Source organism: Clostridium sp. MCC344 (assembly GCF_018785365.1).
Taxonomy (GTDB): Bacteria; Bacillota; Clostridia; order Lachnospirales; family Lachnospiraceae; genus Pilosibacter.
The window spans coordinates 115,343-168,825 of record NZ_WQPQ01000024.1; the positions used below are offsets into that span (position 1 = coordinate 115,343).

Consider the following 53,483-nt stretch of genomic DNA (forward strand, 5'->3'; position numbering starts at 1 on the left):
GACCGCTCAGAAGAAGTCCGCAAACCGTTTCGCAAACTTTGAGCAGCGTCAGTATGACTATGATTCAATGCTTTTCCGGGAACGGAAGGAAAAAGCGCAGGAGTGAGAAGATGGAGGATGTAGAGAACACAAGAAGACCGGAAGAAATGGATCTTTCGGGGAAAAGTTATTTTCTGGACGTGAGTCTTGAAGAGGCGGAGACCAGCATTCGCGCCAGTCTGAAGGATGCGGCCCGCAGCGTGATCGCCGTGGGGCATTACCTCAAGGTGATCCGGGATAAAGAACTGTATCGCGAAGCCGGATATGAGAATGTGTGGGATTATGCAGCGGATCGGTTCGGTTTTAGCAAATCGACGGCAAGCCGATACATGACCCGGAATGACAAGTTTTCCGTAGGTGGCAACAGCCCGATCCTTGCGGAAGAGTTTCGGGAATACAGCAAGGCACAGCTGCAGGAGATGTTGTCCCTGGATGCAGAGCAGATGAGCGCGGTGACACCGGACATGACAGTGCGTGAGATCCGTGAACTCCGAAGGCCAAAGGAGATCCCATACTTTGAGATCCCGGGGCAGCTGAGTCTGTCAGATTTTCCGGAGCTGGGTGAAGCAGAAACGGGAGCTTCAGCAGCGGAGAATTCAGCACCGACAGAAACGATGACCTCAACCACGGCATTTACGGTCAGTGCTGAGGACCTGATCGGGGAACCGGAGGAGAAGCTATCGGCGTATGGTTTTCCAAAAAGAGTTTATCCGGCAGATAGCTTACTGACGACACCAGGATGTAGAGGAGATAATGGACAGGGATATGATTGCTTTAATTGCCATCTGGAATGTGAGATCCGGCAGGAATATTGCCGGTGCGTTGATGCTACATGCGGATTTCCATTTCCGTGCCAGATGGTCGATACCGGTAAGCGTGAGATCCTTGAAAAGAAGATCGGAGAGAGATGCCAGTTTATTGATTTAAATTTAGCGGATCATAAGGCAGGGGATGGAAGCCCGGTGCCGTGCTGCAAGGATTGCGAAACGCCGTGCGAATATGCGTGTGAAAATTCCGGAAAGCGTGTTGCGACGTCGCAACAGTCGGTTGCTGCCGATGCGCAGCAGGAAACTGCGGGGAACGCTGCCGAAAAGCAGCAGGATATTCCTGAAAAGCCAAAGACAGAGAAATGCATCCATGATGGAATATCGCGGTGTACGCTGTCGGAGGAAGACAAGGAAAAGGACGGAACCGGAAAAGATTGCGCTCATCATTGTTGTTGGAACTGTGTAAAACGTGATGGCTGCAATATAGAATGCTATGCATCATCGAAAAGAAAAACATTGGATGATGATGAAGTGGCAGCAGAAGATGAGGAAAATTCTGAACAGACGGCAGAGCCAATTGAGTTTGACAGAAAAACGCTGGAGGATATGATCCGAAATGCGCAAGAGGTACTTGATCAGATGTGCGATTACTGGGTGGAGAATCAGCCATACACCTATGCAAAGTATAACATGATGATCCAGGCTTATAAGCTGTTATTGAAGGAACAAGATGAATCTGATCAGAAGCTGGACCTGGTTGAACAGCAGCCGGAGCTTCCTTTTCTGAAGAACGATAAGCAGCGGGCTGAATTTATCGACGCATATGAGGAATGGCCACTGTGGATCGATAACCAGGAAACTGGGGAGAAGTACTATCGGTATGAACTTCCGGATGGTACAAGCTTTGTAATTAAGACCTATCATGCAATGCTGTATAACTACGATGCACTGGAATATGGGAATTACAAAGAGGGATATGGAGAAAATGAACAGTATCTTCTGAAACCTGGAAAGTTCTTCCGGGACTGCCGAACGAACCGCTCAACGTTGATTGATAAGTTGAAGGAATTACAGAAAGCGGGAAGCTGATATGGAGAAGAGTGGAAAACACAGGTACACCTTGATAGATATTCAAACTGGAGAGATCATATGCGCGGATCTTACAGCCGGTGAAGTATACCGCATTACAGGAATCCCGTCTCAACAGGTCAATAAATACTGGCAGAGAGGGACGATCCGTGACAGCATATGGAAAGTGGTCTTGTATGAAGAAGGTGATGAAGGCATTTGGACACCTGAACTTTGTATGCGTTGGGATTGTATCCGGAAGATGGTCCTGGGCGGCCTGAAGTATGGCAAAGGTACATACGAGGAAAAGATAGCGAGGTGGAGAAATCGTGCCAGCAAGGAAGCGTAGCACAGAACTTAGCCGGACGGAGGTCTGCGTCCAGACACAAAAGGGTAACCACAAGACCTGTGGAAATGGCAAGACCGGTGTGTGGCGGGAAGGAACTGTGATTGGTATCTTCAGCAATTTCGCCCATGTGAGACTACAGAGTGGCGTATGTGAAAGTGTGTCATGGTTGGAGATAGCAGGTGAGGACAAGGAGGATGGCGATGAAGAAGATTAAGTTATTTCCGACGCCGCATATGGAGGTTCGGATCTTTGTATCAGATGAGATGGAGAAGGATTTCATGGAGTGCCGACGGAAAACCGGAAAGGGAAAAATTCATAGAATCCCTAGCTGTGATAAGTGCAGCTGGGAGGAACTTAATGTTTGCAATACATGTATTTGTATGCATGAAAGTGTACGAAAGCAGCTGGGAGGCGTAAACAGTGAGATTGACAGAAAAGACAGATAGTGGCAACTGGTGCCTGAGAGATGTTCCGTGGTTCGAGCTGAAGCCCGGCACAGTGCTTACAGAAAAAGTCTGGGAAAAGCTCTACGGGGCGCTCTGGAAGTTGAAAGATTATGAAGATACAGGATTAAGTCCGGAAGAAGTGGAAAGCGTCAATGATTTTGAGAAGAGCCAGACATACAGGGCGATTGCGGAATTGCAGGAAGAGAGGGAGAAGCACAGGTGGATCCCGGTGACAGAGAGACTGCCGGAAACTGGTGATTATGTGCTGCTCTCGTTTTCCAACTTCTCAGTCCCAGCCATTGGAAGATATGACGAGGACGAAGAGGGCGGAGCATTTTTTATTGGTGATGAGACAGAATCACTTGTTAGCCAGGATATGTTTGTGAATGCCTGGATGTCGTTGCCAAAACCGTACAGAGAAGAGGTGGAAGAAAAGCCCGTTGCGGATACCGGCTGGAAAGACCACTATATGGGACGGTTTGAAAAAGTTGAATAAGGTCAGGAGGAGAACGATGGAGTGGGTATTGTTTGAAAAAGAAAAGGCTAAAAAAATAGATAAGCTGTTGGAACGCTATGGACGAATCCAGCGCAAGAGAGCCTGGCATAAGCGTAGCAGGACAGGAAAGCGGAAGTAAATTAAGATTTTGGAGAAATAGCATGAGAGATGAAGAAATAAAATATTGCCCTTTTAGGGTGGTAACAGAAACATTTCCGGCGATGTGTGTAGGGAATGGAGATATTACGAGAACAAGTTTTGAAGTGTGTTTGAAAGAGCAGTGTCCGGCTTTTTATGTGGCTCATGGCGGATATGGTCAAGAATATGAACGATGCAAGCGGTTGAAATAACTATTAAGATTTTGGAGGCTATGAAAAGCTAAAAGAATCATATAAAGCTGGGCAAATCTTAAATTATGAGAAGGAATGATGAGGATGAAAGATAGAAATGCAGAAGGTTATCCAACGGCGGCCAGAGCAATCAAGGCAGCTGATCGGCCACCGGAGAATGTGATCATGTTCCGGAAGATGATCAAGGCGATTGGTGTGATCCTCCATGTGAGGGTGCTCGGCAAGGTGACGCTGATCGATGAAAGGGGACGGCGATGGTGATGAGTAAAGAATGGAATGAGAAAGTAGCCAATGCACTGAAAAAGAAGATGAAGGCTACTGACTACGCGATCATGAGCGAGGACCGGAGTCGTCGGAGCTGGAGCGCGGCACATCCGGCGTACATGGGAACAAGCCTTTGCCCGGATCCGCGTTATCGAGGAGGTGATACCAAGCATGCATAATAGACAGGTCAATCTTAGAAATATTAAACTGCGTGATCATAACATATCGCGAGCAAAATACAACGAACTAAAGTATTTCTGCATCCAGTACGCTGAGAAAAAGCAGAAGCTTGAGAACGTTTATGGACTGAGAGCAATGGTGAATGACGGAATACCGAAGGGAAATCTATCTGGGGATGCGACGGCACAGGAAGCAATTCGCAATGTAATGCTTCAAGAGGATTTAAGGCTGATAGAGGAGACAGCTAAGAAAGCATCCCCAGAGATTTACAAGTGGATTTTAAAGAACGTGACTGAAGGAACACCATATGAGTGGATGACTGTTCCGGTAGGGCGGCGGCAATTTTATGAGTATCGACGGTATTTCTTTTATCTGCTGGCACAGAAAAGATAGTTTATAAAAATTTTATAATTAGACTTTTTTGTGAACCAAATAATAATTTGAGTCGCTTTCAAAATTGAAATTTTCAACTAGTTTAAATTTTGCGTTATGTAAACCATATCCAAATTATTATTTGGTACAGAAAGGAGAAGCTGCAAGGGATTGAGGGGGGATTTACAAGTCGAGATGGTTGTGGTAAGGTGCAGGAAAGAGACGGTGTTTTGGGATGTCAATACTATTGACACCTGAATTTAAAACAAGAAAAAGCCGCCTATTTGTTGGTAGGCGGCTTTAATCATCATGTTCTGAGATAATAGGAATATTATATTTAGCGATAGTTTTTTCTCGCCATAAAGCGTAAACTTCTTCATCGATGGTTTTGGATATATATAAATTACGCATTTTGGCCCAATCTTGCAAGAAAATATTCAGATTATCATCGGTAAAAGAAATTCCCCACATGGTACGTTTGTTTCCGTGTGAGTCGACAGCGGTAGCTTTGGTTGGATAGACATCTAATTCAGCGATATTCATGATATCAAAAAACATATCAATAATATCTGTGTAGGTGTTAAATACTTTGTTCATGCTTTTTCGCGGCGATAGTCCACATAGCCAACTTAATGAGACGTTAAATGTTGTTGCAATTTTTATCAACATTTCAAGAGACGGTGTTTTAGCACCAATTTCGTAAGACGATATACTGACTGGTGAAGCATTTATACGTTCTGCGAATTCTTTTTGAGTCAGTTGTAGGTCAGAACGAAGTTCTTTAAGATGAGCAGATAATTGTTCAGAAAATTTGGCATCCATCAGAGCACCTCCTTTATGTATATATATTATACCATATTGATAATATATATACAATGAGAAAATAAAACTATGCTAATAGTATTGACATAATACTAATAGTATGATAACATAAAACATGGGAGGAGGGATAACGATGAAGCAAATTATATTAAAAGTTAAAGATGAAACACATAAAGCAGCGAGAATCAAGGCTTTAATGTTAGATAAATCTTTAATGCAGTATGTGATAGATCTTATGGAAAAAGATTTAGGCAACAAAAAAGAGCAATCACGCTGAGTTTGGCGACCTACGTGATTGCTCCAAAACCTGAAACCTGTAAACCCAGGAATCACCTTGTATTGTAAGGGATTCCGTCAGAAATTGCAAGGAGGAATTTGCAATGCAGAATTTAATGGTCTTTGAAGGACACGATGTAGAAGTATTTGAACTGAATGGACAGGTATTATTTAACCCGAAGCATGTGGCTGAAATCTTGGGTATTAAGAATGTGAATGATAATATCTCAAGAATGAATGCAAAACAGGTTGTAAAGCTGACAAATTCTAAAGTCGGTAAAACCGATTTTAGAAAATTACATAACACAGGCGAGAATTTCCTCACCGAAAGCGGCGTGTATAAGCTAGTATTCAAGAGCCACAAGCCAAATGCAGAAGCTTTCACAGACTGGATCGCAGATGAGGTTCTCCCGACTCTTCGTAAGACTGGTTCTTATGAGATGCCAAAACAGGACAAGCCGAAGAAAGAGAAACTACCTTCCGTAAACATGATGGTAAAGAACATCAAGGAAGCTCTGCATGATGCCGGTGTAGATTCCAAGTACATAGCTGCCGAAGTGGTGCGGATCTATTCCGACTCCGGCTATCCGGTAAAGACAAAATTGATTTCTGATGTTCCAGAGCTTTGGGACTGCACCAGTATCGCAAAGAATCTGGGAATATATTCGGAGAATGGCAGACCGCATGATAAGGCTGTCAGCGCAATCATCCAGAAGTTAGATATCTTTGCAGATGAAATCGTGAGAACTGCATACAGCCGAAATGGGCATGACGGCGTCACGGTCCAGTATAAAGGCAGCGTCCTGGAAAAGGTCAGAGAATGGCTGATCGAGAATGATTACCCGACCGTAATTAAGCTGGAACTTTCCAATGGCAACAGCAATAAATGCAAGGTTGTTTACGGGGAGGTGGCATGATGAACATTCAGGAGGAATTAAGAATCTCTAATTATCAGCCAGTCTCATTCTTAAAAGGTTCAGAGATGGGAGACTTATATGAGGCAATGGTAGAATATTGGCGATTAAAAGGAGCCGATGCAAGCGGAGCATTTGCAGCATCATTGTTTTATAACTTAGGACGCACCCATGGAATTCGCGATGAGCGGGCAAGGAAAAAGAAAGAGATGTAAAAAGTGGGTAACTACGAGGGGGTACTTTCGTGATATTATGGTATCGTGCTTGAAGCCAAGGGCATACAGCCGGCGGCTTCCTACATCCTCCTCAAGTGAAGGTATACGTGGGCGGCCGTTAGGCAGAGCGGTCGCCAATTATCAGGGCGTAGCTCAGTAAGCAGAGCAGCTGGCTTATATCCAGCGTTGGCGGGGGTTCGAGTCCTTCCGTTCCGATTTGCCTGGTTTAAGGGTTCTCCACCCGGACGTTCCAGGTGCATGAAAGACATCCTTGTGAGAGGGTGTCTTTTTAGGTTGTAAATGAATATTATTTGATATAAAATAAAAGAAAAATGTTAAAATGGAGAAATAAAATGAAATCTGATATCATTTTTATAATTGCAGTTATTGTTCTTGCTGTGCTTATGTATATATTACTCTTTTGGCTGATTATAGATACATTTGAGACAAGACGGTATAAGAGTGAGTATAAATCAACAGTTGGGGCTATAAAAAGCATATTGCAAACTTATTTTAGAACACGGAATTACGATGAATGTATTTTAGAAATTGATATTCTTTTTAGAAATCACATTATGAAAAATGAAAGATTGAAAAAGGAATTCAATAATGTTGTAGTGCTATTAGAATGTCATATATTAGACATAAATTCAGGCAAGATAAAAATAGAATGTGGGAATATTGACGATTATAAAATTGCTACTAGTGAATTCTTGGCTGAGTATCAACTACGAAATCCCTTGGAGCAAATCAAGGGCACTGATTTTTTAATATTAAAACAATTGATAGACTGTTTGGAAAGCCAAAAAGTGGATGAGGGAAAAACAGTTGTTAATCGTATTGCAGTAGAATTAAAAACGCTAAAAGATAGCAATTTAGAGAATGAAAAAAATAGTAAGAAGCAAGACGCAATGACTAAAGTGGGATTAGTTTTATCAGTTGTGTTTGGATTAATGACTTTTATACAGTTTTTTACATAAAACGCATGCAGTTATATATGGAGCCACCGCCGCGTGGCTCTTTTCTTTTACCCAAAACCGACGAATCGGAGGTGATGAGCATGGCCAGAGCGCCGGATCCGAGAATTGAAAAGGCGAAGGCCATGTACCTGGAAGGTATGAAATTAGTTGAGATTGCAAGTCAACTAAATCTGCCGGAGGGAACGGTCCGCCGATGGAAGTCCACACATAAGTGGGAAAACGAACGCTCGGATAAAAATAGCGAACGTTCGGAAAAGCGAAAGCGCGGCGCGCAGCCGGGGAACAAGAACAGCTCTGGTGGTCCGCCTGGGAATAAGAAAGCAGTTACTACGGGAGAGTTTGAGACTCTCCTTTTTGATTGTCTGGAACCGGAGGAGCGGCGGCTGGCACAGGCAGTTCCGGAAGATAAAGAGACGCTGCTTATGCAGGAGATCCAGCTTCTTACGGTTCGGGAACGCCGGATGCTGAAGCGGATCGACCTTCTGAGACAGTCTCCGGATGATTCCGATGAGGTCTCCGGAGACGAGACAGGGATGACTGTTGTGAGTCATAAAATGGGAATCGAAAAGGACAAAGATACAGATCTTCGTGAATATCAGGGGAAGCTGGGGCAGATCCAGCACATTGAGGAAGCCTTAACCAGAGTGCAGGCAAGAAAACAGGCTGCGATCGATGCGCTGCACCGGTATGGTGTGGATGATGCACGCCTGGAGATCGAGATGATGAAGCTTGACCTGGCGGCACTGAAACTTGGCGGTCAGGAGCAGGAGCTTGAAGATGACGGATTCCTGGATGCACTGAATGTAGAGTCTGATACGCTTTGGGGTGATGTCGATGGAGATTAAGGATCGTATCGCCGATATGCGCGATAAGCTTCAGAAGATGAAGTCACAGAGAGGGATCCTGACGAAGGTTCAGATATTCAAGTTCCAGCCGTTTTCCAGAAGACAGAAGCAGGTTCTTACCTGGTGGATGCCGGGGAGCCCTGTGAAAGATTATGATGGCATTATTGCGGACGGTGCGATCCGCTCGGGAAAAACGGTCTGTATGTCGCTGTCCTTTGTGTTTTGGGCGATGGAGAACTTCAGCGGTCAGAACTTCGCAATGTGCGGCAAGACGATCGGTTCCTTTCGAAGAAACGTTCTATTCTGGCTGAAGCTAATGCTCAAGAGCCGAGGGTACAAGGTTGCGGATCATCGGGCCGATAATCTGGTTGAAATCACCCGAAAGAATGTCACGAACTACTTTTACATCTTCGGTGGTAAGGACGAACGCAGCCAGGACCTGATCCAGGGTATCACTCTGGCTGGGGTATTCTGCGATGAGGTTGCGCTGATGCCGGAGAGCTTCGTTAACCAGGCGACAGGACGTTGCTCGGTGACAGGATCCAAGTACTGGTTTAACTGCAACCCGGATGGACCATATCATTGGTTCAAGGTCAATTGGATCGACAAGGCGATCGGATACCTCGGAAAGAAGAAGGCAGCCAGGCTGCAGGAAGAAGCCGCCGCGAAAGGCACGGAGCTGAACCTCAAGAAACTCCTGTATGTGCATTTCACGATGGACGATAACCTGAGCCTGTCAGAAGCGATCAAAGCCCGATATCGCAGCATGTACAGCGGCGTGTTCTTTAAGCGTTACATCGAAGGACTCTGGGCGATGGCTGAGGGTATCATCTACGACATGTTCGACCGGGACAGGAATGTGGTGGACGCAGAAGCCATTGCGGCGGAATATCGGCAGAGAACCGGTCGGGAGTTCTGGATCGGCGACAAGTATGTCAGCTGTGACTATGGTACCCAGAACCCGACGGCGTTCCTGCTGTGGAGCAAGGGAGCTGATAACAAGTGGTACTGCCGCAGGGAGTATTATTATTCCGGACGCGATAAAGGGCAGCAGAAGACAGACAAAGAATTTGCTGAAGATCTGACGGCGTGGCTATCCGGAGAAAAGATCCGGACGGTGATCCTGGACCCGGCAGCAGCATCTTTCAAGGCAGAGTTAGAAAAAGATGGTTACAAAGTAAAGAAAGCGAAAAATGATGTTTTGGATGGGATCCGTTTTGTGGCAACCTTGCTGCTTTCGGGTTCTATTTTTATTGATGCATCCTGCGAGAACCTGCTGAAGGAATTTGCTTCTTACATCTGGGATGCAAAAGCCGGAGACCGCGGGGAGGATAAGCCGGTGAAGGAGCATGATCACGCGCTCGATGCTCTCCGCTATTTTTGCTACACGATCATTCGCGGAGTTGGTGGCATGAAGATTTTAAAGTGAGGTGAGGAAACATGGACATTGAAGTAATTAAGAAGCTGATCCGAAAATATCAGAGTGGGCATACGGATTTTGTGAGGCAAGCTGAAAAGGCGAAGGCTTACTATCGGAATGAGACGGATATTATGTTCCCACCGCTGAAGGAGAAGCAGGAGAAGAGCGAGAAGCCGCTACGGAATGCAGACAACCGGATTCCATTCAACTTCCACGGTTTGCTGGTTAACCAGAAGGCATCGTATATGTTTGCGGCACCTCCGATTTTTGATCTTGGAAACAAGAATGCGAACAAAAAGTTAACACAGTTTCTTGGGGATAAATATCCGAAAGTGTGCAAAGACCTGTGCATTGAGGCATCGAACTGTACGGTCGCATGGCTGCATGTCTGGAAGGATGGGAAAGGTGCATGGAAGTATGCGGTAGTTCCGGCAGAACAGATCATTCCGGTATGGACGAGTGATTTGGAAAAGGAGCTTTCTGGCGTGTTCCGGAGCTATCAGAGCATCGATGAGGAAACCGGTGACAGGTATACCGTTTACGAGTACTGGAACGATAAAGAATGCACGGCATACCGGCTAAAAGCGGGAGATGAACTGGATCAGCTGATTCCGTATCAGATGTTTCTGGTTGATCCGGAGCTGTGCGAATATTCGGATTGCTATCAGCACGGAGTTGGGGAGGTACCATTCTTCCCGTTCTTTAACAATAACATCGACACAGACGATCTGAAGAACATCAAGCCGTTGATCGATACTTACTGTAAGGTGTTCAGCGGTTTCGTAAATGATCTGGAAGACATTCAGGAAGTGATTTTTGTTCTGACCAATTATGGAGGCGAGGATCTGGGGCAGTTTCTTCGGGATCTCAAGGATTACAAAGCAATCCAGATAGAGAGCGACGGAGATGGGGATCATTCCGGCGTTTCAACATTAACAATTGAGCTGCCGGTAGAAGCCAGAGAAAAGCTTCTGGAGATTACAAGAAAATGTATTTTCGAACAGGGCATGGGTATTGATCCGGATCCGCAGAACTTCGGAAACAGTTCCGGAGTTGCGCTGCAGTTCCTGTATTCCCTTCTGGAGCAGAAAGCCGGCTTGCAGGAAACGGAGTTCCGTTTAGGCTTCGGACGGTTCATCCGCTGCATCTGCCGGCTTCAGGAGATCAAGATCAAAGACGGCACGATCGTGCAGACCTGGACGAGGACCAGTGTAAAGAATGATCAGGAGTTATCCCAGATCGCATCTCAGAGCAAAGGAATCATCTCTGATGAGACGATCGTCAGCCACCACCCGTGGGTAGATGATCCTGAGAAGGAAATGGATCTCTTGAAGGAACAGGAAGAAAGCTCAGCGGCAGATATCTCGGACATGTTCCCGAAAGAAGGCGCATCGGGTGATGAAGGCGGTGATACGTGATGTCCTACTGGGAGAAACGTCAGGAGGAAACATACAAGGCCGGAGAGATGCAGGTAAATCAGTATTTCATGCGACTGGAGAAAGCATTTAATCAGGCGAAACGGGAGCTTCAGAAGACCGTGGAGAGCTTTTACTGGCGATATGCGAAGGAGAATGGGCTGACGTATTCAGAAGCCCAGAAACGGCTCGATAAAGCGGAACTGGGAGAATTGAAGGACTTCGTTGAGAAGGCAATGAACAACATCGGGAAATATAACCAGGATGTCAACAACATGTCCATCAAGGCCAGGATGACCCGCTATCAGGCATTGGAAGCGCAGGTGGACGCGATCCTCCGGGAACTGTATGCTGTGGAGTATGAGGCAGAAGGGACATGGACGATGCAGGAGGTGTACGGCGATACCTATTACCGAACCTGGTATAACATCGATCAGTACCATGGCTTTCATGCCGAGTTCGCCCAGATTGAGCCGAGGACGTTTGAGCAGCTGATCAAATATCCATTCAATGGTGCCAACTTCTCATCCAGGCTCTGGAAGCAGAAAGACCACCTGCAGTCTCAGCTCATGGAATCGCTTACAACTATGATGGTCCAAGGAGCATCCCCGCAGAATCTGGCCGGAGAGTTCGCTAAGAAGATGCAGTCAAAGAAGGCGGATGCGTACCGGCTCCTGCACACGGAGAGCTCATTCCTGATGAGTGAAGCAACTCACGCCGGGTATAAAGAGGACGGCGTGGAGCAATATGAGATTCTGGCCACGCTGGACAGTAAGACCTGCGGCGTGTGCGGGAAGCTGGATGGGAAGATCTATTTTGTTTCGGAAGCGGTGGCAGGAAAGAACATGCCGCCGTTCCATCCGTGCTGCCGATGCACGGATGTTCCGTATTACCCGGATACCCCGACGGAGGGAATGAAGTGGGCCGCCAGGGATAAAGATGGCAACAACATCGAAGTGCCGGAGAGTATGACGTATGAGGAATGGAAGAAGAAATATTTAAATGCAGGTCTTCAGCCGGTTGTAACACCGCAGGAAGAGGCGGCGAATGGTCAGATAGAACTTTTGAAAAAGTATGGCAATCTGACCAACATCATGTTCACTGGCACTGCTGAAGATATGACCAGATGGAGCGAATTGCAGAAGATATCGGGCAAAACGGAAAAGGAACTCTTATCTGAAATGTCGAAGAGTGCCGATAACTGGGAATCTATTTTGAAAATGCAGTCGGAAACGACAATGAAACCGTTTGTTAATCAGTTGCTGGAAGCTGCAACAGATACAGAGCTTGGAGCCTTGCGCACATGGAGCGGTGGATCTTATGTAAATATCAATCGCTATCTAAGATACGGAATCAATGTTGATCCTATTTCCAAAAAGGCGGCAAAGGACATTGAGGCGGTGCTTGGCAAGGTCACGACACAAAAAGAGATCATTGTGAAGCGAGGAACCGGAACAAGAGAGATTTTTGAAAAAATGACTGGTGACTGGAAAAAGGATCCGAGTGTTTTAGTAGGACAGAAGTTTTCGGATAAAGGATTTACCGCCACTTCGCCAATGAAAGAAGGCGGTTTTAGCGGCGCTGGCAAAGGCAACGCTGAATTGTTTATAAGGGTTCCCAAAGGGACACATGGGGCGTATATCGCGCACGAAGCTTTTAACGAGGAAGAAAAAGAATTCCTCTTGCAAAGAGGGTATTCTTATAGGATAATTAAGGCAGAATACAGAGTAAATCCGCGTATTCCAGAAGATAAGGATTTAAAAGTATGGTGTGAGGTGATATCAAATGAGTGAGTATTCCTGGGATAATCCTAAGTTGCAGTTAATTTGTGGACAATGCCATTTGAAAGATAAAGATCCTAAATTATGTCATGGTGTTGAACCACCGATAGAAAAAACATTTATTCCAGAGTCCACAAGTGATTGTTTCTTTATTCGCGAATCATATTGGCAGCGAATACCGGAGGAACAGAAAGAGGGATTTAAGGAAGATATACGGGAAAGAAGCGAAAGATATTATTCGAGGATAAAAAAGAAGTCAGAGTAAACATTATTTGCAGTGTGAGGTGATATCAAATGAGTGAGTACTCCTGGGATAATCCTAAGTTGCAGTTAATTTGTGGACAATGCCATTTGAAAGATAAAGATCCTAAATTATGTCATGGTGTTGAACCACCGATAGAAAAAACATTTATTCCAGAGTCCACAAGTGATTGTTTCTTTATTCGCGAATCATATTGGCAGCGTGTTCCACAGGAGCAGAGGGATGAATGGACAGAGTTCATAAATAAGAGAAGTGATAGATTTTATGGAAAGGATTAATGTTGTATTTGAAAGGATAATAAAATGAGTTTGAAAGAGGAACTTCTGCAAATCAAAACATATGAAGAGTATGAACCTCAGAGAGAAAAATTCCGAAGTCTTGTTAGGGACAAAGAAGTGTTGGAACATTTGAATATGCTGTATGGAAAAGGATACGTTGGTGGAGACATTGAACATGGTCTTATAGAAGAGGTTTACAAAACTCCGCCAGGTCAGGGAAAACAACGCATTGGAGGATAATGAAATCAACCACCGGTCAATAGGCTGGTGGTATTTTTATACCCATTTTCAGGTGTTGCGACGTCGCAACAAACAGGGAGGTGATTACAATAGGATTTTTCAAGTGGATCAGATGGATCAGACAGCACCGTTGTAGCCATCACTACCGCAAGCATTGGAGCCGGGATTCTGGTCCGTATGGCGGATATGTGATGCGCTGCTCATTATGCGGGAAAGAGAAGGGACGGTATGATTGATATTTTTTGTACCGGAGCATCCTTCTACGGCGTAAAGCTCAGCTATGCAGCAATGGAAATCATTATGAGAGAGGATTTTGTAAAAGATCAGGACTTTATTGAGTTTGTCTTTGAAAATGGAACCAAAGGAGCGATCCGAAAGGGTACAGTCATTGGTTTTACAGAATCAACAGTAGAGGTTTAGACATGCTTAAAAGGCATGTTATTTTTATGCCCTGCCATAAGGCATAAAACTGGGCGCTACTCTGCCGGGAGTATAACCGGCCGATCCCAATACCCGGAGAGCGGGAATAAAAATCTATGGAGGTAAGCACGATGGAATGGTTAAAGACAATTTTAGAGAAGGCAGTGATCACCGACGGGAAGCTGGACGTTGATGCCACTATGAAGGAAATCAATGGGGAGTTCCCGAAGCATGCAGTACCGAAGCAGGACTACAATGATAAGGTGAAAGAACTGGGAACAGCCAATGATACGATCAAGGACCTTAAGAAAAATAATGCGGACAACGCAGATCTGCAGAAAAAGGTCAAGGACTATGAAGCTGAAGTGGCAGGACTTAAAACAGCAGCGGCGAATACCAAAAAGGAATACGCCTTAAAGGATAAGCTGAAGGAAGCAGGTGCTGTAGATGCGGATTACATCATTTACAAGCAGGGCGGTCTGGATAAATTCACATTTGACCAGGACGGTAAGGTCATCGGATTGGATGACGTTCTCAAACCGATGAGAGAAGCTTCTCCGCACCTGTTTAAGAATGCCGGCGGAACTGGTGGCTATAATCCGGCGGGAGGCGGAAATCCGCCAGGAAATAATCCGTTTGCAAAGGAAACCTATAACCTTACAGAACAGGGACGCCTGTTCAAACAGAATCCGGAGCAGGCCAGACAGCTGGCAGCTGCGGCCGGAGTAAAACTTTAAGAAAGAGAGGAATTTTAAATGGCAGGAACAACCTTACAGGACGTAATTGTCCCGGAACTTTTTAACCCGTACGTGCTTAACCGGACAATGGAGCTGTCTGCACTGGTGCAGAGCGGCATCATTGCAAATAACTCGGAGTTCGATGCGTTGGCATCCCAGTCAGCACCGACCGTTAACATGCCGTTTTTCGAGGATCTGACAGGAGAATCTGAGCAGGTGATCGAGGGAACAGATCTTGAAGATAACAAGATCACATCAAACAAGGATGTGGCAGCAATTCTCCGTCGTGCAAAGATGTGGTCCGCGACAGATTTATCCGCAGCACTGGCCGGAGCAGATCCGATGAAGGCAATTGGTACTCTTGTGGCACGCTTCTGGGAACGTGACATGCAGAAGGAGTTAATTGCCATCCTCAGTGGTGTATTTGGAACTGTGCCGGCCGGCGGATCCGGAACTCCGCCGGCAGAGACTAGGCTTGAAAGCAACATCCTGGACATTTCCGGATTAAGCGGTGCGAAAGCAAACTGGTCCGGAGCTGCGTTTATTGATGCGGAACAGAAGTTAGGTGATGCGAAGGCGCAGTTGACCGGTGTTTGCATGCACTCTGCAACAGAAGCATATCTGAAAAAACAGAATCTGATCGAGACCGTGCAGCCGTCCAATGACGTTGCATTCGGTCTGTATCAGGGAAAACGCGTTATCGTCGATGATGGCTGTCCGGTATCTGACGGTACCTACACGACGTATCTCTTCGGTAACGGGGCTGTAGCACTTGGAAATGGTCATCCTGTTGGATTCGTACCGACTGAGACCGATCGTGCAAAGCGCAAGGGTTCCGGTGTCGATTATCTGATCAACCGTAAGACCATGATCCTGCATCCGAGAGGGATCGCATGGCAGAATGCTGAGGTGGCAAAGACCGAGGGTCCGTCCAGAACTGAGGTGGCAAACCCGAAAAACTGGAAACCGGTCTATGAGCCGAAGCAGATCCGTATCGTGGCATTCAAGCACAAACTGGGATAGGAGGCGTTATGACATTTTCGGAGATGTTAGAGAAAGTGAAGAGTAACCTGAAAATCGAGGATGACACACGGGATCTCAACATCTCCGATGTCATCCTCAGTGTCTGCGATTACTGTAATATGGACCAGGACAAGCTTCCAGAACGCCTGGAGCCTTTTATCCGTAAAAAAGTGAAGGGCGTAATGGATTACGAAACCGTAAAGGGAACCAGTTATCAGCAGGACATTGCCAGCATTAAAGAGGGTGATGGAAGCATTACCTACGCCACGGATGGCAGTAACAGCCGGGAAGGCGTATACGGTTTGTCAGATGCTGATAAAACGGTACTGCGGCGTTACAGGAGGTTGAGAGGATATGTTTAACCCTTATGAAGTAATGTATGATTCGGTTATGGATGTGTACCGGTATCAGGACAAAAAGGATGACGCCGGTTTCGACGCGTCCGGCGAGAGTCTGGTGGCATCCAGCGTAAAGTGCCGATACAGCATTTCAAGCCAGGGAGCCGCAGGAAGTCCGGTGCCGTCCCTGCAGGCGGCCAACCAGCTCTTCTGCGGGTTGGAAACGGATATTCGGGAAGGTGATAAGGTGGTGGTCGCGCTGCGAAACGGGCATAAGGTGAAACTTCGGGTTGGAGAAGCACACCCTTATAGCTTCCAGTACCAGTGCCGGGTAGAGAGGGATGAGAAAGCGTGAGCAGTTCCAATTATCGAAGAAATAAGGCAGCGCTGGATGCATTTCGAAAAGATTTGGAAGCGGAGATGGGAGATCTCTCGGAAATCGATATCAAGCTCTTAAACCAGGCAGTGAATGAAGGGGTGCGGGACATCAAAAAGAATACACCGGTTCGAACCGGACATTTGAGAAAGTCCTGGCGGTCGGCTCCTGCGGTAAAAGGTCCTTCTGGGGTCAAGAAAGTTCTGGTCAATATGGCGGACTATTCTGAGTTTGTAAACTATGGGCACAGAGTTGTAAGCCGATCGGGAAAGACAACAGGATTTGTTCCGGGAAACCATATGCTGGAGAAAGGTATTTCCTATATCGACAGGCGGCTGATGGGACTTTTCAAAGCAGAGATCGAACGGATCAGGAGGGAACACGATGGTTGAGAGTCTATATAAAGCGATTGCCGCGGAATGCCGCTCATCTGTGCCGGAGCTTAAGAAGATTTACCGGGATAACATTCCACAGAACATGGAATTTCCGTGTATCCTGGTAGAGATTACGGAAACGACGGCAAACCGGCGTCTGTCAGAAAGACAGCGGATCAAACAGAACTTTGATGTTCAGTATTTCCCTGGTAATGAAAGCGAAAACCGCAGAAAAGAATGTGAAAAAGTAAAACAGAAGATGCTCCGGCGTTTTGATGTGGTAAGCGCCGATGGCATCTCTTTTTATGTTAGGAACAAAAATGCATCTATCGTGGATGATGTTCTTCATCTGTTGTTCGATGTGACCTACACCGAATACGAGAAGAAAGAGATCCCGAAGATGGAAGAAATGAACACAAATATAGAAACGGAGGAAAAAGATGGCAGGAATATGGGAAAGCCAGAATAAGGTCATTCCGGCAGCGTACATCAACCTTGTTACCAATACACCGTTGAGCATCACGGCCGGAGACCGGGGAACTGTGGCGCTGGCACAGGAACTGTCCGTGGGAGATGATGGTGCTATCTATCGCATCACAGCGACGGAGGCAAATTATCCGGAGAATGCTACTGCTGCAGATAAGAAACTGGCAAATCTGGCACTTCTGGGAGCCAAGACGGTGCTTTTATATAAGCTTCCACCAAATCATACGGATGATCATGTGGAAGCGATGCTTGCAAAGTTAAAGACGGAAGACGCAAACGTGATCGTGTATCCGTATTTGAAGTCCACAACATCTGCATCAACCGCTCAGCAGACGATCGCAAACTGGGTTAAGGCAATGCAGGAAGAGGAAGGTAAGAACATTACGGCGGTTTTGACCAATTATGTTGCAGACAGCCAGTATGTGATCAACAACGTACAGGGAGTAACGCTTTCAGATGGATCCACACTGACTGCAGCAGAAACAGGTGCATGGATCGGCGGTGTAACGGCCGGGGCAAAGATCACGGAATCCAATACCGCAAGAAAGTTTGTCGGCGCGATCGATGTAACACCAAGAATGACAAAGACGGAGATGGAGACGGCGATCAAGGCAGGAAAGCTGATCCTTACTGTGGACAAGTCCCAGAATGTCACGGTCGTGGCAGATGTAAACTCGCTGACAAGCACGACACAGACCCTCGGTGACATCATGAAGCAGAACCGGTCTGTACGTACTGCGTGCGGAATCCGGGAGGACATCGGAACGGTCTGGGATTCCAACATCAAAGGTAAGTACAACAATAACGAGGAAGGACGATCTATTTTCAAGAGCGCCCTGGTTGAGTATTTCGCTGATCTGGAACGCCGTGGTGCGATTCAGAATTTCAGTGCAGATGACATCACAGTAGAAGCCGGAACGGCGATCAACGCTGTGGTAGTAACCGTTGCAGTTCAGCTTGTTGGCAGCATGGAGATTGCCTACATCACAGTAAATTTGACGTAAGGAGGGAGACAGATGGCAAATTATACACAGCTCAGTGATACCCTCGGTGGATCTGAAGGAAAAGGCTTTATCACCCGCAGCGGACAGAACCGTGAAATGTTTGAGATTTCGAAGATCGATGCGCATGTCACACTGACTGTTGCAGAGAAAAAGCTTCTCGGGCACCGCATGAAGCAGCATAAAGTTGTTGGAGCAACCGGAGAGGGATCCGGCACCTTTTATTTCATGAATTCTGATGCACTGAAAGAGTTCATTGGATACAAAAAGAACGGCGTTTACCCGGCATCTACACTGCAGTTCCTGAATGAAGATCCGCAGTCCACGGTGGGCCGGCAAACAGTGACGCTGTTCCATGTGATCCTAAAGACAGTCCCGGTCGCATACCTGGAAGACGATAGCGAGGACCCGATCACATTTGATTCTGATTTTACATTCGATGACTGTGACTGCCTTGAGGCGTTCCAGTTACCGGAGAATTTTAGATAAGGAGAGAAGACTATGGCAGATATGAAAGAAATGGATTTATATGGCTTTTTACATCCGGAAATAACTCCGGATAAAGAGATTATCGTATCCAGCCGTTTTAAAACAAAAGGAGGGGATCCTCTTCCTTTTGTGATCAGACCGCTGACACAGGATATCTGTGATGCGATCCAGAGAGGCTGCATCAAGACGGATAAGAAAGGGAACCAGACATTTGACCGTGTGAAGTATGTAGCGGAGACAACAACGGCCGCAGTGGTGTTCCCGGATCTGAAGAATGCCGAGCTTCAGAAAACTTATGGCGTAATCGGAGAGGTGTCTCTTCTCAAAAAGATGCTTTACACAAATGAATATGATCGTCTGATCGATGAGGTTCAGACGCTATCTGGTCTGGAGAATTTCGACGATTTGAAGGATGAAGCAAAAAACGCATAAGGCATAATGATCTGGAATTTTGTCTGGCTCATTATGCCCTGCAGAAACTGCATATTCTCCCTGAAACACTGGCAACGATGCCGATTAGGGAGAAAGCAATTGTATTAGCAAGTATTGAACTTCGAATTGAGGCGGAGAAGAGAGCTGCGAATAAGCATTAGGGAAGGAGGAATCACATGGGAGTACTGAGAGCAGTGTTTGAGTTGCAGGATCGATATTCATCGCGAATCTCGAAAATCATGCAGGCCTCCGACCGGGCGGCAGCATCGATTGAAAAGGCGAGTACGGCGGCCGATAAAGTCAGTACAGGACTTGATAAGGTAGGAAAATCAGGAACAAAGGCTGGGGTAGGATTAAGCGGAGCAGGCGCGGGTGCCGACAAGACCAAGACGAAGATGAAAGGGCTTGGCGATGAGATGGAGCGGACAAAGAAAACTGCTGATCGAGTTGCCAAAGCTCTGGCGGGTGTCTTCGCTGTAAAAACTGCTGTCGATGTTGGAAAAATGCTTGGTTCTGCTTCTGATGCATATGCAAATGCAAATACCAGGCTGAACCTTGTGAATACGGATGATTCCGGGAATGCTATCGACCCGAGTTTCCAGAATAAGGTCTACGCCTCCGCGCAGCGTTCCAGGGCATCTTTTGAGAGCACAGCGAACGGAATTGCCAGCCTGGGCTTAAATGCCAGCAGCGCCTTTAAAAACCAGGATGAGCTGATTGCCTTCGTTGAGTCGATCAATAAGCAGTTTGTAATCGGTGGAACAGAAGCCGGAGCTGCGGCAGGAGCCATGGTCCAGTTAACCCAGGCGATGGGATCCGGCGCACTCCGTGGCGATGAGCTGAATTCCGTCCTGGAAGCAGCGCCGAGCATTGCCAGAAATATCGAAAAATACATGGGATGGGCGGAAGGATCCATCAAGAAGTATGCCGAGAAAGGCATGCTGTCGGCAGAGATGGTAAAAAATGCCCAGCTTGCGGCGATGGATGAGATTGACCGGAAGTTTAATTCTATGCCGATGACCTGGGCACAGGTCTGGACAAGCGCCATGAACATGATCCAGAAAGGATCAGCTCCGTTCTTGACGGTAGTCGGTTGGCTGGCGAATAACATGTCGATCATCGGGCCGCTGCTCTTGGGATTAGGTGCGGCGCTTGCGGTATACGCAACATTTACCTATGGAGCTGCGGCAGCCCAGTGGGTGCTGAATGCGGCGACAGCGGTGTGGAATGCATTGTGCACGATGAATCCAGCGGGGCTCATGATGATAGGAGTCATAGGCTTGATTGCAGTCCTGTACGCCGGTGTGGCAGCGTTTAATAAAATTACTGGTGCTTCGGTTAGCGCAACGGGAATTATTGTTGGAGCAGTGTTTACAGCAGGGGCAGTGATTGGAAATGTCTTCATTGGAACCTGGAATCTATTCACAGGAATTGTATTTAACGTGGTGAACGCATGCATCTCGTTTGCTGAGTTTTTTGCCAATTTCTTAAATAATCCGGTCCTTGCAATTGTGAACCTGATCACTGATCTTGCCAAATTTGTGGTGGGAACCATGCAATCCGTGGCTAAGGCCATCGATGCAGTATTTGGATCTAATTTATCTGGTATTGTAAGTGGATGGTCCAGTGCTGTTGATAAATTCAAAGGAGCAATCAAATCGGAAGGACAGATTAGCTTTGATCGTGTCGATACAAGTAAGTATCAGATGAATCGGATTTCGTACAGTGATTCTTTTAAGAAAGGTTATGACTGGGGATCCAACGCAGCCGGTAAAGCAACCGATTTCTTTAATGGCGGTGTCGGATCTTCGATCGGAACCGTCGGGGATCCGGCTGTCGTAAAGGGAACTGAAAAGAATGGCAGCATCAAGGCGTCGTTGGAAGATGAGGATATTAGCTATCTGAAGGAACTTGCAGAACGTGACTATGTTGCGAGAATCGCCCAGAATACACTGGCGCCGAACATCGCAATCACATTTACCGGGGATATTCACAAGGAAACGGATTACGAGCAGATCGGACCGGCAATCGCTCAGATTCTTAGAGATGAACTGGAAACAGCACCGGAGGGATTATACTGATGAGCTACAGCGTGTACATCAAATACAGGAGTAAACGGTATAAGCTTCCGGTGAACCCGGAAGAAATCAAGAAGAAACAGAAGCTGAATATTGAGAAATACCAGGTGCTCGGCAGCGGACAGGTAAGCGTTCCAACTTACCAGGCATTGAATGAGTATAACTTCGAATGTGAACTTCCGCACCATGAGATGCACTATATGGAACCGGGCAGCCGCGCGGATCCGGACTGGTACATTCGAATGCTCACGAAGGCACAAAAAGAGAAAACGCCGGTCCGGCTCATTTATTCCAATGGCATGACGGATGATGAGTCGGTGATGGTGCTGGTGGAATCCTGTGAAATTTTGGAAAAATCGGGAGAAGAGGGGGATAAATATCTTGCCCTCTCGTTCCTTCAGTATCGGAAACCGTCAAAGAAATACCGCGCGGTTGTGACACCGGTAGCGACGGTGGCCCAGCCAGAGACACCGCAGCCAACGAACCCGGCAGTGGAGGAAGGAAAGACATATACTGTGCAGAAAGGAGATTCCCTCTGGAAGATCGCAAAACAGTTCTATGGGAATGGGGCGCAGTATTCGAAAATCGTAAGTGCGAACGCGGATAAGATCAAAAATCCAAATTTGATTTATCCGGGGCAGGTATTCACGATTCCATCATGAGGAGGACGTTATGCAGCTATGCGTGGAAAATAATGGTGTGATCTATGAAATATCAGAAATGTGCTCGGAGCTTAGCTGGCAGGACAAATTGAATTCTGGCGCTTCCGTCCTGGAATTTACATACTTGTATGACGGAGAACTGATGATCAAAAATGGAGATGTCGTCCGACTCACTAATACCAGTGAGAAGGATGGCATCTTTTTCGGAGAAGTATTCCGTGTCAGTATGGGTGAAGACCGGCGGGTGAAAGTAAAGGCGTATGATCAGTTACGACGCGGAAAGTCTAAAGATATCATTCCATTAAAAGGCGGACAGGACAATGTGGTATCTGTTACTCAGTCGATGTGCAGATATCTGAATCTAACGGCCGGGGATATGCCGACAGGAATTTCATACAAAGTTCCAAAGGATAAAGTAAAGTACCAAGACACATGGATTGATGTGATCTATGAACTGATCGGAGATACCCTTCTTAATACAAAAACTGCGGATAATCCGCAGGGAGAATGGTATCGTTTGGCGGACGTTTACGGAAAAATCCGGTTGGATAACCTCCGGGACCTTCAGCTCCCTTTGGTACTTGGTGATGATTCCCTAGCATATGGATACAGCTGGGAGAAGTCCATCGATGATGAATTTTACAATGTGGTGAAGATCTCCTGGATGGATGAGAAGAACGGAAAGGCGCAGACCACCCAGGCTGCAGATCAGGATTCAGTAAATCGATATGGAAACCTACAGTATTATGAGCATGTTTCGGATAAGAGCGCTGACGCGGGAAAGCTTCAGGAGAAGGCGAAGAAGCTTCTACAGCTATATAACCATGAGAAAGAAACGATAAAGCTGTCCTGTATCGGGGATCATTCTGTGAGAGCTGGATGCAGTATTTATGGCAGCATTGCAGATATCGAACTGGACCGGCGTGTGATCGTAAAAGAAGTAACACACAAATATTTGCCGACGCACACAATGGAACTGGAGGTGATTGCCCAATGATGCTGACGGAAGAATTGAAGAAAGTGATGAGCGCATTTCTGAACAATCAGAAACTGCCCGCGATAATTGTGGGTACCTATGACGGATCCGGGGTTCGGGTGAATGAGAAGTTCAAGATCCCAGCGGCACAGCTTTCTGGAAACATGAAAGCGCAGCTGAGGACAGGAGATAAGGTCCGCATGATTGCGGGAACCGGTTGGGAGGAATTTTACGTATTGGAGATCATTGAACGGCGTCTGGCCTTCAAGGAGGAAATAAAAGAGGAGGCGCTGAAGTAATGGCTTTGACATCAGATACCAGAATTCAGAAACAGACATTTTCAAATCGGAGCTACAACGACTCAGGCACCTGTATTCGTGGAATGGTAAATGATCTGGAGGCACTGGGGCAGGCAATCCGGAAACGACTCTCGACGCAGCAGTTTGAATATCCGATCTACAGCTTCAATTATGGAGTGAACTGGCGGGACCTGATCGGACAGGATCAGGAGTATATTCGGGCTGAGATGCAGCGGATGATCCGGGAGACACTGCTGCAGGACGACAGGATCAGCGATGTGTCTGGCTTTTTGTTTGAGTTTAAGGGAATCACCTGCGTATGTTCTTTTGATGTGTCGAGCATATTTGGTCAGTTACGGGAAGGAGTTGAGGTGAATGTTTGAAGATAAGACGTATGAAAATATCCTTCAAGGTATGCTCAATCGTGTCTCTAACGATGTGGACAAACGAGAGGGCAGTGTGATTTATGATGCCCTTGCCCCGGCGGCGTATTTTCTGGCAGATCAGTATTTTCAGCTGAGTAACTTTGTTGACCTTGTTTTCCCGGACACAGCGGTCGGAGAGTATCTGGACCGTGCCGTTAGCGGATATGGAGTGAATAGAAAAGTTGCAAGCCCGGCAGTTCGGAAAATCGTAACATCCGGAGATGTTGCAATCGGGACAAGATGGATGATCAGTGATGTGGCATATCGGATAATCGGTCGGATAGATGAAAATGTCTATGAGGCAGAATGCGAGACAGCAGGGAAGATCGGAAATACATATTCGGGCTCTTTGGAGCCGCTCTCAGCAGTTTCGAATGTGACCGCAGAACTGATGGACATTATTACTGATGGAGCCGATGAAGAGGCAGATGAAGCGCTGAGAGAACGTTTCTATGAGAAGGTACGGAATCCAGCGACATCGGGAAATAAACATCATTACAGACAGTGGGCTCTTGAAGTCCCTGGCGTCGGAGATGCGAAAGTATTTCCTCTTGATTCTGGAGATGGGACATTAACAGTACTGATTGTAGATGTAGACAAGGCGAGAAACCCTTCGTTGGAGCCTGCCGTGCGAGATTATATAGAAACGGTTCGTCCGATCGGAGCAACGGTCACGGTCTCAAGTCCGACAATGAGGTCTGTCAATGTGTCAGCGAATGTGATTCTGGATGGAACAAAAACGTTGGATGATGTGCTTGCTATGTTCAAGAGCCAGTTCACGGAGTATTTGAAATCGTTGGTTTTTGTGGAGTATCGTGTCAGCTATGCGAAAATCGGAAGTCTTCTTCTCAATATTGAAGGAGTCCAGGATTACGATGATTTAAGGCTTAATAATTCCACCGGCAATATCATAGTAGGAGAGAAAGAAATTCCTGCGATGGGTACGGTAAGTCTGGAGGAGGTGCATACAATTGCGGCTGATTGAGGTCTTACCAGATTATTACGATGATAACAAAACGATGCAGGAGATTCAGGGAAATCTATCGCAGGAGTCGGATAACTTGGAAGATGGCCTTGCAAATACCTTAAAGGAGATATATTGGACAAGTGCTACGGGAAAAGGATTGCTCTCAAGACATGAGAGAATATTCGGAATTATCCCTGATGCAGGAAAATCAGATCGTTACCGGAGAGAAAAAATTTCAGCAAAAGCGGCAGGGGCCGCGACCACATTGGTGGCACTGATCCGGAATATCGCAGAAAGTTATACCAATGCAGCGGTAGAGATAAAAGAGGATAACCCGAAATACAGAGCAACGGTTCGGTTTACGGGAACATCGGGAATTCCTGGGAACATTAAAGACATCAAAGAGAGTATCGAAGAAGCGATTCCATGCCATATCAGGATATTGTATGAGTATATTTTCAACACCTATGGAGCTGTTGGAACCTTCACGCATGAACAGCTTGCTGCATTTACTCATTATAAGATTCGAAATGGACACTTGAAGACCAGAATCATGGAGATGGGGACTTATCAGCATATCGAACTTGGGCAGCTGACTCATGATCAGATTACGAAAGGAGATTTACCGAATGGCAACTAACACAACAAATTATGGATTTAAAAAGCCAGATGAAAGTGATTTCTATGACGTGGCGGATCAGAATAAAAACTGGGATCTGGCAGATGAAGCACTGAAAAATCTGGATACGCCGACATTTGAAGACTATACTGGATCAACCGCAGTTCCGTCAGCAACGGATGCAATCGATCAGATCAAATCGAAAGGAAAGCTGGGGACACTCTTATCAAATATCAAGGCTGCATTTAAAGGGGCTTGCTTAATTGGCCATATTGTCAATAACTGCGTGACCGACAATGCCGGATTGCCGTTATCAGCGGCGCAGGGCAAGATCCTGAAAGACCTCTACACTCAATTGTATAGTGACAAGGCCGATGTATCTGCTTTGAATTCATATGCTACGAAAAGCGAACTAACTGCATCTAAAAACGGATACCCAGGTGTTAAGACTATCAAAAGTCTTAGCTCTGCCTGTCAATTGACGCAGGCGGGTTCTTATCATTTTGAAGCGATTACTGCTGACGTCAATAAGGATGCTGGGACAGAAATATTTTCAGAGTATAATATGGGGGATTTTTATGCTCTTTTGCTCGGAGAAGATAGCAATTCAAATGACGGATGTAACTTTGGCACATTATTGATTGCTTCTCCTCGCATCAATAATGGAATTTGGATCTGCACAATCTGGCAGAAAAAAATGATACATTGGTATAAAATTGCGAAAATATCAACTGATTAGGCAACACAAAATACTGCTTCCCCACAAAATGAGCTTCCTGATGGAGTTGTTATACCAGCATTAGTCGACCAGTTCCATAAATTGATATCGCCGCTTGTTGTAAATGCTAAAATTCTCGATTCATTGGACTGCTGACGCAAAATAAGAGATCTACACTCAAAGTTTGGGCGGAATCCATTGGGAATAACTCCTAATTTTAATACATTATAACCAGATACTTCAGATGTTGTTGTTACTGTAATATGCGCAACTACGATTTTCCCATATTTATAAAACTTGATGTATGATTCATCAGTGACATTTTGCTTCGACTGTAAAGCTGCGGAAGAAACAACGAGATCTGACTTTAAAACATAATCGGATAACATTGATATTGTCGCAAGCCGATACTGTTCCTGCCATGTATTATTTCTCAATATTGTAACCGCGGCACTATTTTTTTCTAAAATAAGCTGGTTTGGACCATCTGGGGTATCAATAATTATTGTTGCAAATCGTCCATCACTTTTTTGCCAATTAACGTAACCACCAATCATTTCACCGCCAATAGAAATTTTTTTCCCCATGTCACTATACAATTGAGTATGTGTTCTGGGTAAATGCCCTATCAGAGCCTCCATCCTTTACAATGAAAAGCGAAGGAAAGGAGGCTTTTATGATAGAGCAGATCATCAAAAACGTACTTAATGAGATGACATCACGGCTGGATCCGGAGCAGATGGAGCATCTCAGCAATGTACTCTATTTGAATTTTCATGGAAAAGAAATTCAAGAAGAGCACACAGAGTTGGTTGACACAGGTGAGGATGGAGACGAGGCAAAAATCCGGATGTTCGTGGCCAGCAAGATTGCCATGAACAGGAAGCGAAAAACGTTGCAGCATTATGTGAAGGAAGTTCGGAATGTTCTGGCGTTTCTTGGGAAGAGCATTGACGCAGTGACGGGAATGGATCTCCGGATGTACTATGGATATATGAGGGAAAAGCGTGGAATCAAAGCAGTGACAATGCAGACGAGATTGCACTATTTATCCAGCTTCTGGGATTTTCTCATCACAGAGGAGCTTGTCAGAAGCAATCCCGTGAAAAAAGTGGGGACGTTAAAGCTTGAAAAGGAGATCAAGAAACCATTCTCAGCTGAGGAAATGGAGCGTTTACGTGATGCCTGCCCAGGAGTTCGAGACAGGGCGATGATAGAATTTTTATATTCGACCGGAGTCAGAGTTTCAGAGATGGCAGCGTTAAATGTTGGCGACATTGAAATGGGAAGACAGGAACTGATCGTATATGGAAAGGGGAGCAAAGAGCGAAAAACTTATCTGACAGATTCAGCGAAGTTTTACTTGAAGAGATATTTAAAAGAGCGAGATGCAAAAGATTCTGAGCCGCTATTTGGCGCGGAGCATCGTCCGGATCAGCGGTTGACGGTGGCTGGAATCCAGTACATGCTTCGGCAGCTGGGTGCCCGGGCCGGAGTTGAAAAAACACATCCGCACCGATTCCGACGGACGATTGCCACGGATTTGCTTGCGCGTGGAATGCCAATTGAGCAGGTAAAAGAGTTCCTTGGACATGAGAAGCTTGACACGACCTTGATTTACTGTACGGTCAAGGAAGAGCAGGTAAAAGCCAGTCATAGAAAGTACGCGTAAAGTCATAGAATAGTCATAGAAAAAGGCGGGCGGCAACGGTCGCTTATTTGTCATGCGCAGAGGTATGGCTGCGGGAGTCGGCAGATCTGACAGACCGGCTTAATTGTATAGTGAGATGAGCACTCTAAATAATCTGGTAAAAAAATCGTATATGTTTAAATGGGAAGAAGTCTCAATTACGATAGGTTCATTAAAAGCGAACGGTGGTGAAGTATTTGGGAAAACATATAACATTCCGGAATCCTATTTTGAAAATAATAAATGGACTACAGCAGCTATAACCGGTTTCTACCTTAATGGAAATGGGTATACAAATTGTTCCGTTACAGCTTGCAGGGTCATAGGAAAAAATGTACTATATTCTGTAAAAAACATGGGATCAACCGATTTAAGTGATATTGAATTGAGAATCTTTACTATGTTTACGTTGGCAAATGGATAGCTCCTAAAATTACCCAGAAGGAGTTTCTTCAATGCTTGACCAGTTCCATAAGTTTACGATTTAGTCTTTGTAAAAGAAATATTGTGCCATCCAGTCCAGCTATTAGCGTCATTATATCCATTATAAAAATTCACGTATAAAGATTCTAACGAAGTCGGAAGAAAGAATACAAAAATCCAATTTCCTGCTGGATCTTTACATGTTAAAGCCATTCCATATGTAGCAATTGGTAGATTTCTCGTGTTAGGACCGCATGACATAAACCCATATACATTCTCATTGACAAATAAAATATCATTGTATGGGTGATCTCGTGTGATAAATACTTTTTTCGACTCACTATACAATTGAGGGAAAAGAGAAAAATCCACTCATAGAGACAAAAGTCAATTGAAAATTATATTAAATTCGAAAATTCAGCTCCCGTGAGGGAGCTTTTTATATACAAAAAAATAAATCATGGAGGTAAAAATCATGGAAAAAATCAAAGTCAAGAGTAAGCTCTACGAGATCCGGAGCATCCAGACAATCGAACCGCATGTGTTGCAGATCGTTTTCACAGGTACACCGCCAACAAAGTGGAATGGTGACATTGTGCTTTACACGGCTGGAGACATCGAATGCGCAACGCTGGCTGGATGGACTACAGTTTATCGTGACGAGGGTCAGACAGTCTATCTGTCAGATGATGGCAGCGTGTACCAGATACCGGATCCGGATACTGGTGACGAGATCCTTCCGCCGGAACCGTATGTTCCGACGCTGGAAGAACTACAGGCAGCGAAAAAGCGGGAAATCAGTCAGGCATGTGAGACTGCCATCTATTCCGGAGTCGATGTGACTCTTACGGACGGATCCGCGGAGCATTTTAGTTTGACGGAGCATGATCAGCTCAATCTCTTCGGTAAGCAGGTACAGCTTGCAGCGGGCACCACTGAGCTTGAGTACCACGCGGACGGTCAGCCGTGCCGGTACTACAATACCGCTGACATGCAGCTGATTATTTCCACAGCTATGCAGCATGTGAGCTATCACACAACATACTGCAACGCAGTTAACATGTGGATTAGTGGTACACAGAGTACAGATGAGATCCAGCAGATCTATTATGGCGCAGATGTGCCGGAACAGTACCAGTCAGACGTTCTCAAGGCATATATTGCAACAGCGAAAGAGAGTGCAGGTGATGAGAATGCACAGGCTGCTGAATAAATATCTGTTCTTGCTTGATGTTGGCGGTCTATTGTACATACTGATCGAGCTGATCTGGCGCGGCCGGAGCCACTGGACTATGTTCCTGCTTGGAGGAATCTGCTTCATCTATCTGGGATTGATCAACGAGGTCCTTCCGTGGTCTATGCCGCTCTGGCAGCAGATCCTGATCGGCGCGATCGGGATCACCATCTTGGAATTTGTCACTGGCTGCATCGTAAATTTGTGGCTCGGCTGGGGAGTCTGGGACTATAGCGGGCTTCCAGGCAACCTCTTGGGGCAGATCTGTCCGCAGTACTTTGTGTTGTGGCTGCCGGTGGCGCTGGTCGGGATTGTTCTGGATGATTGGATCCGGTACCGAAAGTTCGGGGAGGAACGGCCACACTACAGACTGATCTGATGGACAAACATACAATATAGTAAGGAAATCAAAAGGAGAAATGAAAATGAGCAAAGGTACATGTACAACAATCCAGCTGCTTGCAACTGGAGTAATCGCTTTTTTGTCTGAAAAGTTGGGAATCACATTTTATTTGCTGGGGCTGCTTGTCTTTTTAATGGTCGTTGACTATATCAGTGGGATGATTGCGAGTATGGTGGAAGCGATTGATCATCCGGGAGACACATCATATGGTTGGTCCAGTAAAAAAGGAGCAAAGGGAATCGCAAAGAAGATCGCATATTTATTTGTGATCACTGTGGCAATTGTAATTGATTACATCTTAGCAAAGACATCTGGAAATCTCGGATATCATTTGCCATCTGCGATGCTGTCCCTTCTTACAACGGTGTGGTACTTATTGAATGAAGCCTTATCAATTACAGAAAACGCCGGTCGCATGGGTGCACCGGTACCTGAATGGCTGATGAAGTACATTGCAGTTCTGAAAGATAAAATCGATAGCAGCAATGAAACAAATCTGAAAGATTAGAAGGAGGTGATCCATCTATCTCCCGTCACGGCCCGGGATATGACCGTTGCGACATCGCAACAGATTTGGTCCAGGAAATGCTTCTGGACCTTTTGCTTTCAAAAGAAAGGATGTATAATTACATGGTAAGAGTCGGAAGTGCAAGAAGCAACGAACACGGTGGAATCACCGGTGGCAAGCCAGGTGATCAGAAGGGTGGAGCTGAGGTCAGCATGCAGGCATGGTATCTCCACAGCAAGGGCTGGATTGTGATTCGCGCCAAGGATCCGACAGCCCGTGAGAAGATCGCAACGAACATGGAAGCCGGGTGCCGGAATAATCATATCGGGTATTGTCAGACCCATAGAACGACCGCGACGGCTGCTGCTAAGCCTTTTGGTTATGATTTATCAAAAATCACAAAAGAGGTGGAGACAGACTGCTCTGAACTTGTGAGAGTGTGCTGCCTGTACGCAGGAATTCAAGTGGGATGCTTCTCTACAGGAAATGAAGTGGCAGCGTTGCAGGCAACAGGGCACTTTGAGGTTTTAAGAGATGCCAAGTATTGCAGCTCTTCAGAGTTCCTCATGCGCGGGGACATCCTCGTTACGAAGACAAAGGGGCACACGGTCGTGGTTTTGGATAATGGAGATAATGTTTTGCCGGAACCTGAAAAAAAATCAGGATGGCGGCAGGAAGCAGGAAAGTGGAGATACTACCATGGCAATACTGGTGAGCCGATATGCAATGATTGGCACAGGGATCCGGATGGACGATGGTACTGGTTTGATGGGACGGGGGATATGGTTGTAAATACATGGAAAAAGAGCAAAAATAAATGGTATTACTTAGGCTTTGATGGTGCAATGGTCACCAATCGACTCCTGCAGATTAACAGCGAAATCTTTGCTTTTGGACCAAACGGCGAGATGCTGGAAGGAACGTTCACAATTAAGACCAATGCGCGAGGTGCCATCGAATTATAGGGGTGGAAAAGCTGTATTTATTGCCAGATTCGTGTTGCATTTCGTGTTGCATAATGGCGAAAAAGAGCGTTTTTGGGAGAAAAAACAGTAAGAAATAGGTTTATAAAATTCCTGCGAAACCTGCATAAAATAAGGAAAAACGCTATTTATGGAGCTATCATGGAATCTATGGTTATGGGTTCGATTCCCCTCAGGTCCACTTATAAGAATCTCGAGAAATCCAGCGTTTATGCGGGGTTGCGGGGTTCTTATTTTTTTAAAGAAACAGGATAGCTGATTGACAAACTCAGCATTATCCCGTACACTTTTATTACAGAGAATATAAAAAGCAAAGGAGAACTCTTATGAAAAAACGGGGCGATTACTTAAAGAAAGCATATTATCACTTAATGAAGATCGAACAGAAGAAGAACAAGATCTTCGGAGTGGAAAACTACGGCGAGATCAATGCGGAATTAAACCGCAAGTTCGCGAAAGGCGAGTATTTTGATTCCAGCGAAGTTTATGTTGAAGATGGTTACCTCTGCGTAGGCGAAGGTTTCTTCCGCCTGTCCGGAAAAGAGCAGGACGCTCTGATCGAGTATCTCTGCCCGGAAGATGACAGCACAGAGAAATAAAAATGAACCTTTTGCGTAACGGGAAGTTATCACGACAGTCGCCAAGGTCTCGCGCAAGCGCGGACTTTGGCTCGTTATTCGCGTAAACAAAAAAGACCGGATCCGTTCTTTACGCAGGATCCGGTCTTTTTGCAATTATAAAATACAGTTTAAATTTTTGATAAACGCATCTTTATCGGAAATCTCCGCGGCGTCAGCGAGAAGTTCGGCAATCCCGTTTACGGTCTCCTCGTCAGCTTCGAAAAATTCTGCCCATGCGTAAAACATGCATTTTAAATGCTCCATTTCATCCTCGCCTGCTTTTGCCAGCGCGATCATTTTATCGAGAAACTCTTTTTCAGTAATTCCCATCGCTGTAAACTCCTTCCATTATGATCCGGATCCGGATCAGATTATGCGGCTGACCTGGCTCGCGGCAGCCACACCTAAGATTCTTCATATCCGAGTTTCAGGGTGATCAGTGAGTCGTCATCCAGAACCTCGCCCTTCTTATAGATATAATCGCGGATCAGAACCTTCAATTTCTCATTGACGGCCGGACTTGAAAAAATAGTATCCGGAACTGACTTTACGAACTCTTTGAGCCCCATTCCTGCAGTTCCCACCGGGCATGGGAGCGAAGCCTCGCGGCATGCCATACCAACTGCACAGGATAATTCCATGTGATTGATCAGCCGTGCCGGTGTCTCAAAGTTTTTGATCTTGATCTTCACGGACATCGGAACAAGCGTATGTACCATCGGCAGGATCTCCTTTCTGCCCCTCGCGGTCACGGACCATCTTCCAGATCAGGTCATGCATCCACTGGACAGTCTCCTGAAGCTTTGAATTTTCTTCTTTCAAACGGGCAATCTCGGCTTCCAGTTCCTGAATTTTTGCATCTTTTTCTTCGGACATGGTAAAAAACCTCCCTGAAAACTGTATGAGAACAGAACAAGTATAACATCAGAACAGAAAACTGTCCAGTGCGGGAAAAACGAAATCGCTATGTGAAATCACTCTGGGATATGGGATCAATACTTTTCCGGATGGAAAAGAGTGATTGATTCGATCGCGACTTTGAGATATAATAACCTTTGTTTATATTTCTGCCAAAAAGACATAAAAAGAGGGACATGAAAAATGAGTGCAGTATTATTGAAAGCGGGATGTTTTTTTCTGATCATCCTGATGGGATACGGTTTAAAAAAGATTGGTCTTTTGCATCAGACGGATCTTCCGGTCTTCTCAAAACTTGTCACAAAGATCACACTGCCGGCGGCGATCATCCATAATTTCGGCCAGGCGACCATGGATGTCTCCATGCTGGTGATCGTATTGATCGGCTTCCTGTGCAGCGGCGCGTACGCGGTGATCGGCTACGGACTGTTCGCAAGGGGAACGAGAGAGCAGAAGGCCTTTGGTCTTGTGAATGCTTCGGGATATAATATTGGATGTTTTACCATGCCGTTCGTCCAGGGATTTTTAGGTGCGCCCGGCGTGGCGTGCACGAGTCTCTTTGATACGGGAAACGCGGTGGTCTGTACCGGCGGTTCCTATGCAGTGGCGATGTCAGTTGCCGGAAAAGGAGGAAACGGGGATAAACACCAGATCCGCAGGATCGTGGTGCAGCTTTTAAAGTCGGTTCCTTTTGACTGCTATGTGATCATGACGGCGCTGACCATGGCGGGACTCCGGCTTCCGGTCTTTGCGGACCAGGTTGCTGAGACGGTGGGAAATGCCAATACATTCCTTTCCATGATAATGATCGGTCTGGGGCTGGAATTACATATGACGAGAGAACAGACAGGCAGTGTGGCGAAGATCCTGGGAACCCGCTTCATGATCTCGGCGGTCCTGGCGGTCCTGTTTTATCAGTTCCTTCCATTTTCCCAGGAGATCCGCAGAACACTTGCGATCTTGATGTTTGGTCCGGTATCGGCGCTCGGAGTCGCGTATACGTCCATGCTTGATGGAGATATCAATCTGGCCAGTGCAGTGAACTCGGCATCGATCATTCTGGGGATCGTGAGCCTGACAGCGGCGATCATTGTCTTCCAGTAATAGTTCTGAAAAAATAGTTGCGACACAAGGAGGAATAAGATGGAATTACGGAATGAAAAGGATGCGAGGTTTATCATCCGGCACCATGTGACGGAAGAAAAGCTGCTTCATCTGGAAAAAGGAGTCCGGAAACTTGGTTTCCAGTCCGGCGGAAAACGCATCATGTCGATCTTTCTGGGAGTGTTCCTGCTCTGCATGGCAGCGAAGGCGATCGTCGGAGGCACGATCGGGGATGCGCTGATGATGATCGGGATCCTTTGTGCCATGGGCTTCCTGTTCGGCGGATATGCGCTCCTCAAAGGTTGGATGGATGCGAAGAAACAGATCCATCTGCAGTTTGAGGCAGGAAAGATGGATGACAATTACCAGTGGGAATACCGCTTCTATGATGACGGATATGAGGTTGTCGGAAAGAATGAGAAATCCCGTGTGAAGTACGATAATGTGGGACGTCTCATCGATATGTCCGGCATGTATGTGATCGTGGAACGCGGAAATGTGGTCCGGTATTTCATGAAGGATGACGCGGTGCAGGGAAATTCCACGGAACTTGCAGGTTTCCTCACGGAAAAATGTCATCTTCCGATGGAACAGCTCACGGTACGATAGGAGGTGCAGGATGGAACCAATATACGCAGTAAGATCAACATATGATGAAGATATGTTTTATCATCAGGTCGTGGCATCCAAACCGAGGATGATGCCGAAGGAAGAAAACGGAAAGAAGATCCGGTTTCAGCTCCCGGATTTCGGACTGAAGGATACATTGATGGCGCTTCTTGTGGGAGCAGCTGTTTACATGGCGTTCGGACAGCTTGAAACGTCTACGAGGATCCTGCAGGCGGTGCTCTGCGGCCTTGTGGTAGCGGTGGTCTTGAGACGAATGAATGAGAGACAGAACGGGGAGACTTCCGGGAAAAAGACAAATTCGATATCGGCAGATAAAAATCAGGCTCTGCAGCTTCTGGAGAGTTCCGGCTTAAAAGGAGAGCGCTGCACCCTGAATTTCTATGAGGATACCTTTACCGTGGAGCGTCCGGGGATCATCACGGAGTACCAGTACGAAGGGATCGCATGGATCAAGGAGACCAGCAAATATTATATGATCTTCTGGAACCGTTCTCTTGCGATACCGGTGGAGAAAGCCGGTTTTTACCGCGGGAAGAAGGAGACTTTTGGAGGCTTCCTTGAGAAACGCTGCAATAAGGTGATCGAGAAAGTAAAAAATGCGTAAATGGATCAAAACTTCCTGCCTGGGACAGGGACTGTGCGGGATGAGTGATCTGCGCGAAAAATAAAACGGAGAGGATTGTGGGGATGAAGATCAAGAAAGAAGAGAAGATGCAGATCGAGAAACTGCCGACACTCAAACTGAAGTATACGTTGGTGGTGCCGTTCATGGGGATCGTGGATGTATTGACAATGGGGAGCTTTTTTATGAATCCGGCAGCGGATGGAAAACCGTTTATCAAGGCATTCTATGTTATCTGCGGGATCGCTGGTCTCCTGTTTGCTCTTTGGGGGCTTTTATGGAAGACTACGATCGATGGAAAGACGATCCGGGTGAATCCTGTGATCGGAAGGAAAAAAGTGGTCCCATTTACGGATCTGAAAAAAGCGGTCGTGTATAAGAAGAAAAAGACGGGTTCGATCGTGAGTTATGAACTGATCGATAAGAATGACAAGCCGATCGTTACGATCTATCCGCTCATGAAGGACAGCAGCACGCTGATGGAACGCCTGAAGAGACTGAAATATCCGATGGAAGAGGCGTAAAACAGGCAGAAAATAACGACTGTGTGGTGCAGATATGCCAGAAAAAGGTTCCGTGGTGAATAATCCGGGACCTTTTTGTTCATAATGATCTCTGAAAAGAAAAGGAGGTCATGTTATGACAAAACTGGACTGTACAGTGACAACATGTGTTCACAACGCGGAAAAATGCTGCTGTAAAAATACGATCCTCGTGGAGGGCGCACAGGCGAGAAACTGCTGTGATACCTGCTGCGGGAGTTTTGAGGAAAATCGCGGAGGTCTTTTTAAGAACCTCTTTAAGACACCGGAATCGAAGCTGCAGGTCGACTGCGATGTGATGAACTGCCTTTACAATGATGACCGCACATGCCGGGCAGAGCGGATCACGATCGCCGGTGACGGGGCTATGGCGGTCGGACAGACAGAGTGTGCGAGCTTCAGGGAAAAATAAAAAAAGGAAGTGACGGGACGCAGCGGACATGGAATCCGGCTGCGTTCTGTGCGTTCCGGCTTTTTCACGCGGCTTATCGACCTGATACGGAGAGCGCGACGTCTGATGATTTTTTTTAAAGAAAGGGATTGACAAAACGGGATTCCTATAGTAAACTTACATAAGTTGTGAGAACAACTGACAGGAAAGCAGGTATCCGCCTCACCCTGGCACGAGTAAGTGACCCGGGTTCATAGACATCGGTTTTTATCATGCAGCAGCATGCCAAACCAATGCAGTTACGAGCGGATAGTTACCTATCTGCTTTTTCTTTTCTATCGACATATGTAGAGTATGAGAGTTGGAGGTGTACGGCTATTAGCGAGTTAATGATTAACGAGCAGATCCGTGATAAGGAAGTTCGTTTAATTGGAGAAAATGGTGAGCAGCTTGGAATCATGTCTGCAAAAGACGCTTACAAAATGGCGAGAGATGCAGAACTGGATCTTGTAAAGATTGCTCCGGCAGCGAAGCCGCCGGTATGTAAGATCATTGATTACGGCAAATACAAGTATGAGATGATCCGTAAGGAGAAGGAAGCGAAAAAGAAGCAGAAAACGGTTGAGGTGAAGGAAGTTCGTCTTTCCCCGAATATCGATACAAACGATCTGAATACAAAGATCGGATCTGCGAGAAAGTTCATCGAAAAAGGCAACAAGGTAAAAATTACGCTTCGTTTCCGCGGTCGTGAGATGGCTCATATGAACCAGACGAAGTATATTCTGGATGATTTCGCTGAGAAACTTTCCGATATCGCTGTTGTCGATAAGCCTTCCAAAGTAGAGGGAAGAAGCCTGGTAATGTTTTTAACTGCAAAACGATAAGGGAACAATTTTAAGGAGGAAACAACAATGCCTAAAATGAAAACAAGCAGAGCAGCTGCAAAACGTTTCAAAAAGACCGGAACTGGTCAGTTAGTGAGAAATAAAGCTTATAAGTCCCATATCTTAACTAAGAAATCCACAAAGCGTAAGAGAAATCTTAGAAAAGACATCGTTACCGATATCACAAACAGCAAGGTAATGAAGAAGATTTTACCGTATTTATAATTTGTTTTCGGAATTAAGATTAAGGAGGAAATTAAGCAATGGCAAGAATTAAAGGTGGCTTAAATGCCAAGAAGAGACATAACAGAGTGCTCAAGTTAGCCAAAGGTTACAGAGGAGCTCGTTCCAAACAGTATAGAGTAGCAAAGCAGTCCGTAATGAGAGCTTTAACAAGCTCCTACGCTGGCAGAAAAGAGAGAAAGAGACAGTTCAGACAGCTCTGGATCGCTCGTATCAACGCTGCAGCTAGAATCAACGGTCTTTCCTACAGCAAGTTCATGTTCGGCTTAAAGCAGGCTGGTGTTGTTATGAACCGTAAGGTATTATCCGATATGGCTATCAATGACGCAGAGGGCTTTGCAAAGCTTGCTGAGTTAGCAAAAACAAAACTGGCTTAATTGTCAGTGAGATAAGAGAAAACCTTCCTGATAGAGTGATCTGTCGGGAAGGTTTTTGTGTTTGCGGGGTGTCTGCTGCTGGGTGTTGGTTTGAAAGAGAGAAGTGGGTTGATTCATAGTGTCGGAAGGTATGGGCCGGTGAGACTCCGGGCCTGGACACTTCGGGATTCCGGGAGGGTTCCTCTAACCCCACAGAAGAATGCTAAGGACGGAGAACTGCGGACACAACTCGCTGCGCTCAGACAAGTGTCCGCCGCTCTCCAACGCATTCTCCTGCAGGCTAAGAGGAAACCAGCTCCCGGGATCAGGCGGCCCATGCCCGGAGCCTCACCGGCGCTGTGTGTTGGCGGAGAGGATGCCGACGCTGCGCTGGGCTGGCGGTGGGAATGTTTGCAGCTTTCAAACGGTTTCCCAGAGGCGACGATCCAAGTCTGGAGCTTTATCGGTGATGGGATGGCAGTGAAAGGAATAGAGGGGAGGGATGATCGAGATGCGTATTGCACTGAACGGGCGAATTGGTGATGGGAAGTGCCATCGGAACTTTCTACTAAACAAAAAAGGCTTAAGTCTTTCGACTTAAGCCTTCGTGCAGAAGAAGGGACTTGAACCCTCATGATATTGCTATCACACGGACCTGAACCGTGCGCGTCTGCCAATTCCGCCACTTCTGCATCTCGTCAGATGACGTATCTCATTGACAAAATATATTATAGTATAAGGGAATGGATTTGTCAACAGTTTTTTGAATATTGCTAAAAAAATATTTTTTTTAAAAAATTCAAAAAAGTACTTGCCAAACATGAAAAGGTGTGGTATATTAATATGCGTCGGTGAGAGATACAAAATCTTGAAACACCCGATACGCGGAAGTGTCGGAACTGGCAGACGAGCAAGACTAAGGATCTTGTGGTGGTTACATCGTGTGGGTTCAAGTCCCATCTTCCGCATGAAAGACTCAAGTTGAAAGACTTGAGTCTTTTTGCGTTGTGGCGGAAAATCTTCTTTCCTTTTTTAGCCGAGAGTGGTAAGATTATACACATCAACAAAAACTTTATTTCTAAAAAGTTCATTGCCTGATTTCCCAGGCGTCTGTGGTATTCGAAAAACGAAGAAAAACTGCGGCACCTGATTTTGATGTGGATATAATATATCGTCAATTAGAGTCCGATCATGCTGATAAATGAATGTGATATAAGAGCGGAATCCTGGATTTGAGTGGGATTCCGCTCTTGCTTTACTATAGTAGAAAAATTTTTTCTGGAGAAGGTAAAAGGGAAAAGCAGACTGAACATAGCTGAGAATGATAAAACGATGAATCAAAATATCTTTAAAGATAATTTACGGACAAGTATTTGAACTTGGAAAGAATGAATGGATTATGTATAATGGAAGAGGTGAATGAAGGAACAGGAGATGATGATATATGGGAGTGCAGGCACGAACGCTGGTGGAACAAATTGCAGATGAAATTATGAATATGATTCAGAAAACGCCATACCGGGCGGGAGATAAGCTGCCTACGGAAAAAGAACTCTGGTCAAAGGATCTGGGGTTCAGCTTCAAACGCTGCGGAAAAGTGCTGGTGGGAAAGACGGCGGAAGATCTGGAGACGTTAAAGAGAACGATTGTTCAGGGAGAAAAGAACGGTGCGTCTGAACTTTATCTTTTAAGCAAAGAAGAACTTCATAAACTCGTTCCGACTGCGGTGGGAGAGTTTGCCATGTTCTCGAAAAACTCGGGAATTGTGGATCCGTTTAATTATACGATTGCTCTGGCAGAGAATGCAGCACAGAATGGAGCAAAATATTTCTTTGATCATGAAGTGACGGGAATTGACCGCAAAAAAGATGAAACAGGGAATTTCTTTTATATGGTGACTACAAAGCACGGGATTTTTAAATCGCGTTGGGTGATCAACAGTGCCGGTCTTGGCTGCGGAAAAATTTCTGATATATGTAAGATTATTGCAATGGCTAAAATATGTGTGAAAAGGCAAAAGAGATGAATATACAATATGAAGGGAGAATAGATGATGATCTATGCAGAAAAATCAGAAGCGGCATTAGCGGATCATGAGTGGAAGAGAATATTGGAAACGTGGATCAGCCAGGTGAAACAGGGAGAGAAGATTCTGATCCTGCCTCCGGACATTACGAGATGCTATTCTTATGCGGGAAAGATTACCGCGTATCTGTATGAAAAATTATCTGGGGAATGCAAAGTTCGGATTATGCCGGCGGTGGGGACACACCGGCAGATGACGAGAGAAGAGAGAATCAGATTTTTCGGAGCAATCCCGGATGTGTGTTTTTTAAGTCATAACTGGAAAAATGACACGGAAGATATCTGCATTGTGCCGGAAGAGATTGTTTCTGAAGCGACCGGGGGAACATACAGGAGAGCGATTACGGCTGAATTAAACAGAAACGTTCTTTCAGGAGAGTTTGACCGGATCGTATCCATCGGTCAGGTGGTTCCCCATGAGGTGGTGGGAATGGCAAATTACACGAAAAACCTGCTGGTGGGAGTCGGCGGCAGGGACATGATCAACCAATCCCATATGATCAGCGCCATCTGCGGAATCGAGAAGATCATGGGACGGGAAAATACGCCGGTGAGACGGATCTTTGACTATGTCCAGAAAAATTTCCTGGATCAGCTTAAAATCACATTCATGCTGACGGTGACCTGTGAGAAACATCAGGATTCTGATCTCTACGGTTTCTATATCGGCGAGGAGCGGGAGACGTTTTCTGCGGCATGCAGACTTGCGGAAAAGAAGAACATCACCTGGCTTCCAAAACGGGCGAAAAAGATTGTCACGTGGCTGGATCCGGCGGAATTCGGCAGTACCTGGGTTGGAAATAAAGCGGTCTACCGGACAAGAATGGCGATCGCGGATGGAGGAGAACTTCTGATCCTGGCACCTGGGATAAAATCCTTTGGGGAGAATGAGGAGGTAGACTCCTGTATCAGAAAATACGGTTACAGCGGCACGGAAACGATACAGAATGCCTATGAAAATGGGGAGTTCAACGGAATCGAGATGGCGGCGGCCCACTTGATCCACGGCTCGTCGGACGGTAGATTTAAGATCACCTACGCGGCAGATCCAAAACTTATGCCGGAGGAGATCATGAGATCCGTGGGCTATGAGTGGACCGATATCGGGCCGATGATGAAAAAATACCAGCCGAAGGGAAAGGAAACGGGCTGGTATGAGGACAATGGGGAAGAGTATTATTTCATCAAAGCCCCAGCGGTTGGACTGTGGAGAGTAAAGGGAGAAGCGTGAGAAAAAACTATGGATAAAGTTAATTGATAGCTATCAGTTATACAAATTGTACAAATAAAACATGCTATTAAAAAAATAAAAAAAGTTTAAAAAAGTACTTGCCAAACATGAAAAGGTGTGGTATATTAATATGCGTCGGTGAGAGATACGAAATCTTGAAACACCCGATACGCGGAAGTGTCGGAACTGGCAGACGAGCAAGACTAAGGATCTTGTGGTGGTTACATCGTGTGGGTTCAAGTCCCATCTTCCGCACGAAAGACTCAAGTCGAAAGACTTGAGTCTTTTTGCGTTACAGGGGGAGATAAAGTTTCGCTGATAGATAAAGATGAAAACAATATAAGAACGGAATCTCTGACTAAGGTAGGATTCCGTTCTTTTTATAAAATTGTAAATAAAAAGAAATATGCCACGCGGATCAGTTGTGGTAAGATGATACTAGGATAAAAGACCGCAGGGCCCGCAAGTGCGTAATTGCTCAGGAGGCAGCGGTATCATAAATGACAAAATACATCAGAAGAGAGGTTTTTCCTATGCCGGAATTAAGCAGAAGAGTACAGACATTTACGGACTCCGTCATCCGGAGAATGACGAGAATTAACGATATGACGCCGGGCAGCATCAATCTGAGCCAGGGATTCCCGGATTTTGATCCGCCGAAGGAGATCCTGGAGGCATTGAAGGTGGCGGTGGAACATGGCCCTCACCAGTATTCGATCACATTCGGAGCGAAAAATTTCCGCGATGCTCTGGCAGACATGTATACAAAGAAATGGAATCGTCCGATCGATCCGGATAAGGAGATCGTTGTGACCTGTGGAGGAACGGAGGCCATGATGGCAGCGATGATGACGGTGTGCAATCCGGGAGACAAGGTTGCGGTTTTCAGCCCGTTCTATGAAAACTATGGGGCAGACGCGATCCTCTCCGGGGCAGACCCGATCTATATTCCGCTTGTGCCGCCGGATTTCCATTACGACAGAGCGGTCCTGGAGCAGGCGTTTCGGGACGGAGCAAAGGCGCTGATCCTCTGTAATCCGTCGAATCCGTGCGGAAAAGTATTTACTATGGGAGAGATGGGGGAGATTGCAGAGCTTGCGAAGCGGTATGATGCATTTGTGATCACCGATGAGGTGTACGAGTATATTATTTATGATGGAAACCGTCATATTTCCATGGCGGCACTCCCGGGAATGTACGAGCGGACGATCACCTGCAGCTCGCTTTCAAAGACGTATTCCATGACCGGATGGAGACTGGGCTATCTGATCGGACCGGAGCGCGTGATCGAGGCGGCAAAGAAGGTTCATGACTTCCTCACGGTGGGCGCTGCGGCACCTCTTCAGGAAGCAGCAGTCACAGGCTTAAAATTTGGACCGGAGTATTATGAATGGCTGAAAGACCTTTATACAGAAAAGAGAGATTATCTCTGCGGAAGACTGGAGCAGATGGGACTCCCGCACACAACTCCGCAGGGCAGCTATTTTGTTCTTGTGAATATTTCTGGATTCCTTGAGAGACCGGAATTTTCCGGATGGACAGATCTGGAGTTCTGTGAATGGATGATAAAGAAGTATGGTGTGGCGGCAGTGCCGGGCTCCAGTTTCTTTAAGGAGCCGGTGAACAACTATATCCGCCTGCATTTTTCCAGAGGGAGAGAGACATTGAAAATGGCTGCTGACCGTCTGGAAAAGATGGCGAAGGATTACGGATTCTGCTGATCGTCTTTTTTGTTCCTGCCGCGGAGATATTTTAAGATCAGCGCGTAGCCGTAGAGCATCACCGGGATGACGATGACGCAGAAGAGAAGTGCCATGATGACATTTTCGGAACCTCCGGTGAATGTCAGGACGATGAGGGAGAGAAATACCGCGGCGATGATGAGGATTCCCACCCAGGCAAAAAATCGTTTCATATAAAAATCCTTTCGTGTGAGTTTCTTTGTCAATAATAGTAAGGATTCGCCTGTCCTCGATGGACGGCGAAAGGATTGCAGACCAGAAATCAACCGCGGTCAGTATTGTTCTGACGGGGCCGAGTCCGTGAAAATGCTGACTTTGGATGAAACAATCCTTTATTCAGTATAAATGATTTTACACACAGATTCAACCGATAATAGTAAGGATCCGTCTGCTCCTGATGTGGATGAGAACGGAGATTTAACAGCAGCGGCGGACAGGACGCTTGGCAGCCCGGCTGTCAGAAAGCAGACGGCCGGCAGATCTGTGCCGACAAGTCAGACTCTGTAAATGACTGGCTGCGGATCATAACGAACAGAAAACAGCGGAAAACGCGGAAAGGAGGACTGTCTGTGAAGAAGAATAAAAAATATGCGTTGACGGCCGCAGCCCTCGCACTGACTGCCATACATGCCATGACGTCATTCGCTGCGGACGGGACGTGGACACTCACGGATGCCGGGTATACGTTCAAATATTCGGACGGAAGAGCGGCGCGCGGCACCTGGGAGGATCTTGACGGTGAGTGGTATCATTTTGATCAAAACGGGATCATGGAGACGGGATGGAGAACGATCGGAAACATCCGTTACCATTTTAATACGGATGGTTCCCTCTCGGAGGGCTGGCAGTACGACGGTCCGGGCGGCGGAAACTGGTACTATTATGATCCTTCTGGAAATGCGATGATCCAGTGGTTTCAGGATAAGGGAAAGTGGTACTGGTTCGATGCGGACGGAACGATGAATCAGGAGGCTGTTCGCACGATCCGGGGAAGGACTTATGCGTTTCGTCCGGACGGGAGCATGCGCGTAAATGAATATGCCGGATTTTCCTATATTGACTATGACGGACAGCCGGATCCGGCCGGGGATATCCGGGCAGTGAACGCGGATGGGACGAAAAAAGATGTGGGCCCGGAGGAAGAAAACATGATTGCCGGATTTATCAATGCGTTCCCGGATGGGTGGAGAAAGAAATTCCGCGATGACGGCTGGAGGTTTGTGTATGACCCGTCCGGCGGGGAATACAGGGGTTTTAAAGATAAGAGAGGAAACACGCTGTATTCCTGTTTTTATTCCCTCGACGAGAAGAAAAAGGAACTGCGTTTTTCAAAGCCGGATGCGGTGAAGGCCGGATTCGGGGCATATATCTATGAAAATTCCGGGGATGAGATGAAAAAAGACCAGTTCCCGAAAGCTGCGCGATACCGCTTTGACGAGATCTCGGAGGCGACGGGACTTCCGGAAGGTGCGAGAAGAGAATATGACGTGATCTTCGGAGCACTGTTTCGTGTATACCAGGATCCGGATGCCTGGGAAAAACTGAAAGGTAAGGCCGCGGATATCGCCTGGACGATCGAGCGGATCGCGGTGAACCGGTCAGCGGAGGGAAGGCTGGACCTGGAATAAAAAGCTGAAAAGAACATATGTACGTCGAAATCATGATTCCGCTTGACGGATTCCATGCAATCTGTTACTATACACATATAACAAATGGAATACAATGATACCGGGGCTGTTTGCGCGGTCCCGGTATCAAAAATCTAAAACAAAGACGGTGATAGAATGGTATTGAAGATTGATTTTGACAGTGAGGAAGCGCTCTACACCCAGCTCTGCAACCAGATCATCTGCGGCATTGCGATGGATGTGCTTCACGACGGGGACAGCCTTCCGTCGGTCAGACAGCTTGCGGATGAGATCGGAATTAACATGCATACAGTCAATAAGGCATATGCTGTATTGAAACAGGAAGGCTTCCTGCGTCTGGACCGCAGACGCGGGGCCGTAATCGCCCTGGATATGGATAAACTGCGGACGATGGAGGAGATGAAAAATGATCTTGCGCTGATCGTGGCGCGCGGGATCTGCAAAAACGTCGGCAGAGACGAGATCCACAACCTTGTGGACCAGATCTATGATGAGTTTGGCGGACAGGCATAAAGGAGGAACATTCATGCTTTGTGAACATTGTAAAAAACGGGAAGCAACCGTAAAATACGTGGAAGTCATCAACGGCGTGAAGACCGAGCACAACCTCTGTACCCAGTGTGCCGCCCATGCGGACCTCGGACAGTTCTCCGCACTCTTTGAGGGAGAGTTCCCGTTGGGAAAACTTCTCTCAGGACTCCTTGGAACCCAGGAGACGGAGGAAGAGGATGAAAAATATTCCGGCGTCGTATGCCCGACCTGCGGAACAACGTATGAGGAATTTGTAAAGGACAGCCGGTTTGGATGCCCGGACTGCTACAGTGTTTTTGATCCGCTGATCAGCGACCACATCCGCCATCTTCAGGGCAGCGAAAAACATGTCGGAAAACATCCGGCAGGATTTCAGCCGGATCCGGCGGTGATCGGAGAAGCTGCCGGACCGGGAGAGGATCCGGTGAATATCCCGGAACTTTCAAAAGAGGAAAAGATCCGCCTGATGGAAGCGAGATTAAAAGACGCGGTGCGCCGGGAAGAGTACGAGGAGGCCGCGAAGCTCAGAGATGAGATCCGGGCGTTAAAAGAGGAGAAACAGAATGGATAAATGGTATGAGATGCCTGGAAAGACAGGTACAAATGTGATCTACAGCCGGATCCGTCTGGTTCGAAACCTGAAAGAGTACCCGTTCCCCGGGCGTCTCACAAAGGAACAGAGTGTGGAGCTTTCAGAGAAACTTCTCGGCGGACTCACCGGTATCGCCTCCATGGACCGGATGCAGTACCGGTTTACACACCTGGAGAGGATGGGAGATCTGGAAAAGACTGCACTTTTAGAGCGGCGGGCTTTAAATCGCAGCGTGATGAAGAAAAAAGATCCGACGGGGATGATCCTGTCGGAGGATGAGTCCACGGCGATCCTCTTAAACGGGGATGACCATGTGCGGATCCAGACGCTGCAGACGGGGCTGACCCTGGACCGGCTTTACGAAAAGGCGGACCGGATCGATGATTACATCGGAGAACGGTTTGACTATGCGTTTGATGAAAAATACGGATATCTGACCTCGTTCCCGACAAATGTGGGGACGGGACTCCGGGCAGCAGTGGTCCTTCATCTGCCGATGCTGTCGAAAAACAAAAATTTCAGCAGCCTGGTAGCGGATATGGGCCGTTTTGGGACCCAGGTCCGCGGTGTTTACGGCGAAGGCGCGGAAAACTTCGGTTCCCTGTACCAGATCTCGAACCAGAAGACTCTGGGTCAGACAGAACAGGAGATCATTGATATCGTGCGAAAGGCGGCGCTGGAGCTGGATGCCCAGGAACGCCGGATGCGCCGGGAATACCGCCAGAGAAAGCCGGTGCAGGCAGCGGATGAATGCTATAAATCGTACGGAGTCTTAAAATATGCGAGACGCCTGACGAGAAAGGACGGAATGGAATTTCTGTCCCAGATCATGACTGGGATCACAGACGGGATCCTGACGGTGAAGGAGCCGTGTTCCGTTTACGGACTGATGATCGGGATCCAGCCTGCAAATCTTCTGAGTCTGGCAGACCGTCCGCTCGATAAAGATGAGCTGGATGCTGCGAGAGCGGATTTTTTGAGAAAACGGCTGCCGGAAATTATAGAGCCGGAGGCATGATCTCCGGAAGAAAAGATAGAAAATCGCAACTGTTCAGCAGGTTTGTGCCTGCGCCTGTAAGGGCACTGAACGGCTGCAGAAAATCAGAAATGACCGAAAAAACCAGGACACCGGTCGGTGCGGGGTCTGCGGATATTTCTGATCGATCAGGAGGAAAGAAAACAGATGGCACAATATACGGAAAAAGCCCAGGAGGCGCTCGTTCTTGCCGGTGAAGCGGCGGAGGATATGGGGTCCCATGTGATCGGGACGGAGCACATCCTGGTGGGGCTCATTGAGGAGGGAAGCGGAACCGCTGCCATGGTCCTCGAGGCCAATGAGGTGAAGCTCGACAGACTGCTCGCTCTTGTGGAGCAGCTTGTCTCTTCCTATCAGAACACAGCCACCAAAGAACGCGATGGCTACACGCCGAGCGCGAGACATGTGCTGGAAAACAGCTATAAAGAGGCGGTGAGGTTCCATGCGCCGTTAATCGGGACGGAACACATCCTGATGGCGTTACTGAAAGAATCGGACTGTGTGGCGGTCCGCCTGTTAAATACACTGAATATCAACATCCAGAAGGTCTATATCGATCTTTTATCCGCGATGGGAGAGGATGGAAACGCAGGAAAAGAGGAACTGGCTCAGGGACGCCAGCCGCGGGGCGGACAGAGTGCGACTCCGACGCTTGACGCGTACAGCCGCGATCTCACGGTTCTCGCAAAAGAGGGAAAACTGGATCCGGTCATCGGCAGGGAGAAGGAGATCCGCCGCGTGATCCAGATCCTGAGCAGAAGAACGAAGAATAACCCGTGTCTGATCGGAGAACCGGGCGTCGGAAAGACAGCCGTGATCGAAGGTCTCGCGCAGCTCATCGCTTCCGGTGATGTTCCGGACACGATCCGCGGAAAACGCGTGGTGATCCTGGATCTCTCCGGAATGGTTGCAGGATCCAAATACCGCGGCGAGTTCGAGGAGCGGATCAAAAATGTGATCAGTGAGGTGACCGAGGCGGAGAATGTCCTGCTCTTTATCGATGAGATCCACACGATCATCGGTGCAGGCGGAGCGGAAGGCGCACTGGATGCGTCGAATATCTTAAAACCGTCCCTTGCCCGCGGTGAGATCCAGCTGATCGGCGCGACGACGATCGAGGAATACCGGAAATATATCGAAAAAGACGCGGCTCTGGAGCGCAGGTTCCAGCCGGTGACTGTGGAGGAGCCGACGGAGGACGAGGCGGTCCAGATCTTAAAGGGACTCCGCCCGAAATATGAGGAGCATCATCGTGTGACGATCACAGATGCGGCGTTAAAGGCAGCAGTCCGCCTTTCTGCCCGCTACATCAATGACCGGTTCCTGCCGGACAAGGCGATCGATGTAGTCGATGAGGCGGCCTCCAAGACGAGACTCACGGTCTATGTGGAGCCGAAGGGCATCAAGACACTCGAGGAGGACATCAGAAAGCTCGAGAAAGAGAAAGAGGACGCGATCCGCAGCGAGGCATACGAGCTCGCCGGTGAGATCAAGAAGAAACAGGCTTCGAAGCGGGAGAAGATCCGCAAGATGAAGGAAAAGTGGGAGAGTGAGAAGGAGAGCAGGCAGCTGACTGTGGACGAGAACGACATTGCGGATGTGATCTCCGGATGGACAAAGATCCCGGTGAGCAAGCTCGCAGAGGGAGAGACAGAACGTCTCTTAAAACTGGAATCCATTCTCCATGAGCGCGTGGTCGGACAGGACGAGGCGGTTGTTGCCGTCGCGAAGGCGATCCGTCGCGGAAGAGTCGGATTGAAAGACCCGAAGCGCCCGATCGGCTCCTTCTTATTCCTCGGACCGACCGGAGTCGGAAAGACGGAGCTCTGCAAAGCACTTGCGGAGGCAATGTTCGGAACGGAAAATGCCCTGATCCGTGTTGATATGTCGGAGTATATGGAGAAACACAGTGTTTCCAAGATGATCGGATCCCCGCCAGGATATGTCGGATACGAGGGAGGCGGACAGTTAAGCGAAAAAGTCCGCAGAAATCCGTATTCTGTGATCCTTTTTGATGAGGTGGAGAAAGCCCATCCGGATGTGTTCAATATCCTTCTGCAGGTGCTGGATGACGGTCATATCACGGATTCCCAGGGCCATAAGATTGATTTCAAGAATACGGTCATCATCATGACATCCAATGCCGGTGCTGAGAACATCATCGCGCCGAAGCAGCTCGGATTCATGTCCCAGGACGATGAGAAAGTGCGCTATCAGCGCATGAAGACCGGAGTCATGGACGAGGTGAAACGGATGTTCAAGCCGGAATTCTTAAACAGGATCGATGATACGATCGTGTTCCACCCGCTGACGAAGGATCACATGAAGGAGATCGTGACGATCCTCTTAAATATCCTCGAAAAGCGGACAAAGAGCCAGATGTCTATCCGCTTAAATGCCGGTGATGACGTGAAGGAATACCTTGTCGAGAAAGGATACGATGAGAAATATGGCGCGAGACCGTTGAAGCGCACGATCCAGAATCTCATTGAAGATAAGCTCGCGGAGCTCGTCCTGGAAGGAAAAGTCCGGGAGGGAGATTCCGTGAAGATCACCTGTAAGGACGGAGAACTGAAATTTTCTGCAAGACATCCACAAACTGCTGGAAAAACTTCCGCCAGTGTGGTAAAATCATAGGCACGACGATGCAGTGATGACCTGGTCCGGTAATCAGATCCCTGCAGCATTTACAACAGTGAAGGGGAGAAAGCCCTCTGTTGAAATACACAAAAGGAGAGTAAGCATTATGTCAGTAATCAACGAACTGATCCGTACAGAGGCAAACGGGACATTAAGTTTCGGAAACTACAGCCTCGCAGCAAAATCTAAAGTAGAAGACTTCGAGCACGAAGGTGATCTTTATAAAGTTAAGACGTTTAAGGAAATCACAAAGTTAGAGAGAAACGGAATGTTCGTTTATGAGTCTGTTCCGGGAACTGCTGTAAAGGATTTTGCAGTGACCGATACAACAGTGACATTCAAAGTCGAGGGATTTGAGGATGCCCAGATCACAGTACAGTTAGAGGATGACTGCGAGTATGAGGTTTTCGAGGACGGCGTTGGCGTCGGCGGTATGAAGACAAATATGAGCGGTAAACTGAGCCTTTCTGTTGAACTTAATGAGGGCAGAGAAGTAGAGGTCAAGATCGTTCGCAAGTAAATAGGAAAATCAGAAATCACTGTCCGGACAGGATATGGACGGCAGTATCACAGAGCGCTCCGGGGATACACTTCGGAGCGTTTCCTGTACAGGGAGAATATCGTGGCAAAAGCAAGAAATACAGCTTTTTTCTGTAAAGAGTGCGGCTATGAGTCCGCAAAATGGCTCGGACAATGTCCGGTGTGCAAGGAATGGAATACATTTGTCGAGGAACCGGTTGCCCAGACGAAAAAAGCGCCGGCCGGACAGATCAATGCGGTCGGAGCCGGAAAGACGGCGGTCCCGGTCCACATCTCGGAGATTTCTTTGGAGGAGCAGGACAGGACGCCTACGGGCTTTGGAGAGCTTGACAGAGTTCTTGGAAGCGGGATCGTAAAGGGAAGTCTTGTGCTGGTCGGAGGAGATCCGGGAATCGGGAAATCGACGCTGCTTTTACAGGTCTGCAGAAACCTTGCAGGGGCCGGAAAACGGGTCCTCTATATTTCCGGAGAGGAATCGTTAAAGCAGATCAAGATGCGTGCGAACCGCATCGGGGAGATTTCGGGAGATCTTCTGTTTTTATGCGAGACAAATCTCGACACGATCCACAGCGCGATCGAGCGCGCAAAGCCGGATGTGGTGATCATCGACTCGATCCAGACAATGTTCCGGGAAGATATCTCGTCGGCACCTGGAAGCGTGAGCCAGGTCCGGGAATCGACAAATCTCCTGATGCAGATCGCAAAGGGATACGGGATCACGATCTTTATCGTCGGCCATGTGACAAAAGAGGGCGTTGTCGCGGGACCGCGTGTGCTGGAACATATGGTGGATACGGTTCTCTACTTTGAGGGAGACCGGAATGACGCATACCGGGTCCTCAGGGCAGTAAAAAACCGTTTCGGGTCCACGAACGAGATCGGTGTGTTTGAGATGGAAGAAAAAGGACTTTCCGAGGTGCTAAATCCGTCGGAGATGCTGATCTCCGGGCGTCCGAAGGAAGCGTCTGGGGCGGTGGTAGCCTGTTCATTGGAGGGAACGCGACCGATCCTCCTGGAGGTCCAGGCGCTCGTGACAGCGACGAATTTCGGAATGGCAAGACGGACGGCGAACGGCGTCGATTACAACCGGATCAACATTTTACTCGCGATCCTGGAAAAGCGATGCGGGTATGCGATGAGCCGGTATGACGCCTATGTGAATATCGCGGGCGGAATGAAGATGAACGAACCGGCGCTGGATCTCGCCGTTGTGATGGCGCTTGTGTCGAGCTTTAAGAACCGGGAGGTGGATCCGGGGATGCTGATCTTCGGGGAAGTCGGTCTTTCCGGCGAAGTCCGCGGAGTCTCCCAGGCGGCCCAGCGTGTGTCGGAGGCGATCAAGATGGGCTTTACAAGCTGTCTGCTCCCGAAATCAAATCTGGAGAAGTTAAAGGATGAGAAACGGATCAGACTGATCGGGGTGGAGAATGTGAGAGAGGCGATCCAGCTGATCTGATCGGAAAAGTACGGAGGATGCGGTAATGCTTTGAGCGGAAAAGGATCGGTCTGCAGGTTAGCATAAGGCAGCTGATTTTTTCGCTCGAAGTGCCGGATACAAAAATATAAGAAATTTTCAAATTAGTGTTGACAATTAAAACATTTCATGCTACTATAATGGAGCATTAAGTGATGCGCAACAAAATATAGGGGAATAGTTCAATGGTAGAGCAGCGGTCTCCAAAACCGTAGATGGGGGTTCGAGCCCCTCTTCCCCTGCTTCTGATGTACCGGAAAAATTATTTTTCCGGTTATTTTTTTATCCTGAAAGAGGTGCGGGATCTGAATGAAGAATTTATCGGAGCAATTCACAAAGAAACGCCGGCGCATCCAGGGCGCCGCATGGCGGAGACTGGACAACACGGCAAAACTTTTTGCGGCAGTGTCCGGAGAAGATCTGAGCAGTGTATTCCGGATCTCGGCGAATCTGAAGGAGCCGGTGGATCAGGAACTTCTCCACAGAGCCTTGCTCCTGACACTCCCGGAATTTGAAAATTTCCGGGTGAAGCTTCGGAAGGGATTTTTCTGGTACTATTTCGAGACGAACGACCGGGATCCTGTGATCGAGAAAGAGCAGAGCGCACCGTGCCGGTTTATCGATCCACATCGTGCGGCGAGATTTCCGTTTCGTGTCAGCTACTTCGGAAACCGCATCAATTTTGAGGTTTTCCACGGGCTGACAGACGGACTCGGAGCTCTCCGGTTTGCCTCGCGGCTGACGGAGCATTATCTGGAGTTAAAGAAAAATCTTCCGGTTATCACGGAAGAAAAAGAATTTTCTCCATTAAAAGAGGATGATTATCTCCGCTATTACAGAAAATTACCGAAACGCCACTATGAGAGCGAACCGGCACTTCAGGTAAGTGGGGAATTTCTTCCGTTTGACCAGATGGGGATCTTAAAGGGAACACTGCAGGTCGCGGATCTAAAAGCACAGTGCCGGAAATACGGGGTCAGTATCACAAAATACCTGGCAGCAGCACTTCTATGGTCTGTCATCCGGACAGAGACGGACGGGAAGAACCTGAAAAAACCGGCAGCGCTCAATCTTCCGGTCAATCTGCGGAGCTTTTTTGACTCGGAGACGCTCGCAAATTTTTTTGCGGTAGTCAATATCTCCTGGCCGAAAGGCAGGGCGCCGGAGAACTTCCGGGAGGTCCTCACAAACGTCAGTCGTCAGATGGACGAACAGATCGTGAAGGAGCGACTGGAGGAGACGATCTCCTACAATGTATCCAACGAGAAAAAGTGGTATGTGAGGGCGATCCCTCTGTTTATCAAGCATCTGGCGATGGAACTGATCTTCCTTCGCACAAGCCGCGCCCATACGATGACCTTTTCCAACATCGGCCCTGCAAAGATCCGGGAAGATCTGAGAGAGGATGTTGAGGATTTTGAGCTTCTCGTCGGTGCATCTCCGAAGCAGCGGATGAAATGCGGGGCGGTAGCTTACGATGGAAAGCTCTGCCTGGCGTTTACGAGTGCAATGGCAGAGAATCGTCTGCCGGAAGTGTTTTTCCGTTTCCTGGAAGATCAGGGGATCCCGGTGGAGCAGGAGAGCAACGGGATCACAGACCGGGAACATGATAAAGGACGGTATCCGGTGATCGCACAGGACCGCAGAAAGATCAAAAAGGCTGTCCGGATGTTTTATCTTTCGCTGGTGTTCGTTTCGGTCCTTGCGGGGATCGTAAATCTTGCAACCTACCGGCAGATCCCGTTTAAATGGTCACTCCTGACCGCGGGCGCCGCTGCCTATGTGGCGATGACATTAAAATTTTCCGTGATGCGCCATGCAAGCCTTTCCGGGATCCTTGTCAGGCAGTGTCTGGGGATCCAGGCGATCCTGCTTCTGATCGACACGCTGACGGGACTGCATGGCTGGTCGGTGGACTATGCGATCCCGTGCGTTGTCTTATTTGAAGTGGCGGCGATCCTGCTCATGATGCTCGTGAACCGACTGAACTGGCAGAGCTATTTTATGTACCAGATCGCGATCACGGTTTTAAGCTTTATCCCGCTGATCTTCTGGAAGATCGGCTGGACGAGGCATCCGCTGCTCACAGTGCTTTCTGTGGTGATCTCGGTGGCAGCGCTTCTTGCCACGGTGCTGCTCGGGGACAGGAGTGTGAAACGGGAATTGCGGCGGAGATTTCATGTGTGATAGATGAGGAAAAGGAACAGACAGGA

At 47.3% G+C, this 53,483-nt stretch carries 72 protein-coding genes and 5 tRNA genes (1 of these 77 cut by a window edge); 70 read left to right on the forward strand and 7 right to left on the reverse strand.

The annotated features are described in order from the left end of the window. The 11 genes from GPK90_RS08460 to GPK90_RS08505 form a co-directional block, all read left to right on the forward strand. Window positions 1–106, forward strand: partial view of a DUF6291 domain-containing protein gene (locus GPK90_RS08460; RefSeq protein WP_215702728.1) — the final stretch only. The gene continues 602 nt to the left of window position 1, outside the view; only the last 106 of its 708 coding nucleotides appear in the window; its start codon lies beyond the left edge, outside the window; it ends in the stop codon at window positions 104–106. Between the two features lie 4 nt (window positions 107–110). Continuing rightward, window positions 111–1,895, forward strand: coding sequence for a hypothetical protein (locus GPK90_RS08465; RefSeq protein WP_215702729.1), 1,785 nt, complete (start codon window positions 111–113; stop codon window positions 1,893–1,895). A gap of 1 nt (window position 1,896) precedes the next feature. Beyond that, window positions 1,897–2,223 carry a hypothetical protein gene (locus GPK90_RS08470; protein WP_215702730.1) on the forward strand — a complete coding sequence of 109 codons (327 nt, stop codon included), beginning with the start codon at window positions 1,897–1,899 and terminating at the stop codon, window positions 2,221–2,223. Further along, on the forward strand, window positions 2,204–2,437 hold the full coding sequence (locus GPK90_RS08475) for a hypothetical protein (protein ID WP_215702731.1): 234 nt from the start codon (window positions 2,204–2,206) through the stop codon (window positions 2,435–2,437). The genes GPK90_RS08470 and GPK90_RS08475 overlap by 20 nt, the downstream gene beginning before the upstream one ends. A gap of 35 nt (window positions 2,438–2,472) precedes the next feature. Further along, window positions 2,473–2,640, forward strand: coding sequence for a hypothetical protein (locus GPK90_RS08480; protein ID WP_215702732.1), 168 nt, complete (start codon window positions 2,473–2,475; stop codon window positions 2,638–2,640). Between the two features lie 3 nt (window positions 2,641–2,643). Beyond that, the gene (locus GPK90_RS08485) at window positions 2,644–3,165 is read left to right on the forward strand and encodes a DUF551 domain-containing protein (protein WP_215702733.1); all 522 of its coding nucleotides are present in this window, start codon (window positions 2,644–2,646) and stop codon (window positions 3,163–3,165) included. A 16-nt stretch (window positions 3,166–3,181) separates the two neighbouring features. Continuing rightward, the gene (locus tag GPK90_RS19395) at window positions 3,182–3,304 is read left to right on the forward strand and encodes a hypothetical protein (RefSeq protein WP_275950573.1); all 123 of its coding nucleotides are present in this window, start codon (window positions 3,182–3,184) and stop codon (window positions 3,302–3,304) included. 22 nt (window positions 3,305–3,326) lie between these two features. Beyond that, a complete protein-coding gene (locus GPK90_RS08490; RefSeq protein WP_215702734.1) occupies window positions 3,327–3,515 on the forward strand; it encodes a hypothetical protein in 189 nt (62 codons plus the stop codon). Between the two features lie 84 nt (window positions 3,516–3,599). Further along, window positions 3,600–3,776 (forward strand): hypothetical protein, encoded by a 177-nt coding sequence (locus GPK90_RS08495; protein ID WP_215702735.1) that lies wholly within the window; start codon window positions 3,600–3,602, stop codon window positions 3,774–3,776. Beyond that, window positions 3,776–3,958 (forward strand): hypothetical protein, encoded by a 183-nt coding sequence (locus GPK90_RS08500; protein ID WP_215702736.1) that lies wholly within the window; start codon window positions 3,776–3,778, stop codon window positions 3,956–3,958. Before GPK90_RS08495 ends, GPK90_RS08500 begins: the two co-directional genes overlap by 1 nt. Next, window positions 3,951–4,352 (forward strand): hypothetical protein, encoded by a 402-nt coding sequence (locus tag GPK90_RS08505; protein WP_215702737.1) that lies wholly within the window; start codon window positions 3,951–3,953, stop codon window positions 4,350–4,352. Before GPK90_RS08500 ends, GPK90_RS08505 begins: the two co-directional genes overlap by 8 nt. 279 nt (window positions 4,353–4,631) lie before the next feature. On the opposite strand, the gene GPK90_RS08510 is transcribed toward GPK90_RS08505, so the two are convergent. Next, entirely contained in the window at window positions 4,632–5,153 is a 522-nt protein-coding gene (locus tag GPK90_RS08510; protein WP_215702738.1) for a helix-turn-helix domain-containing protein, read from the reverse strand. Between the two features lie 133 nt (window positions 5,154–5,286). Here GPK90_RS08510 and GPK90_RS08515 point away from each other — a divergent pair, with 133 nt between their 5' ends. The 30 genes from GPK90_RS08515 to GPK90_RS08660 all read left to right on the forward strand — a co-directional run bounded on the left by GPK90_RS08515 (window position 5,287) and on the right by GPK90_RS08660 (window position 26,220). After that, window positions 5,287–5,430, forward strand: a complete 144-nt coding sequence (locus GPK90_RS08515; RefSeq protein WP_215702739.1) for a hypothetical protein — start codon at window positions 5,287–5,289, stop codon at window positions 5,428–5,430. A 103-nt stretch (window positions 5,431–5,533) separates the two neighbouring features. Further along, on the forward strand, window positions 5,534–6,346 hold the full coding sequence (locus tag GPK90_RS19035) for a BRO family protein (RefSeq protein WP_243016300.1): 813 nt from the start codon (window positions 5,534–5,536) through the stop codon (window positions 6,344–6,346). Continuing rightward, window positions 6,343–6,558, forward strand: coding sequence for a hypothetical protein (locus GPK90_RS08525; protein WP_142410419.1), 216 nt, complete (start codon window positions 6,343–6,345; stop codon window positions 6,556–6,558). The genes GPK90_RS19035 and GPK90_RS08525 overlap by 4 nt, the downstream gene beginning before the upstream one ends. Window positions 6,559–6,700: 142 nt before the next feature. Continuing rightward, a tRNA-Ile gene (locus GPK90_RS08530) sits at window positions 6,701–6,774 on the forward strand. A gap of 137 nt (window positions 6,775–6,911) precedes the next feature. Next, window positions 6,912–7,538, forward strand: a complete 627-nt coding sequence (locus GPK90_RS08535) for a hypothetical protein (RefSeq protein ID WP_215702740.1) — start codon at window positions 6,912–6,914, stop codon at window positions 7,536–7,538. Between the two features lie 80 nt (window positions 7,539–7,618). Further along, the gene (gene terS / locus GPK90_RS08540; RefSeq protein WP_215702741.1) at window positions 7,619–8,383 is read left to right on the forward strand and encodes a phage terminase small subunit; all 765 of its coding nucleotides are present in this window, start codon (window positions 7,619–7,621) and stop codon (window positions 8,381–8,383) included. Window positions 8,384–8,420: 37 nt separating this feature from the next. Continuing rightward, window positions 8,421–9,812 carry a PBSX family phage terminase large subunit gene (locus tag GPK90_RS08545; protein ID WP_486463665.1) on the forward strand — a complete coding sequence of 464 codons (1,392 nt, stop codon included), beginning with the start codon at window positions 8,421–8,423 and terminating at the stop codon, window positions 9,810–9,812. Window positions 9,813–9,823: 11 nt separating this feature from the next. Further along, the gene (locus tag GPK90_RS08550) at window positions 9,824–11,221 is read left to right on the forward strand and encodes a phage portal protein (protein ID WP_215702743.1); all 1,398 of its coding nucleotides are present in this window, start codon (window positions 9,824–9,826) and stop codon (window positions 11,219–11,221) included. Beyond that, complete coding sequence (locus GPK90_RS08555) at window positions 11,221–13,011, forward strand: minor capsid protein (RefSeq protein WP_215702744.1); 1,791 nt, start codon at window positions 11,221–11,223, stop codon at window positions 13,009–13,011. Before GPK90_RS08550 ends, GPK90_RS08555 begins: the two co-directional genes overlap by 1 nt. Next, on the forward strand, window positions 13,004–13,264 hold the full coding sequence (locus GPK90_RS08560; RefSeq protein WP_215702745.1) for a hypothetical protein: 261 nt from the start codon (window positions 13,004–13,006) through the stop codon (window positions 13,262–13,264). Before GPK90_RS08555 ends, GPK90_RS08560 begins: the two co-directional genes overlap by 8 nt. A gap of 29 nt (window positions 13,265–13,293) precedes the next feature. Further along, on the forward strand, window positions 13,294–13,539 hold the full coding sequence (locus GPK90_RS08565) for a hypothetical protein (protein WP_215702746.1): 246 nt from the start codon (window positions 13,294–13,296) through the stop codon (window positions 13,537–13,539). A 24-nt stretch (window positions 13,540–13,563) separates the two neighbouring features. Then, the gene (locus GPK90_RS08570) at window positions 13,564–13,779 is read left to right on the forward strand and encodes a hypothetical protein (protein WP_215702747.1); all 216 of its coding nucleotides are present in this window, start codon (window positions 13,564–13,566) and stop codon (window positions 13,777–13,779) included. Window positions 13,780–14,007: 228 nt separating this feature from the next. Beyond that, the gene (locus GPK90_RS08575) at window positions 14,008–14,199 is read left to right on the forward strand and encodes a hypothetical protein (protein ID WP_215702748.1); all 192 of its coding nucleotides are present in this window, start codon (window positions 14,008–14,010) and stop codon (window positions 14,197–14,199) included. A gap of 131 nt (window positions 14,200–14,330) precedes the next feature. Continuing rightward, window positions 14,331–14,936: a phage scaffolding protein gene (locus GPK90_RS08580; RefSeq protein WP_215702749.1), complete on the forward strand. Its 606-nt coding sequence runs from the start codon at window positions 14,331–14,333 to the stop codon at window positions 14,934–14,936. 18 nt (window positions 14,937–14,954) lie between these two features. Further along, the gene (locus GPK90_RS08585) at window positions 14,955–15,959 is read left to right on the forward strand and encodes a major capsid protein (RefSeq protein ID WP_215702750.1); all 1,005 of its coding nucleotides are present in this window, start codon (window positions 14,955–14,957) and stop codon (window positions 15,957–15,959) included. 8 nt (window positions 15,960–15,967) lie between these two features. Beyond that, window positions 15,968–16,321 carry a head-tail connector protein gene (locus GPK90_RS08590; protein ID WP_215702751.1) on the forward strand — a complete coding sequence of 118 codons (354 nt, stop codon included), beginning with the start codon at window positions 15,968–15,970 and terminating at the stop codon, window positions 16,319–16,321. Next, entirely contained in the window at window positions 16,314–16,652 is a 339-nt protein-coding gene (locus GPK90_RS08595; RefSeq protein ID WP_215702752.1) for a hypothetical protein, read from the forward strand. Before GPK90_RS08590 ends, GPK90_RS08595 begins: the two co-directional genes overlap by 8 nt. Next, window positions 16,649–17,065, forward strand: a complete 417-nt coding sequence (locus tag GPK90_RS08600; protein ID WP_215702753.1) for an HK97 gp10 family phage protein — start codon at window positions 16,649–16,651, stop codon at window positions 17,063–17,065. Before GPK90_RS08595 ends, GPK90_RS08600 begins: the two co-directional genes overlap by 4 nt. Then, on the forward strand, window positions 17,058–17,516 hold the full coding sequence (locus GPK90_RS08605) for a phage tail terminator family protein (RefSeq protein ID WP_215702754.1): 459 nt from the start codon (window positions 17,058–17,060) through the stop codon (window positions 17,514–17,516). The genes GPK90_RS08600 and GPK90_RS08605 overlap by 8 nt, the downstream gene beginning before the upstream one ends. Next, complete coding sequence (locus tag GPK90_RS08610; protein ID WP_215702755.1) at window positions 17,488–18,537, forward strand: phage tail sheath subtilisin-like domain-containing protein; 1,050 nt, start codon at window positions 17,488–17,490, stop codon at window positions 18,535–18,537. Before GPK90_RS08605 ends, GPK90_RS08610 begins: the two co-directional genes overlap by 29 nt. 12 nt (window positions 18,538–18,549) lie before the next feature. Next, a complete protein-coding gene (locus GPK90_RS08615) occupies window positions 18,550–19,023 on the forward strand; it encodes a phage tail tube protein (RefSeq protein WP_215702756.1) in 474 nt (157 codons plus the stop codon). Window positions 19,024–19,035: 12 nt separating this feature from the next. Then, window positions 19,036–19,455 carry a phage tail assembly chaperone gene (locus GPK90_RS08620; RefSeq protein ID WP_252197394.1) on the forward strand — a complete coding sequence of 140 codons (420 nt, stop codon included), beginning with the start codon at window positions 19,036–19,038 and terminating at the stop codon, window positions 19,453–19,455. Window positions 19,456–19,631: 176 nt separating this feature from the next. Then, window positions 19,632–21,536, forward strand: coding sequence for a tape measure protein (locus GPK90_RS08625; RefSeq protein WP_215702757.1), 1,905 nt, complete (start codon window positions 19,632–19,634; stop codon window positions 21,534–21,536). Then, window positions 21,536–22,195, forward strand: coding sequence for a LysM peptidoglycan-binding domain-containing protein (locus GPK90_RS08630; RefSeq protein ID WP_215702758.1), 660 nt, complete (start codon window positions 21,536–21,538; stop codon window positions 22,193–22,195). Before GPK90_RS08625 ends, GPK90_RS08630 begins: the two co-directional genes overlap by 1 nt. Window positions 22,196–22,205: 10 nt before the next feature. Continuing rightward, a complete protein-coding gene (locus tag GPK90_RS08635) occupies window positions 22,206–23,192 on the forward strand; it encodes an XkdQ/YqbQ family protein (RefSeq protein WP_215702759.1) in 987 nt (328 codons plus the stop codon). After that, window positions 23,189–23,470 carry a DNA helicase gene (locus GPK90_RS08640; protein ID WP_215702760.1) on the forward strand — a complete coding sequence of 94 codons (282 nt, stop codon included), beginning with the start codon at window positions 23,189–23,191 and terminating at the stop codon, window positions 23,468–23,470. The genes GPK90_RS08635 and GPK90_RS08640 overlap by 4 nt, the downstream gene beginning before the upstream one ends. Further along, window positions 23,470–23,853 (forward strand): DUF2634 domain-containing protein, encoded by a 384-nt coding sequence (locus GPK90_RS08645; protein WP_215702761.1) that lies wholly within the window; start codon window positions 23,470–23,472, stop codon window positions 23,851–23,853. The genes GPK90_RS08640 and GPK90_RS08645 overlap by 1 nt, the downstream gene beginning before the upstream one ends. Further along, window positions 23,846–24,880, forward strand: a complete 1,035-nt coding sequence (locus GPK90_RS08650; RefSeq protein ID WP_215702762.1) for a baseplate J/gp47 family protein — start codon at window positions 23,846–23,848, stop codon at window positions 24,878–24,880. The genes GPK90_RS08645 and GPK90_RS08650 overlap by 8 nt, the downstream gene beginning before the upstream one ends. Next, on the forward strand, window positions 24,867–25,502 hold the full coding sequence (locus GPK90_RS08655; RefSeq protein ID WP_215702763.1) for a putative phage tail protein: 636 nt from the start codon (window positions 24,867–24,869) through the stop codon (window positions 25,500–25,502). Before GPK90_RS08650 ends, GPK90_RS08655 begins: the two co-directional genes overlap by 14 nt. Next, complete coding sequence (locus tag GPK90_RS08660; protein WP_215702764.1) at window positions 25,492–26,220, forward strand: hypothetical protein; 729 nt, start codon at window positions 25,492–25,494, stop codon at window positions 26,218–26,220. The genes GPK90_RS08655 and GPK90_RS08660 overlap by 11 nt, the downstream gene beginning before the upstream one ends. Here the strand turns inward: GPK90_RS08660 and GPK90_RS08665 are convergent. Next, window positions 26,217–26,786: a hypothetical protein gene (locus GPK90_RS08665; RefSeq protein WP_215702765.1), complete on the reverse strand. Its 570-nt coding sequence runs from the start codon at window positions 26,784–26,786 to the stop codon at window positions 26,217–26,219. The genes GPK90_RS08660 and GPK90_RS08665 overlap by 4 nt on opposite strands. 89 nt (window positions 26,787–26,875) lie before the next feature. Between GPK90_RS08665 and GPK90_RS08670 the strand changes: the two genes are divergently transcribed. The 7 genes from GPK90_RS08670 to GPK90_RS08700 all read left to right on the forward strand — a co-directional run bounded on the left by GPK90_RS08670 (window position 26,876) and on the right by GPK90_RS08700 (window position 32,039). Continuing rightward, window positions 26,876–27,871: a tyrosine-type recombinase/integrase gene (locus tag GPK90_RS08670; RefSeq protein ID WP_215702766.1), complete on the forward strand. Its 996-nt coding sequence runs from the start codon at window positions 26,876–26,878 to the stop codon at window positions 27,869–27,871. 151 nt (window positions 27,872–28,022) lie between these two features. Next, window positions 28,023–28,313 (forward strand): hypothetical protein, encoded by a 291-nt coding sequence (locus GPK90_RS08675; protein WP_215702767.1) that lies wholly within the window; start codon window positions 28,023–28,025, stop codon window positions 28,311–28,313. 474 nt (window positions 28,314–28,787) lie between these two features. Continuing rightward, the gene (locus GPK90_RS08680; protein WP_215702768.1) at window positions 28,788–29,525 is read left to right on the forward strand and encodes a DUF4376 domain-containing protein; all 738 of its coding nucleotides are present in this window, start codon (window positions 28,788–28,790) and stop codon (window positions 29,523–29,525) included. Then, window positions 29,500–29,925 (forward strand): putative ABC transporter permease, encoded by a 426-nt coding sequence (locus GPK90_RS08685; protein WP_215702769.1) that lies wholly within the window; start codon window positions 29,500–29,502, stop codon window positions 29,923–29,925. Before GPK90_RS08680 ends, GPK90_RS08685 begins: the two co-directional genes overlap by 26 nt. 46 nt (window positions 29,926–29,971) lie before the next feature. Then, the gene (locus GPK90_RS08690) at window positions 29,972–30,457 is read left to right on the forward strand and encodes a phage holin family protein (RefSeq protein ID WP_118322109.1); all 486 of its coding nucleotides are present in this window, start codon (window positions 29,972–29,974) and stop codon (window positions 30,455–30,457) included. Between the two features lie 122 nt (window positions 30,458–30,579). After that, window positions 30,580–31,422: an N-acetylmuramoyl-L-alanine amidase family protein gene (locus tag GPK90_RS08695; RefSeq protein ID WP_182426738.1), complete on the forward strand. Its 843-nt coding sequence runs from the start codon at window positions 30,580–30,582 to the stop codon at window positions 31,420–31,422. 344 nt (window positions 31,423–31,766) lie between these two features. Continuing rightward, complete coding sequence (locus GPK90_RS08700) at window positions 31,767–32,039, forward strand: hypothetical protein (protein ID WP_215702770.1); 273 nt, start codon at window positions 31,767–31,769, stop codon at window positions 32,037–32,039. 135 nt (window positions 32,040–32,174) lie between these two features. Here GPK90_RS08700 and GPK90_RS08705 read toward each other — a convergent pair whose 3' ends face one another. The 3 genes from GPK90_RS08705 to GPK90_RS08715 form a co-directional block, all read right to left on the reverse strand. Beyond that, the gene (locus GPK90_RS08705) at window positions 32,175–32,390 is read right to left on the reverse strand and encodes a hypothetical protein (RefSeq protein WP_118529717.1); all 216 of its coding nucleotides are present in this window, start codon (window positions 32,388–32,390) and stop codon (window positions 32,175–32,177) included. 74 nt (window positions 32,391–32,464) lie between these two features. Continuing rightward, a complete protein-coding gene (locus GPK90_RS08710) occupies window positions 32,465–32,779 on the reverse strand; it encodes a DUF3837 family protein (protein WP_118529718.1) in 315 nt (104 codons plus the stop codon). Then, window positions 32,727–32,936 carry a hypothetical protein gene (locus tag GPK90_RS08715; RefSeq protein ID WP_118529719.1) on the reverse strand — a complete coding sequence of 70 codons (210 nt, stop codon included), beginning with the start codon at window positions 32,934–32,936 and terminating at the stop codon, window positions 32,727–32,729. Before GPK90_RS08715 ends, GPK90_RS08710 begins: the two co-directional genes overlap by 53 nt. A 225-nt stretch (window positions 32,937–33,161) precedes the next feature. On the opposite strand from GPK90_RS08715, the gene GPK90_RS08720 reads away from it, so the two are divergent. From GPK90_RS08720 to rplT, 8 genes are all read left to right on the forward strand, one after another. After that, a complete protein-coding gene (locus tag GPK90_RS08720; RefSeq protein ID WP_118529720.1) occupies window positions 33,162–34,082 on the forward strand; it encodes an AEC family transporter in 921 nt (306 codons plus the stop codon). 39 nt (window positions 34,083–34,121) lie between these two features. Beyond that, window positions 34,122–34,691 carry a hypothetical protein gene (locus tag GPK90_RS08725; protein WP_118529721.1) on the forward strand — a complete coding sequence of 190 codons (570 nt, stop codon included), beginning with the start codon at window positions 34,122–34,124 and terminating at the stop codon, window positions 34,689–34,691. Window positions 34,692–34,701: 10 nt separating this feature from the next. Further along, the gene (locus GPK90_RS08730) at window positions 34,702–35,316 is read left to right on the forward strand and encodes a YcxB family protein (protein ID WP_118529722.1); all 615 of its coding nucleotides are present in this window, start codon (window positions 34,702–34,704) and stop codon (window positions 35,314–35,316) included. Window positions 35,317–35,399: 83 nt separating this feature from the next. Further along, window positions 35,400–35,858, forward strand: coding sequence for a DUF6560 family protein (locus GPK90_RS08735; protein WP_215702771.1), 459 nt, complete (start codon window positions 35,400–35,402; stop codon window positions 35,856–35,858). A gap of 115 nt (window positions 35,859–35,973) precedes the next feature. Further along, window positions 35,974–36,288, forward strand: coding sequence for a DUF1540 domain-containing protein (locus tag GPK90_RS08740; protein WP_118322093.1), 315 nt, complete (start codon window positions 35,974–35,976; stop codon window positions 36,286–36,288). Window positions 36,289–36,656: 368 nt separating this feature from the next. Beyond that, window positions 36,657–37,151 (forward strand): translation initiation factor IF-3, encoded by a 495-nt coding sequence (infC, locus tag GPK90_RS08745; protein ID WP_118298421.1) that lies wholly within the window; start codon window positions 36,657–36,659, stop codon window positions 37,149–37,151. A gap of 27 nt (window positions 37,152–37,178) precedes the next feature. Continuing rightward, window positions 37,179–37,376, forward strand: a complete 198-nt coding sequence (gene rpmI / locus GPK90_RS08750) for a 50S ribosomal protein L35 (protein WP_021906099.1) — start codon at window positions 37,179–37,181, stop codon at window positions 37,374–37,376. Between the two features lie 38 nt (window positions 37,377–37,414). Beyond that, complete coding sequence (gene rplT / locus GPK90_RS08755; protein ID WP_118298422.1) at window positions 37,415–37,771, forward strand: 50S ribosomal protein L20; 357 nt, start codon at window positions 37,415–37,417, stop codon at window positions 37,769–37,771. Window positions 37,772–38,358: 587 nt separating this feature from the next. On the opposite strand, the gene GPK90_RS08760 is transcribed toward rplT, so the two are convergent. Then, a tRNA-Leu gene (locus GPK90_RS08760) sits at window positions 38,359–38,442 on the reverse strand. Between the two features lie 192 nt (window positions 38,443–38,634). Here GPK90_RS08760 and GPK90_RS08765 point away from each other — a divergent pair. The 5 genes from GPK90_RS08765 (at window position 38,635) to GPK90_RS08785 (ending at window position 42,787) form a co-directional block, all read left to right on the forward strand. Then, window positions 38,635–38,718: transfer RNA gene (locus tag GPK90_RS08765), tRNA-Leu, on the forward strand. A gap of 476 nt (window positions 38,719–39,194) precedes the next feature. Further along, window positions 39,195–39,776, forward strand: coding sequence for an FAD-dependent oxidoreductase (locus GPK90_RS08770; RefSeq protein ID WP_215702772.1), 582 nt, complete (start codon window positions 39,195–39,197; stop codon window positions 39,774–39,776). A gap of 24 nt (window positions 39,777–39,800) precedes the next feature. Continuing rightward, the gene (locus GPK90_RS08775) at window positions 39,801–41,066 is read left to right on the forward strand and encodes a nickel-dependent putative hexonate epimerase (protein ID WP_215702773.1); all 1,266 of its coding nucleotides are present in this window, start codon (window positions 39,801–39,803) and stop codon (window positions 41,064–41,066) included. A 171-nt stretch (window positions 41,067–41,237) separates the two neighbouring features. Next, window positions 41,238–41,321 (forward strand) — tRNA-Leu (locus tag GPK90_RS08780). Between the two features lie 278 nt (window positions 41,322–41,599). Further along, on the forward strand, window positions 41,600–42,787 hold the full coding sequence (locus GPK90_RS08785) for a pyridoxal phosphate-dependent aminotransferase (protein WP_215702783.1): 1,188 nt from the start codon (window positions 41,600–41,602) through the stop codon (window positions 42,785–42,787). Here GPK90_RS08785 and GPK90_RS08790 read toward each other — a convergent pair. Beyond that, a complete protein-coding gene (locus GPK90_RS08790) occupies window positions 42,772–42,981 on the reverse strand; it encodes a hypothetical protein (RefSeq protein ID WP_147352380.1) in 210 nt (69 codons plus the stop codon). The genes GPK90_RS08785 and GPK90_RS08790 overlap by 16 nt on opposite strands. Before the next feature lie 396 nt (window positions 42,982–43,377). On the opposite strand from GPK90_RS08790, the gene GPK90_RS08795 reads away from it, so the two are divergent. From GPK90_RS08795 to GPK90_RS08835, 9 genes are all read left to right on the forward strand, one after another. Next, entirely contained in the window at window positions 43,378–44,436 is a 1,059-nt protein-coding gene (locus GPK90_RS08795; protein WP_215702774.1) for a hypothetical protein, read from the forward strand. Between the two features lie 156 nt (window positions 44,437–44,592). After that, window positions 44,593–44,970, forward strand: coding sequence for a GntR family transcriptional regulator (locus GPK90_RS08800; protein WP_118298427.1), 378 nt, complete (start codon window positions 44,593–44,595; stop codon window positions 44,968–44,970). A 13-nt stretch (window positions 44,971–44,983) separates the two neighbouring features. Continuing rightward, window positions 44,984–45,559 carry a UvrB/UvrC motif-containing protein gene (locus GPK90_RS08805; RefSeq protein ID WP_118529727.1) on the forward strand — a complete coding sequence of 192 codons (576 nt, stop codon included), beginning with the start codon at window positions 44,984–44,986 and terminating at the stop codon, window positions 45,557–45,559. After that, entirely contained in the window at window positions 45,552–46,598 is a 1,047-nt protein-coding gene (locus GPK90_RS08810) for an ATP--guanido phosphotransferase (RefSeq protein ID WP_215702775.1), read from the forward strand. The genes GPK90_RS08805 and GPK90_RS08810 overlap by 8 nt, the downstream gene beginning before the upstream one ends. Window positions 46,599–46,763: 165 nt before the next feature. Then, on the forward strand, window positions 46,764–49,253 hold the full coding sequence (locus tag GPK90_RS08815; RefSeq protein WP_215702776.1) for an ATP-dependent Clp protease ATP-binding subunit: 2,490 nt from the start codon (window positions 46,764–46,766) through the stop codon (window positions 49,251–49,253). 109 nt (window positions 49,254–49,362) lie between these two features. After that, window positions 49,363–49,776, forward strand: a complete 414-nt coding sequence (locus tag GPK90_RS08820) for an endosialidase (protein WP_118298430.1) — start codon at window positions 49,363–49,365, stop codon at window positions 49,774–49,776. A gap of 102 nt (window positions 49,777–49,878) precedes the next feature. Then, a complete protein-coding gene (radA, locus tag GPK90_RS08825) occupies window positions 49,879–51,252 on the forward strand; it encodes a DNA repair protein RadA (RefSeq protein WP_118298431.1) in 1,374 nt (457 codons plus the stop codon). Window positions 51,253–51,441: 189 nt separating this feature from the next. Then, window positions 51,442–51,512 (forward strand) — tRNA-Trp (locus GPK90_RS08830). Window positions 51,513–51,579: 67 nt separating this feature from the next. Continuing rightward, complete coding sequence (locus tag GPK90_RS08835; RefSeq protein ID WP_215702777.1) at window positions 51,580–53,457, forward strand: DUF6320 domain-containing protein; 1,878 nt, start codon at window positions 51,580–51,582, stop codon at window positions 53,455–53,457. The last annotated feature ends 26 nt before the right edge of the window (window positions 53,458–53,483 follow it).

What these genes read in the sequence shown, in the direction of transcription:
- GPK90_RS08465 (WP_215702729.1), top strand. Translation starts at nt 111, where the DNA reads ATGGAGGATGTAGAGAACACAAGAAGACCGGAAGAAATGGATCTTTCG.
- GPK90_RS08470 (WP_215702730.1), top strand. Translation starts at nt 1,897, where the DNA reads ATGGAGAAGAGTGGAAAACACAGGTACACCTTGATAGATATTCAAACT.
- GPK90_RS19395 (WP_275950573.1), top strand. Translation starts at nt 3,182, where the DNA reads ATGGAGTGGGTATTGTTTGAAAAAGAAAAGGCTAAAAAAATAGATAAG.
- GPK90_RS08490 (WP_215702734.1), top strand. Translation starts at nt 3,327, where the DNA reads ATGAGAGATGAAGAAATAAAATATTGCCCTTTTAGGGTGGTAACAGAA.
- GPK90_RS08495 (WP_215702735.1), top strand. Translation starts at nt 3,600, where the DNA reads ATGAAAGATAGAAATGCAGAAGGTTATCCAACGGCGGCCAGAGCAATC.
- GPK90_RS08500 (WP_215702736.1), top strand. Translation starts at nt 3,776, where the DNA reads ATGAGTAAAGAATGGAATGAGAAAGTAGCCAATGCACTGAAAAAGAAG.
- GPK90_RS08505 (WP_215702737.1), top strand. Translation starts at nt 3,951, where the DNA reads ATGCATAATAGACAGGTCAATCTTAGAAATATTAAACTGCGTGATCAT.
- GPK90_RS08510 (WP_215702738.1), bottom strand. Translation starts at nt 5,153, where the DNA reads ATGGATGCCAAATTTTCTGAACAATTATCTGCTCATCTTAAAGAACTT.
- GPK90_RS08515 (WP_215702739.1), top strand. Translation starts at nt 5,287, where the DNA reads ATGAAGCAAATTATATTAAAAGTTAAAGATGAAACACATAAAGCAGCG.
- GPK90_RS19035 (WP_243016300.1), top strand. Translation starts at nt 5,534, where the DNA reads ATGCAGAATTTAATGGTCTTTGAAGGACACGATGTAGAAGTATTTGAA.
- GPK90_RS08525 (WP_142410419.1), top strand. Translation starts at nt 6,343, where the DNA reads ATGATGAACATTCAGGAGGAATTAAGAATCTCTAATTATCAGCCAGTC.
- GPK90_RS08535 (WP_215702740.1), top strand. Translation starts at nt 6,912, where the DNA reads ATGAAATCTGATATCATTTTTATAATTGCAGTTATTGTTCTTGCTGTG.
- terS (WP_215702741.1), top strand. Translation starts at nt 7,619, where the DNA reads ATGGCCAGAGCGCCGGATCCGAGAATTGAAAAGGCGAAGGCCATGTAC.
- GPK90_RS08545 (WP_486463665.1), top strand. Translation starts at nt 8,421, where the DNA reads ATGAAGTCACAGAGAGGGATCCTGACGAAGGTTCAGATATTCAAGTTC.
- GPK90_RS08550 (WP_215702743.1), top strand. Translation starts at nt 9,824, where the DNA reads ATGGACATTGAAGTAATTAAGAAGCTGATCCGAAAATATCAGAGTGGG.
- GPK90_RS08555 (WP_215702744.1), top strand. Translation starts at nt 11,221, where the DNA reads ATGTCCTACTGGGAGAAACGTCAGGAGGAAACATACAAGGCCGGAGAG.
- GPK90_RS08560 (WP_215702745.1), top strand. Translation starts at nt 13,004, where the DNA reads ATGAGTGAGTATTCCTGGGATAATCCTAAGTTGCAGTTAATTTGTGGA.
- GPK90_RS08565 (WP_215702746.1), top strand. Translation starts at nt 13,294, where the DNA reads ATGAGTGAGTACTCCTGGGATAATCCTAAGTTGCAGTTAATTTGTGGA.
- GPK90_RS08570 (WP_215702747.1), top strand. Translation starts at nt 13,564, where the DNA reads ATGAGTTTGAAAGAGGAACTTCTGCAAATCAAAACATATGAAGAGTAT.
- GPK90_RS08575 (WP_215702748.1), top strand. Translation starts at nt 14,008, where the DNA reads ATGATTGATATTTTTTGTACCGGAGCATCCTTCTACGGCGTAAAGCTC.
- GPK90_RS08580 (WP_215702749.1), top strand. Translation starts at nt 14,331, where the DNA reads ATGGAATGGTTAAAGACAATTTTAGAGAAGGCAGTGATCACCGACGGG.
- GPK90_RS08585 (WP_215702750.1), top strand. Translation starts at nt 14,955, where the DNA reads ATGGCAGGAACAACCTTACAGGACGTAATTGTCCCGGAACTTTTTAAC.
- GPK90_RS08590 (WP_215702751.1), top strand. Translation starts at nt 15,968, where the DNA reads ATGACATTTTCGGAGATGTTAGAGAAAGTGAAGAGTAACCTGAAAATC.
- GPK90_RS08595 (WP_215702752.1), top strand. Translation starts at nt 16,314, where the DNA reads ATGTTTAACCCTTATGAAGTAATGTATGATTCGGTTATGGATGTGTAC.
- GPK90_RS08605 (WP_215702754.1), top strand. Translation starts at nt 17,058, where the DNA reads ATGGTTGAGAGTCTATATAAAGCGATTGCCGCGGAATGCCGCTCATCT.
- GPK90_RS08610 (WP_215702755.1), top strand. Translation starts at nt 17,488, where the DNA reads ATGGCAGGAATATGGGAAAGCCAGAATAAGGTCATTCCGGCAGCGTAC.
- GPK90_RS08615 (WP_215702756.1), top strand. Translation starts at nt 18,550, where the DNA reads ATGGCAAATTATACACAGCTCAGTGATACCCTCGGTGGATCTGAAGGA.
- GPK90_RS08620 (WP_252197394.1), top strand. Translation starts at nt 19,036, where the DNA reads ATGGCAGATATGAAAGAAATGGATTTATATGGCTTTTTACATCCGGAA.
- GPK90_RS08625 (WP_215702757.1), top strand. Translation starts at nt 19,632, where the DNA reads ATGGGAGTACTGAGAGCAGTGTTTGAGTTGCAGGATCGATATTCATCG.
- GPK90_RS08630 (WP_215702758.1), top strand. Translation starts at nt 21,536, where the DNA reads ATGAGCTACAGCGTGTACATCAAATACAGGAGTAAACGGTATAAGCTT.
- GPK90_RS08635 (WP_215702759.1), top strand. Translation starts at nt 22,206, where the DNA reads ATGCAGCTATGCGTGGAAAATAATGGTGTGATCTATGAAATATCAGAA.
- GPK90_RS08640 (WP_215702760.1), top strand. Translation starts at nt 23,189, where the DNA reads ATGATGCTGACGGAAGAATTGAAGAAAGTGATGAGCGCATTTCTGAAC.
- GPK90_RS08645 (WP_215702761.1), top strand. Translation starts at nt 23,470, where the DNA reads ATGGCTTTGACATCAGATACCAGAATTCAGAAACAGACATTTTCAAAT.
- GPK90_RS08650 (WP_215702762.1), top strand. Translation starts at nt 23,846, where the DNA reads ATGTTTGAAGATAAGACGTATGAAAATATCCTTCAAGGTATGCTCAAT.
- GPK90_RS08660 (WP_215702764.1), top strand. Translation starts at nt 25,492, where the DNA reads ATGGCAACTAACACAACAAATTATGGATTTAAAAAGCCAGATGAAAGT.
- GPK90_RS08665 (WP_215702765.1), bottom strand. Translation starts at nt 26,786, where the DNA reads ATGGGGAAAAAAATTTCTATTGGCGGTGAAATGATTGGTGGTTACGTT.
- GPK90_RS08670 (WP_215702766.1), top strand. Translation starts at nt 26,876, where the DNA reads ATGATAGAGCAGATCATCAAAAACGTACTTAATGAGATGACATCACGG.
- GPK90_RS08675 (WP_215702767.1), top strand. Translation starts at nt 28,023, where the DNA reads ATGTTTAAATGGGAAGAAGTCTCAATTACGATAGGTTCATTAAAAGCG.
- GPK90_RS08680 (WP_215702768.1), top strand. Translation starts at nt 28,788, where the DNA reads ATGGAAAAAATCAAAGTCAAGAGTAAGCTCTACGAGATCCGGAGCATC.
- GPK90_RS08685 (WP_215702769.1), top strand. Translation starts at nt 29,500, where the DNA reads ATGAGAATGCACAGGCTGCTGAATAAATATCTGTTCTTGCTTGATGTT.
- GPK90_RS08690 (WP_118322109.1), top strand. Translation starts at nt 29,972, where the DNA reads ATGAGCAAAGGTACATGTACAACAATCCAGCTGCTTGCAACTGGAGTA.
- GPK90_RS08695 (WP_182426738.1), top strand. Translation starts at nt 30,580, where the DNA reads ATGGTAAGAGTCGGAAGTGCAAGAAGCAACGAACACGGTGGAATCACC.
- GPK90_RS08700 (WP_215702770.1), top strand. Translation starts at nt 31,767, where the DNA reads ATGAAAAAACGGGGCGATTACTTAAAGAAAGCATATTATCACTTAATG.
- GPK90_RS08705 (WP_118529717.1), bottom strand. Translation starts at nt 32,390, where the DNA reads ATGGGAATTACTGAAAAAGAGTTTCTCGATAAAATGATCGCGCTGGCA.
- GPK90_RS08710 (WP_118529718.1), bottom strand. Translation starts at nt 32,779, where the DNA reads ATGGTACATACGCTTGTTCCGATGTCCGTGAAGATCAAGATCAAAAAC.
- GPK90_RS08715 (WP_118529719.1), bottom strand. Translation starts at nt 32,936, where the DNA reads ATGTCCGAAGAAAAAGATGCAAAAATTCAGGAACTGGAAGCCGAGATT.
- GPK90_RS08720 (WP_118529720.1), top strand. Translation starts at nt 33,162, where the DNA reads ATGAGTGCAGTATTATTGAAAGCGGGATGTTTTTTTCTGATCATCCTG.
- GPK90_RS08725 (WP_118529721.1), top strand. Translation starts at nt 34,122, where the DNA reads ATGGAATTACGGAATGAAAAGGATGCGAGGTTTATCATCCGGCACCAT.
- GPK90_RS08730 (WP_118529722.1), top strand. Translation starts at nt 34,702, where the DNA reads ATGGAACCAATATACGCAGTAAGATCAACATATGATGAAGATATGTTT.
- GPK90_RS08735 (WP_215702771.1), top strand. Translation starts at nt 35,400, where the DNA reads ATGAAGATCAAGAAAGAAGAGAAGATGCAGATCGAGAAACTGCCGACA.
- GPK90_RS08740 (WP_118322093.1), top strand. Translation starts at nt 35,974, where the DNA reads ATGACAAAACTGGACTGTACAGTGACAACATGTGTTCACAACGCGGAA.
- infC (WP_118298421.1), top strand. Translation starts at nt 36,657, where the DNA reads ATGATTAACGAGCAGATCCGTGATAAGGAAGTTCGTTTAATTGGAGAA.
- rpmI (WP_021906099.1), top strand. Translation starts at nt 37,179, where the DNA reads ATGCCTAAAATGAAAACAAGCAGAGCAGCTGCAAAACGTTTCAAAAAG.
- rplT (WP_118298422.1), top strand. Translation starts at nt 37,415, where the DNA reads ATGGCAAGAATTAAAGGTGGCTTAAATGCCAAGAAGAGACATAACAGA.
- GPK90_RS08770 (WP_215702772.1), top strand. Translation starts at nt 39,195, where the DNA reads ATGGGAGTGCAGGCACGAACGCTGGTGGAACAAATTGCAGATGAAATT.
- GPK90_RS08775 (WP_215702773.1), top strand. Translation starts at nt 39,801, where the DNA reads ATGATGATCTATGCAGAAAAATCAGAAGCGGCATTAGCGGATCATGAG.
- GPK90_RS08785 (WP_215702783.1), top strand. Translation starts at nt 41,600, where the DNA reads ATGCCGGAATTAAGCAGAAGAGTACAGACATTTACGGACTCCGTCATC.
- GPK90_RS08790 (WP_147352380.1), bottom strand. Translation starts at nt 42,981, where the DNA reads ATGAAACGATTTTTTGCCTGGGTGGGAATCCTCATCATCGCCGCGGTA.
- GPK90_RS08800 (WP_118298427.1), top strand. Translation starts at nt 44,593, where the DNA reads ATGGTATTGAAGATTGATTTTGACAGTGAGGAAGCGCTCTACACCCAG.
- GPK90_RS08805 (WP_118529727.1), top strand. Translation starts at nt 44,984, where the DNA reads ATGCTTTGTGAACATTGTAAAAAACGGGAAGCAACCGTAAAATACGTG.
- GPK90_RS08810 (WP_215702775.1), top strand. Translation starts at nt 45,552, where the DNA reads ATGGATAAATGGTATGAGATGCCTGGAAAGACAGGTACAAATGTGATC.
- GPK90_RS08815 (WP_215702776.1), top strand. Translation starts at nt 46,764, where the DNA reads ATGGCACAATATACGGAAAAAGCCCAGGAGGCGCTCGTTCTTGCCGGT.
- GPK90_RS08820 (WP_118298430.1), top strand. Translation starts at nt 49,363, where the DNA reads ATGTCAGTAATCAACGAACTGATCCGTACAGAGGCAAACGGGACATTA.
- GPK90_RS08835 (WP_215702777.1), top strand. Translation starts at nt 51,580, where the DNA reads ATGAAGAATTTATCGGAGCAATTCACAAAGAAACGCCGGCGCATCCAG.